Genomic DNA, 57,671 nt, shown 5'->3' on the forward strand with positions numbered 1-57,671 from the left:
CGTTGTTCTTCTTTTGTGGTTGCTTCTACCCCACCAATGATATCAATTGCAGAAGGGGTAATATTGGCCGCATCAAGACGTGCTTTAAATTCCTCACCGGTAAAACCGGCATTAATGTAACGCCACAATTTTTCGGTGTGAATTTCTAGACCTTGATAACCTGTTTCCTTCGCCAAACGAATATCAGACAGAATATTACTATGAAGCGAACACATTCCATGAAGAGCAAAACGCATTTTAAATCCTTATCGACATTAAATGCCGTGCATTGACGTTCCTAAGTGCTACGTAGATAACACCTTCCCAAATGAGAAAAATAAATTAAGCAGCGGTTCTATATTCAAGTAACTTTTATTTTGGACTAGCTAAAAAGTCACTTGGGTATCGGTAACCAAGTTATTTTAAATAACTTGGTTACTCGTACTAACTATAAATGTCTCAAGAGATTTTATTTCACTTCTTGACACATTAAACTGACTGCCAGTGTTTGTGCCAGATACAGAGAACTACTGAGGGATCGGAAACCCATAATTTCGCCTTCCTGTACTTCAAAGCACACTTCCATTTTACTGCCTTGGGATGTCATCTGATTATCCGTAATCGCAACAATCGGCACCCCCTTTTCAAACGCAGTATCAATCAAGCTACTGGTTTCAGGCGCATAAGGGCTGAAAGTAACAGTAATCAATACGTCCTTGTCATTCATTCGACGCGTCATCGGTGCCAGCATGCCACCGTGATCATCCAACAATACAACGTTATTGTCTGATTTCATCAGTGCATACCAGAGATAAAATGCTACCGGATAGGCTCGACGCATGCCCTGAATGTAAATTGTCTCGGCCCCATCAAGCAAGCTCACTGCTCTTTCAAGCTTTTGCGGTGAAACAGACATTTGAAGCTGTTCCATCGCTTCAATATTGGCTTGTCCAAAGTCTTGGAAGATCGCCATCGGAGAGTCTTGGCTCACTTCTTCAGTTGCACGTGCTTTTTTGACTCGTTCGATATAATCCCGAGGGCGATTCAAATACTGGTCACGGAACAACGCCTGCATTGAGCTAAACCCAGAGTAGCCCATTGCATTTGAAAACCGACTCAGTGTAGATAAAGGAACATTGGCCTGTTCTGCTATGGTTGCCATTGTTTCGACCGCTACCAGCATTGGCTGGGCCATCACAAAATCAGCAACCTGCTGTAGTCGCCCACTTAGGCTATCGTATCGCTTAACAATAAGCTCACGCAGCGTATCTAAGTCAGCTGGTACTTGTTCTTCAACATCCATAATTGGCCGCTCCCCGCTCGAAAGCAATACTACAAAATAAGAATACCTCAAGCGCCAAGCACTTGAGGCTATAGTTTATGATAATAATTCAAAGTTGCGAATAGCTTCTTCCTTCACAAAAGGCATTGCTTTTTGCATGAAGTAGATACGATCAAATTTTTGTGGCTCTGCATTCATAAAATCACGAAGGTTATGACCCAACGCTTGACGCAAGCAGGTGCCGATGTTGAACTTAGACACACGTGAACGCTTCAGCACTTCCATATCTTCGTCACGGATACCACTGGTACCATGTATTACCAACGGAATATCTACCATATTCGCAATACGATCTAAACGACCAAAATCAATCGTACATGTCGGCTCGGTCAATCTGTGTACGTTTCCCACCGAAATCGCGACACAATCAGCACCACTTTCTGTTGCAAAACGCGCGGCATCTTCCGGCTCGGTGTAGACCGATTTGATATGGTCACGGCCTTCATCATAAGGTACTGAGCCAATTTCGCCTTCAACCGATGCCCCCAGCGCATGGGCAACATCGGCCACAGCACGGGTACGAGCGATATTTTCATCAAGCGATAACTGAGATCCATCGAACATCACTGAGCTGAATCCTGCCTTCAAGGCACGGTAAACAACCTCTTCGTCATAGGTATGATCGAGATGCAAACAAACCGATACAGAGCTATTGTGCGCCAGTGGCAATAACATCGCGGCGGCTGTCTCTACCCCATAGAAGTCGACCACATCTTTATTACAGGCCAGGATCACCGGCTTGTTAACCGTTTCTGCCGCTTCGACTACAGCACGGGCGTCTTCATAGCCGAACACGTTAAAGCAAGGGACCGCGTAGTCTGATGCTGCTGCCTGAGGCAATAGGTCTTTCAAATTGACGAGCATATCGCCCCCTCCTTATTTGAACTTGGCGATCATATCCTTGATGCCAGGGATCGTTTCGACTTGGTACTCATGGTGCGGATCAAAGTGCTGGATCAGCGACTTTTCTGTTTTACCGACGATAATGGTGAAGTAGTACATTTCGTATCCCGGTGCCGCAACGCTTGGGTGGTAACCTTTATCGATAGCAATCACAGAGCCGGTACGCACGTGGTAAACCGGGCCAAAGTCGTCCTCATGCTCATACAAGAACTGGGCACCGAAGCCAAAATCTGGGTTGAAGCGGAACTGGTAGACTTCTTCATATAATGTTTCTTTACTGCCATCAGGCTTAACACGGTCTTCATCATGTTTGTGAGGAGGGAAACCCGACCAGCCTCCTGCACCGACAGTAAATAATTCACTAACAAGAAGGCGGCCACGGTTATCTGAATTAGACTGACCCAATACGTGTTTGATCTTGCGGTGAGTTTTAGTGTCATCGGAACCGTACTGGACAATATCGACATTCTCTTCACGCACACAGAAAGGTTCTAGTGACTGTTCAAACTTACCACCAGCAATCATCACGTCAGCCGTATCGCTGACACAGTCAATGGTTGCCCTGTAACCCAGCGGGACATAGACCGCTTCTGGGTTGCCATCCCACACTGATTTACGCTTACCGATGTTGTCGTAAACGTCGGTTTTTTCACCGTTGGTCACGGTAATTGAACAGGTGCCGCCAGCAAGGACAATGACAGATTCATAGCCTTCAACGATATGCTGGTGCTGCTCACCTTGCGACAGGCGAACCTGATTAAAATAACACAACGGTGTGACGTCATCGTTTACATCAACGATTGGCTGGTTCTTATTATCAAATGGTGGGATATGCTTGCCCATAGTACTTTCTCCTCACTGCCTGTTTTATCAACTGTCACTTTCGAGCGCAGTGTTTTATCTGTCTAAATTGTCGTAATAAAAAAGCCGGACCTCGATGGTTTGTACCCTTTCTAGACGTATCCAGTTTAAATACTGGCCCGGCGGACCTAATTGCCTTTAATCACTTCGTCCGGAGGTGACTATTAAAGGCTTTTTTCTCTGGTCTCAATAAAATCAAATAATTGTTCTTTGGTTGGCATTGCTTCAGTACAGCTATTGCCACTGACATTAATCGCCGCTGCTGCTGTGCCATGCTTGACGCCGTCTTCTAACTCGCCACCATTGGCCAGTGTCCAAATAAGGCCACCAGCAAATGAATCGCCAGAGCCGAATGGCTTCTGCACATCGACACGGAAGATCCCCTGTTGGAATTTATGACCATCGCGGCAATACACTTTCGATCCGAACTCACCGGCTTTAACCACCACCACCTGGGTGTTTGAACGGAGGAAGCGATCTGCGGTTGCATCGTCGTCGGTATTACCCGGTGCCAACACGGTTTCCATCATGTCGAACTCTTCGCGGTTACCGATCACGATATCCGACAGCCCTGCTGCAATACCGTAGTAAATAGAGGCATCGACATCGGTACGCCATGAATAGGGGCGGTAATCAACATCCAGTACGACGAGCGTGTTGCTGCGGCGTGCATGCTCCATTGCGATAAGCGTTGCTTCACGGCTCGGGCTTTCTGAAAGCGCCGTACCGGTTACTACCAACACCTTGGCATTGGCAATATACTCTGGGTCGACTTGCTCTGGCTTGATGGTCAAATCAGAGGCGTTGTTGCGGTAGATCAGTACCGTACAATCGCTTGGTTTCATCTCGGTAAATGCCACTGAGGTGCGTGATCCCGAGCTATCTGTCATCATGCCGTCTAGGTTGATCCCCTGACCTGACATGTATTGCTTAACGTAGCCACCGAATGCATCATCTGCGACACAACCAATAAACCCGACGTTGCCGCCTAGCTTACTGATAGCGACTGCAATATTCGCTGCCGAGCCACCGACGAACTTATTAAAACCTGAAATATCAGCCATATCTGTGTTTGATTCACGGGCGTAAAGATCGACGCCCGCACGTCCCAACACGATGGCATCCAGCTTACGATCTTGCTGAAGTGCAATCTTTGTCATCGTCATTCCTACTACTTGTATTCAACCCATGCGGCGTTTTGGTCTGCTGACTCAACGCATTTTTCACACAGGCGTACACCTTCGATACCGGCATCAATTCCTGGGAACCAAATACCCGCTAGTGCCTCTTGGTCATCACGGTCAGCCGCATCAAACGCCAATGCGAAGCGGTGGTAAAGGTTTGCCCAAGATTCAAAGTAGCCTTCTGCATGACCACCGCCAACACGGTTTGATGCCACACCCGGCGCATCTTGGTGTAAATAGCCCATGCCGCGCTCTAGTACGCGAGCTGGCTCACCCTGTACTTCGAAACGAAGCTGGTTTGGTTGCTCATCCCACCATTCGATAGACGCTTTTGAGCCGACGATACGGATCTTCTGCTGGTGCATAGAGCCTGCGTTCACCGCTGATGCCCAAAGGGTACCAACAGCACCGCCTTTAAATTCCATCATTACGTGGGCATTATCTTCTAGCGGCGTGCGCGACTTAATGAAGCTCTGGCGCATACAAGATAGACGGTCAACTTCAAGACCAGTCATCACTTCGCACAGGTAGAATGCGTGAGTGCCGATATCACCCAGCACATACGTTGGGCCAGAAACCTCAGGGCTTACACGCCACTTCAGACCAGGATCGTTCAGTTCGTACTCTTCGTTGTGGAAGCCGTGGGCAAACTGCATGTTGATTACGCGGATGTCACCTAGGTCGCCACGCTGAACCATTTCACGCGCCTGCTGAACCATTGGGAAACCGCTATAGCCATACATCACGCCAATAACACGGTTGTTTGTCGTCGCAATGGCTTTGAGCTCTTCGGCTTCTTCCGTGGTGAAAGTAATTGGCTTTTCGCATACCACGTGCAGATTAGCTTCCAGCGCTGCCTTACAGATTTCGTAGTGGGTCGAGTTAGGTGTGGCGATAGACACAGCTTGGATACCATCTTCACGCTGTGCTTCTTGCTCGAACATCTCTTTGTAATTGGCGTAGCAACGGTCGCCTTCAAGGCCAAGGTTGTTACCGAAGTCACGGCAGCGCTCAGGATCAAGATCAAAAGCACCGGCTACCAACTTGAACAATCCATCACGCTGCGCTGCGTTACGGTGCGAGTAACCAATCTGGCTCCCACGGCCGCCGCCTACCATTGCCCAACGGATAGGTTGATCAAAATGACGTTCTTCATTAAACATGGCTTCACTCCTTGTCAGGTATCCCCACTACTTTTTGAGAGAGACCCGCGTTTCAGATATTGGAAATAGTATGTTCTTGTTTACTGAGTTCTTGTTTACAAAGTTTTTATTCTCAGAGGCTCTCAGCGATAAGAGCCTCTTGGTTAATAAATTCTCATTCGAGAGTGACTCGGTTTGTCACCTAGACCTTAAACACCGCGTCTTTGAGTTGCTCGCCCTTCCTCCCAGTCAGCGACTTTCTTCGCCGTCTCTTCGTTACGGGTCACTTCAGGCAGACCGACTTCCCACCAGCAGTCACACTTAGACCATGCCGCAGGAGAGACCGGGTCGATATCAACCACAATCACATAAGTACGGTCGGCTTCTTTGGCGCGGGCAAAGGCAGCATCGAACTCGTCGACAGAAGTGAGTTTTTCAGAAATCGCACCTTGTGCTTCGGCATGCTTGGCAAAGTCAACGCGGGCCAACTCGCCATCTGGACGGCGGCAATCTTCAAGCAGGTTGTTGAACGACTCGTTACCAGTGTTGTTCTGTAGTTTGTTGATCACCGCGAAGCCGCCGTTGTCACACACCACCACAATCATCTTGTGACCCGTCAGTACCGATGAGTAAATGTCTGAGTTCTGGATCAGGTATGAACCGTCACCCACCAGCACGACAACATCGTTGTCTGGATTGGCAATTTTTGCCCCCCAGCCTCCAGCAATTTCATAGCCCATGCACGAGTAGCCGAAATCGATATCGAACTTACCAATTTGGTAGTTCTGCCAGTTCATGGACAGCTCAGCCGGCAGACCACCCGCTGCTGTTAGTACGGTATCGCCTTTCTCCATCGACGTGTTCAGTTTGCCGATCACTTCCGCGTAAGATGACATGCCCGGTAGCAGATCACCTTCTTGTGGGTGGGTGCGGCGATGTACCAGCGCTTTCCACTCATCGGCTTCTGTTTTGGCTTTTACCGACCACTCATCACCCGAGCGCCAGTCACCAAGCAATGTCGATAGCTTCGTCATCGAGCTTTTCGCATCACCCAGTACTGGGTATGACATGTGCTTGATGGCATCGAACTTCGCCACGTTGATGCTGACCAGCTTCATTTCTGGGTTCTTAAATACTGTCCAAGAGCCAGTAGTAAAATCTTGTAGGCGGGTACCGATAGCCAGTACTACGTCAGCTTCATTGGCCATATGGTTAGCAGAGTCTGAACCGGTGACACCGATTGGGCCTGCGTTCAATGGGTTGTCTTGCAACATAGTGGCACGGCCAGCAATGGTCTCGACCACTGGGATATTGTGCTTGTCCGCGAAGTCTGCCAGCTCGTCAGTCGCTAGCGAGTAGTGAACACCACCACCTGAAATGATCAGTGGTTTCTTCGCTTGCATTAGGATTTCTTTCGCTTCTTCCAGAACGATCATTTCTGGCTCTGGACGACGAATACGGTGTGTTTTTTCAGCAAAAAAGACTTCAGGGAAGTCGTAAGCAACGCCTTGGATATCTTGCGGCAAACCGAGGAATACCGGACCACATGTTGCTGGATCCAGCATGGTATCGAGTGCTTGCGGCAATGTGTGCATCAGCTGAGATGGTGATAGCACGCGATCCCAGTAACGCGTTAGCGGCTTGAATGCATCATTGGATGTGACAGACGGATCTTCGAAGTTCTCCGGCTGCTGCAAAACAGGGTCTGGCAGGCGGCTAACATAGGCATCACCGGCAATAAGTAGCAGAGGCAGACGGTTGGTGTGCGCGATACCGGCAGCAGTCACCATATTGGTTGCGCCAGGGCCAATAGAGCTGGTTGCAATACCGATACGGCGACGCTGATTAGCCTTGGCGTAAGCAATCGCCGCTGTTGCCATCGACTGTTCGTTCTGACCACGCCAAGTAGGAATTTTGTCTTCAATATTCTTTAGCTGCTGACCGAAACACGTCACATTACCGTGACCGAAAATCGCAAAGGCGGCACCAAAAAGCTGTTCTTTTTTTCCATTAATCTCAATCATTTGTGCTGCAAGGTACTTGGCAAGTGCTTCAGCAACGGTCAGGCGTACAGTATTCATTGTCTTCCTCGTTTTTCGATATTCGAAAAATGTCTTCCTTTATTCACTGCAAATCTTGTTCATCGTTCTTACTGTGTGATTTGCGGTGAGATGTTAAGGGGGCCTAGCCTGCCCCCTTACCCTTTTGCCTAAACTTACAGGCCGTACTTGTTCGCGTAGGCGGTGATGTTCTCAAACGCTGTTTTGGCGAATGTCAGTGGATGGGCTTTTGCAGGATCCTGCTCAGCTTCAACCAATAGCCAGCCTTTGTAGTCACGCTCTTTCAGTGCAGCGAATACATCGTCATAATCAACGTCACCAGTACCAGGGACAGTAAATACACCATCAAGAACGGCATTAAGGAATGATTTGTCTGCATCACGAGCGGCATTCATGACTTCTAGGCGAAGATCTTTAAAGTGCATGTGACCGATACGGTGCCCCCAGCGCTTGATCATCGTGACAGGGTTACCGCCGCCGTATGTAATGTGACCGGTATCCAGCGTTAGGTGTACTGCATCGCCAGTTAGCTCCATCATTAGGTTGATGTCGTCTTCAGTTTCACAGATGGTGCCCACATGGTGGTGGAAAGACAACTTGATGTCGTGCTCGTTGAGTAGGTACTCAGAAACAGTTGTTAGCTTCTCGCAGTAGGTTTTCCACTCATCCATCGTCAAGATGACGCGCTGAGACAGAGGCGTATTGATGTCGCCGTGAACCGTATTGCTCACTTCACCAAACACCATCGCTTTACAGCCAGCCGCTTTCAGCAGCTTGATGTGATCCTGCATAGCCGCAATTTCTTCTTCAGCAGTTAGCGTCATCAAGTTACCGCTATACCAGCCAGAAGCGAGAACCAGGCCGTGTTTTTCTAGCAGAGGAATAAGAACTTCTGGCTCACGAGGATATTTCGTACCTAGCTCGGTACCAGTAAAACCCGCTTCTGCCATTTCACTCAAACATGTTTCCAATGGGATTTCGCCGCCAAGTTCTGGCATATCATCGTTGGTCCAGGTCAGTGGGCTGATTCCATATTGAACATTGCTCATGTTTGTACTCCAATTTTATGATTATTTAATTCCGGGTCGGTGACGATTGTGATCAGTCCAGTGGAATATGTTATTTTGGAATTCCTGAACCGTTTTTAAATCTGCACCATTTGCTTCACTGGAATTCACTATAACCGAAAAAATATAAACGAAAAATATTTTTCACACCAAAAAATCGATTCATACTTTTTCGTAAAACATGAAAAAAACCCAGTAATAACGGGGCTTGGCAGAAATTCTTGAGCGGGATCACACTTATTCTATATCAATAAATTCAATAACTTAAAGCAAGCGACGTTAACGGAAAATATTTTTCGCAATTTGACCTAAGTATCATTTTCCGACAAAACACCCTATTGGCTATAGCCGTGAAAAATCGAAGAGCATATGATTTAGCCCGTCACCAAGTGGAAAATTATTATTAAAGCAATAAATCGCTATTACAAATATTGGTGAATGAAAGAATACCGATGCAAATACCCTACAGTAAATAACGCATCGGGAAGCTACCCAACTCAAACTTATTCGATGGCTGAGTTAGAGACGGGGATCTCATAAAGGAGTAGAACATGTCACCCACAATTTCGGCCGAAGTCCGAAAACACAACTTTGCTTATATCATCAGAATTTGTTGTATCGCAGCCCTAGGGGGAATTTTATTAGGTTATGATACCGCGGTTATTTCAGGTGCCATCGGTCCAATCAGGGAGCATTTTGGATTAACCGCGGCACAAACCGGCTGGGCCGTATCAAGTGTCGTTTTAGGTAGTATCCTTGGTGCGGTAAGTGCCGGCTGGTCCGCCCTCAAATATGGCCGTCGCAACACCCTCTTCATTGCAGCTATTCTCTTCATGATTTCTGCCATTGGCTCTGCGCTGGCCTCGACCTTCACGTTCTATGTTCTACTTCGCATCGTTGGTGGTGTGGCAGTTGGTCTGGCCTGTGTCGTCTCACCAATGTACATGTCTGAGGTGGCACCCAAAGATTTCCGTGGCCGTGCCGTCAGTATGTTCCAGCAATCTGCGGTTATAGGCCAAACTGGTGTGTTCTATGTTAACTACCTCATTGCAAAGGGTATGAGTGAAGCTTGGTTGGTTGATATGGGCTGGCGCTGGATGTTGGGATCAGAAGTTATTCCAGCGGCGCTATTTGCCGCTTTACTCTTCCTGATTCCTGAATCACCGCGCTGGTTGGTACTGAAAGGAAAAATCGATCAAGCCAAAGACACCCTATCGCGCATTTCCAACCCACAGCACGCGGATCAGTTGATCAGCGAGATCCAAGCCTCTCTGGTAGATTCAAACTCCCCAGGCAAGAAGCAAGTCAGCCTGCGTTCACCATTGCTATTTGCCATCTTGGTGATCGGTACTTTTGTTGCTGCCGCCCAGCAGCTAACCGGTATCAACGTCATCATGTACTACACCCCGGAGATCTTAAAACCGATTACAGGTAGTACGGAGAACGCCCTTTTCCAGACCACCTTCGTTGGTATTGTCTTTATCCTAGGTAACGCACTGGGTATGTACCTCATCGATAAAGTCGGCCGTTTACCACTGATGAAATACGGAACGTTCGGCTGTGCCGTGGGTATGACAGTTGTCGGCTATGTGCTTTACACCGGCACTGAAGGTTACGCCGCGCTATTCGCACTGTGTCTGTACGTTGTGTCTTACGCGACATCGTGGGGCTGTGCATGCTGGACCATGATTTCTGAAATATTCCCGAACAGCATCCGCTCTCGAGCGATGGCTATCGCAGTTGGTGCGCAGTGGTTCACTGGCTTTATCGTCACCCAGTCGTTCCCGATGCTGAACGAGAATGCCTTCTTGAAGGAGCACTTCAACGGTGCCTTCAGCTTCTGGTTATTCGCGATACTATCAATCATTTGTATGTTTGTGGTCGTCAAATACGTTCCGGAAACCAAAGGCGTCAGCCTTGAGAAAATGGAAGAAGCAATGGCTAAAAAGTTGGGCAAAAAGGTACCGGAAAAAACAACAGAGGCTGCAGCTTAATTTACGTTAATCGATAAACAGCAGGCTTTCTTCTTTCAGAAAGCCTGCTTTTACGTCACATGGGAAAAATGATGCTCGATAAAATGGCTTTCTTTGTTTACGTTATACGAACCGGTTCTATTTCTGCCGCCGCACGTAAATTCAACATTTCAGTTTCTGCGGGTAGCCGCTGGTTGCAAGATCTTGAACAGAGCTTTGGTATTACCCTATGCCGTCGTACTAACCGTTTATTAACCCCCACCCCTGCCGGTCAAAAGCTGGTTGATGAGTTTTCGCCCTTGGTTGATAACGCCGAGCAGCTCTGTCGTAGCCTGCAAGACTTCCAAGAGCAAGACAAAGGCCATATCAATATCGTTTGCACCCCGGTGTATGCCAACAACTTTCTGATGGATAGAATCAGCAGCTACCTCGTATCACACCCAAACGTCACGTTTAACCTCAATGTGACACCATGGGCACTGGATCATGCTGCAGAAGCCGACTTGGTCATCAGCGCCAACGCTTGCTATCAAGGCTATCAAGAAAAAGACCTCCACCTTGTTCGCCGCGAGCTAATGCAGAGCCCTTTTGTTGCTGTCGCCTCTCCTGAATATCTAGAACGAAACCCTGCACCCGAGTTTCCAACCGAATTATCACAACACCAATGTTTATTTGCTACTACCCTGACCGGCAGTAATGATTGGATCTTCGAGCGTAATGGTGAGACACAGATGATAAAAGTACCCAAATCGCTGGAAGTTAACGACAGTGATTTGCTGCTGCAAAGTGCGATTAAAGGGGCTGGCGTTGCCTATTTACCGGCTTTTATCCTTGAGAAACCACTATCGGATGGATTGCTTACCCCAATTCTGGAAGATTACGAAACCAGTATTTGGAGCCTAAACCTGTATTACCACCCACCAACGAAAGCCTCTGCCGTTGCCAGTCACTTCAAGAGTTTTTTATTGGAAAGCGCTTAAACCAAGGCGTATTTCCGAAACAACTGACTCCACGTTGCAAGCGCCTTGATGAGCTCACTGCATTCGATTAATCTATCAATCTAAAGTAATGAGCGTCATGTCGCGCCACCATGGAAAGAGCAGTGTGAAAATTTATCAGATCACAGATACTCACTTGGCTGAAACAGCCGATGAGTCTGATGCCAATCTTGAAAAACTGCTAGATATTGTCAATCAAGATACTGAGGACAATGTCTTACTGCTCACCGGTGATCTGGTCAATGCCGCCGTGCCATCAGCCTACAACCGTATCAAATTGTATCTTGAACGAAGAGAGAATATTTCTCATTGCTATGCACTGGCCGGTAATCATGATGATCGAGAATGCATGAAAGCCTGCTTCAAAAACAGCAAGATTAAGCTGACCCATTCAGCGACTGTGCACAGTATCCCCTTCCATTTTGTTGATACTAGCCATAAGCCTTTGGGAGCATCGCTGGACCTAGGCGCAGGGCGAGTTAGCCACAAAGAGCTTGCTGTTTTGAAAAAAGCCGTCAGAAAATCGCCATCGCTGATTGTCTCCCATCATCCGATCCTTGATGTTAGCGATAAATGGTTCAAAAAAATTGGGATTGAGAATCAAGCTCAGATTGTTCGCTGTTTTAAATCCAAGCGAACCATCATTAGTGGCCATGCCCATCACTATTTTGATATTAAAGCAGGCAATATTCACCAACTTGTCGGCATTTCTTCATCTTATGGCTTTAAACATGAATCAGAAATCCCGCAACGAACCCGCATCGTTGGTATGACAATCTATGATGCTAACTGGTCGAATGGCGATCTTACTGTTAGCCATGTAGATAACTTTTGTCTTCATAACTAGCTTATTCCATTCTATTTAAAACGTTGCGAGAACTCATTTCCCGAAGCCCGAAGCTGATATTCATCCAGTAAGGCTATACTCAAACAGTCTACTGAATAAAAATTGAAAAACAGTAGATGGCGAGGCTACTTAGCGTCTATTGAACCGGGTGCAGGAAGAAGCAAACCATGTCAGTAGAAACAATTCCTGATCTATTCATTTTTGGTTGCATCTTCCTCCTTGGGTGGCTCGCCCATGTCATTAGCTCAAGAGCGCACATTCCACGTGTCACTATCCTACTGTCAATTGGTGTTGTTGCGGGACCGGCTGTTCTTGACTTGGTGCCTCCTTCGTTTACACAACACTTTTCAACAGTCACCCATTTAGCGCTCGCAATGATTGGGTTTCTATTGGGTGAAAGTTTCGCTGGGCGAGACATCATGACCGAAAGACGACAGATCTTTTTCATCTCTTTGGGGGCTTCCCTCATTCCTGCAACTGCCGTCTTTAGCATTGTCTTTCTTGTCACATCCGACCTAACCTTGTCACTCGTTCTCGCCGGTATTGCCACGGCGACGGATCCTGCCGCTACGGTAGATGTTATTAGAGAATTTAATGCACGGGGACCTGTCTCAAGGATCCTAAAAGGCGTCGTAGCCGTTGACGATGCATGGGGAATCATTATATTCAGCCTGCTTTTGGTCGCAGCGACGGCCACCTCTAGCACCAGCACCAATATTACCGATATTCTTCATGGCATCTGGGACGTTTTGGGTGCATTACTGCTCGGGGTGGTCATTGGTCTACCTATGTCAGCGATTATTGGGCGACATAAACCAGGCGAGCCGACAATTATCGAGGCAATGGGCTTTGTTTTTATCTGTGGTGGGAGTGCTCTTTATTTCGATGTATCTTATTTACTGGCCTGCATGATGCTGGGGGCGACCGTGGCGCATAAAGGAAAGCATATTAAGCGCCCATTTCACGACATCGAGACAGCTAGCGATCCTTTTCTAATTATCTTTTTTATTCTCTCAGGCATGAGTCTCGACCTTTCAGCGATAGATGTATTGGGGGCGATAGGCGTATTGTATGTATTAGCCAGATGTATAGGCAAAATACTAGGCGCGCAGGTATTTGCACACTTTGCTCAGTCATCCCCTCAGGTTACAAAATATTTAGGTTGGTGTCTGTTGCCGCAAGCTGGTGTCGCTATTGGTATGGCACTATTGGTTGGTGAAAGGTTACCTGACATCGGCGAGTCTGTTTTAACCATTGCAGTGACAACAACTGTTTTCTTTGAATTACTCGGGCCACTAGTGACACGCTGGAGTCTATATCAAGCAGGTGAAATATCTAAATAACATGGGGTTAAACAGGCCAGATTCTGATCTGGCCTTGCTATTATTTATCACTGAAATGACACATTTGATATCACCGACAGGTGATCTGAAGCATAGATGCCATCTTTGATGACACTACGATATTCAAACGAATTCACCGCTAGTTTGTCATTCACAAAAATATAATCGATATCTTCTGATTTTTCCTTACCATATCCATGGTAGGTAAATACCTGATCTTTGTTGCCATTCACCCCACTAAAAGGCTGTTTGGCGATCTTACGGGCGTCATCATACAAATCAGTCAGTGCTTGATAAGATGCGGTATCACTGCGCTCAAAATTCAGATCGCCCAGAACAATCACGGCATCACCTGCACCGCTGGTGATCTCTTCCGCTTTCTTGCTTAGCAACTTAGCACTCTCTTGACGGGCTGTTTTTCCGATATGGTCAAAGTGGGCATTAAACACAAGTACCCGCTTACCCGTTGCTATCTCTTCCAGCCGAACCCATGTGGTGATGCGGGTTAAATCAGCATCCCAGCCAACACTCGCGACGACTTGTGGTGTCTCTGACAACCAGAACGTACCACCACCGAGTTTTATATACTTATCATTACGATAAAAGATAGGCACCGCTTCGCCCTGGGCATTACCATCGTCGCGGGCCGCACCCACCCAGCTATAACCCGGTAATTGGCGAGCGAGAAACTCAATTTGATCACTAAACGCTTCTTGTAGCCCTGCGATATCATTTTGAGCAACAATGCCCGCCACTATTGCTTTGCGGTTATCCCACGTGTTGTTGCCGTCGTATTCGCTGCCTACAACACTGTCTTTGCTGTTACGGATGTTGAACGTCATCACATCAAAATCTGCCGCGACGGCTGGTAGTCCGAGGGTTAATAGTAATGCCACTGCTATTTTATTCATCATTAATTACTCCATTAATAAGATTGAGACTAGGCAGGAAGGAGCCTCCTCCCTGCTCTAAATGAACGCTCTGGGTTGAGGGCTTGAGCCTTAACGCTTAAGATCCGATATCGTTCCTTTATCTAGATCCAGCTTGAAGTGATAACTAGGTTGACCATTGGCGAACTTGGTCAAGATGCCAAACAAACCGCCAAAGCGTTGCTTGAACACATCACCAAATTGCGTTGAGCCGGCGACGGTTGCAGCCTGTTCCGCCAAGGTATTCGCTAGCAATTCATACTGTGGCATCCGGTTACGATCGATGTCTTTGAACGCCAACTCATCGGCATTTCTCAAACGGTAGAAATCAACGGCAAGGTCAAATCCATTCCACTGAGAGAAATCGTCTAATGTTAAATTGTTTTGTGCGGCAAGTTGTTTCGCGCTGGCTTCTGCTTGTTGCCATGCTTTGGCAAAAGCTGGATCCTTAATGGTTGACGGCTCAAAAGCAACAGGTGTTTCTTGGCATATTTCAACAGCCTGAAGGCCTTCCGTCAGCGTGGTGACTTGCTGTTGGGTCAGCGGGCTATCCAATTGACTCAGAGTCAACATCTGACGGCCATCGAGTGCAAAAACCATTTGTTTCAAGTCACAAGGCCACTCTTCTGGCAGGAAGCGCATCCGGGTTAGCTCAGTGATATGCCAGTTGGTGAACTCGTAATAATCCTTCGAGGTTAATACATCCTTATTCCAAATCTCCTCATTACCTTTCGCTTTAAGGTGCTTCCATTCCTCTTCGTAATGCTCAAACAATTCATCGAAGCGTGGCACCTTATCCAAAATCACCGTTTCGACTTCCACTTGGCTTTCGGGGCTAAAGGTCAACAATTTATAAGCAGGCACATAGGCGGCCATTGATGGTGCCTGAATGTTGAACAGGAACGAACCATCACCATAGTGCTTAACACCGGTATCATTGAAATGCATATGACCACCAACATGCAGTCTTATCCCGGTTTTAGCTAACGCCTCACTCACATCTTGTTTCGGTGAACGCGCTAGCTGGAAGTTGCCCGGACCAAAAATATCTTCAATGGTTTCTGCGGCGCCGTTATAAAACTCCGTCATCGGAAAGTGACTAAAAGCCACCAGCGTTTTGCCTTCAGCATTCGCCCTATCAACCACGGTTTTCATCCACTCAATGACATGCTGCTTATGAGTGAGCATTTTGTTATAACCTGCATTTCCCGAACCCGCGAAATTAGAGGCAAGTTCAGGTTGCTGAGTATCAGCATCTGCGCCAGGGATATAGACGTTGGCATCTATCGCGAGTAGCCACAACCCTTCTACCGGCTCAACTAAATAACTGGTATCAGGCACCATAAAACATGCCGAGTAATTAGGCTGTTTGTATTGCCCACCCGTTCCTTGATGACAAATTTCATACTGACGCTGACCATATTTAGATTGGGCAAGCGCTGTATCAAAGGCATAATTGGCCTGCGAATACGACGAATACGGCGTCTCCCAATACAGGTTGGACGGCTGCGGGAAGAAACCAAAATCACCCAACTCTGCCATCAAGCCTTCATAGCCCAACTCACGGATTTCCTCGGTACAGATCGTTGGAAGTTCATGACCTGCATTAATTACCGCTGTTTCGCTATCATAGCCAACGCACTCATTGGCACCCTTACTGAAGATCCGCTGGGTTTTGCCATCTTTACCTAAGAAGTCCCCTTCACCACTTGGCCGGTCGAAAGGGCGAACAGGATCATGGTTGCCGGGAGCGGCAAAAAATTCGAGATCATATGTGTCAGCGTAATAATCCAGAATCGTTTTTAGCCCACGAATATGAACCGGCTGACCATCATCACTGAAATCTCCCGGTAGCGCGATATACTTTACTCCCCGCTTCACAGCATCATCTAAGGCAGCCAATAAAGCGAAGTAGTTTTCATTAAACAGTCGCGTGGAAGTGAGCTGCGCATGCATACTACGGATTGTGGCTTGCTGACCACTGTGGCTATTTTTCAGACCATCGAAACTACCATCGGTAAAGTCACCATATACATCATGAAAATGAATATCGGGCATAAAGGCGACTTGCACTTCCTCTGCGGCAAAGGCTGTGCCCATGCTCATAGATAATAAGAGCGCAACACTGCTTTTTCTGAACCTTTTCATCAAGGTATCTCCGTGAATGTAATATTATTGGGCTCGAGTGATTTTGAATTTTGGTTTTGATTCTTCTTGTTTTTTAGGAAGCTCTTCACCTTTGAAGACTAATAAAGATCCAACGGCGATGATTCCTGAGCCAACGGCTATCGCTACGACATACACCAGCCAGTTTTCAACGGCCAGCCAACCATAAAAACCTGAAATGGGTGCGCGGTTTACCGCCCCTAAACCCACCGCCATCGCTGCGCCGACAGCCGAACCGATAACGTTAACAATGATGATCTTGGGGTTCGCCAAGGCAAATGGGATCGCGCCTTCAGAAACACCAATCAGCCCCATTAAGGTCGATGCCTTACCTGCATCTTGTAAGGAGTGAGGAAAACGCTGTTTCCAAATGAGGGTTGCGACACCAATACCAATCGGTGGAATAATGATGGCGACTTGCGCGGCGGTATTAGGGTCATAGATACCAGAAGCTAGCATCGCCATGGCCGTTGTCACGGCTGCTTTGTTAATTGGACCACCGAGGTCAAAGCCAACCATGCCACCGACTACCGCTGCCAAGACAATTTTATTGCCATCAGACATACTCAATAGCCAGCTTTCCAAGCCACGGTTCATTGCTGCCAGTGGATCTCCGATGATGTACATCATGACTAAACAAGCTAATAAAGTACCACCCACTGGAATAATGAAAATGGGGCCTGCCGAAGCGACAGATTTAGGCAGTTTTACTTTAGTGACCAGCAATTTGACGATATAACCTGCAATAAAGCCTGCAGCTAGGGCGCCAAGGAAACCGGTGCCCATTTCCTTTGCCAATAAGCCGGCGACCATACCAGGCGCTATACCCGGTTTATCTGCTATCGAGAAAGCAATATAACCGGCAACAACGGGAAGCATCAGGCTCAGTGCCAAGCCACCAAAACCATCAAATGCATGAAACAAGCGAACAATGGCATTTGCGGCTTCGGCATGACTGCCATCCCAAATATTATCGATGCCATAAAAAGAGGCACCGATACGCGCTATCCCCATGATCACTGCCCCAGCAATGATCAATGGCAACATGTAGGAAACCCCAGTCATAATGGCTGTTTTTATTTCAGTTCCTACCGACTTTTCCTTTTTATTCATTGAAAATTTAGCCATTATTTATTTCCTCACATAATGCTTCAAACACTGCATTTCCATGTTTAATGGGATCAGCAACAGCACACTCTAAAACGGGTAAAGTAGTGAATCTTTCCTTTTTTGTAATGGCGACTTCAGCTGCAATAATACAACCATCAGCACGCGCTATATCTTCAGCGGTAATTTCATTTTCAATACCTAAACTACCCTGCGTTTCAACTTTTATCTCATGTCCTAATTCTTTGCCAACCATAGCTAGTGACTCTGCCGCCATATAGGTATGTGCCACGCCAGTTGGGCAAGCTGCTACACAAACAAAATACATAATTAACCTCTTTAATTTTCACCTGGATTAAATAGAAAAAGCACAGCAAAGACATGAAGTCTTCCTGTGCTTTTATTCGCTTTATTTCTTGTTTTTTATCTAAAAGTTGTAGGTTGATTGTCTGATTAGAAGCGATTTGATATGGCAAGTAGATAGTTGAGGCACTCAGCTGAGTTTCCAAAGCATATGCAGCTGACGGATCACCCATACTACGCTGACAAGACAGCATCTGCGCAATTGACGAGTTATCACAACCACGCGATAAGGCATCAAAATCAACAACTTGAATACCAACGCGAGATTGGTGTTCAGCGATAGCAAGCAACTCACGAACAGGCTGTTTACCTGCTTTACGGAATGATAGTTGTTTAGTCACACTATCCCACACCCCGCACCACTGTTTAGCCAACGTATCGAGTTCATCAGTTTGATCATATTCAGTATGATTCAACTTTTCGATTTCTGGTGTTAAAGCAAGGCTAATATTTTCAAGCATAGCAAGCATAGAAAAGAAACAATCTTTTCCTTTCACTGACGCTATACAAAAAAACAACACCACACGAAACATTGATATCACCTAAACAAATGTAAAGTTAACAAATAAATCCTAACAGTAATGTTATTATTCAGTCTAAGACAATGATCACATTACAAGGAGTACGTATAAATAAACTTAAGTTATATACAAAACATATTAATCACATGATTGAATTATCATCCCACGTTTAATTCACACTAAATTAAATCTTATAAAATGGCCGTTCTTTCATCCGCTTTTGATTTCAATTTAAGAAGTAAAACAATACTAGAAAGAACCAGTGTAATACCATTGCCAAGCATAAGCGGAAGATCATGTGATAGCAGCCCGTAAATAAGCCAACACAAAATTCCAAACACGAACAAAACATACATGGTTAATGATATACCCTCTGTATCTTTCGTCTTGATGGTATGCAGCACCTGAGGGAGAAAGGACAGGGTTGTACACGCTGCAGCGACGCTACCCAACATGGTTGGGTGTTCAATCATCACAGGCAAACCGATAGCCAAAATTGTCATCACGACTAATACATTCAACGATATTACTTTCATCTTTTTCTAATCCAATTGTGATTCAATCGAATCACTTGTTCCTATAACTTATGCCACTTGCTCGTACAGTACGCCTTTTAGAAGGGATACCGTATTTACTGCCGTATTTTGAGTCATTGCCAATCGAACATCTTCTCGCTCTGCATGATCTAACCCAGTTTCACTCTGCATTAGTGCTTCTCGAAAGTCGCGATGCATCAGCTTTCGGGCCAGCTTAGAGAAAATACTCATGTGAGTGCCTTCTTTGTCATGACTAGAGATGGTTAACATGATCACCGTCGAAACTGTCTCACCGTCGGCTTCATTCCAGACAATAGGCTTAGCGAGGTGCGCAATTGAGATGCTGTTATGGCTCACCGCGTCTGATTTACAGTGCGGAACAGCCACACCGAAACCCAAAGAGGTTGCAAAAATTGCTTCTCTTTCCCAGATTGCCTGCTCAACTGAGCCAGCACTATCAGTTCTACCCTGCACTTCTAAATTATCCGTTAGCTGCTTAATCACACCGGCTTTATCAAGCGCATCGCACTCAATGACCAGTTGCTCATCTAAAATTTCAGGGGAAATCTGCTGCTGCCAAAACTGATCAATTTGTGCTTTGACTTGTTCGACGGTCGCGAGAGCACATACCTTTTCAAGCAGACCCCGACATGAAGCAAATTCAAGCGCCGCCAAGTCGGCACGGCGTTGAACAATGTTCGGTGAAGACAAGCTAATTTCGTCAAATCCCATTGCCAACAGTAACGGTAATGCTCTTCTATCACTTGCCATTTCGCCGCAAATCCCCAGCTCAACACCTGATTTCTTCGCCACTTTCGCGATATCGTGAAGGAAGGCAATAAAGCCAGGATGGAGGCTGTCATATAGCGCTGAGACTTTCCGGTTACCGCGATCACAAGCCATGAAATATTGGGTAAGGTCATTACTTCCCACTGAGATGAAATCAATCATATCGGCAACTTTTTCGATCATATAACGAGCAGAGGGGACTTCGACCATGATCCCTAACCGCCATTGTCCGGTTGAAACACCTTCAGCATGAAGCTGATCTTCACATTGCTTACACAACTGATTAATCCATTGCACCTCTTCTACACAAGCAATCATAGGGATCATAATATTGACCACACCATGGCAAGATGCCCTTAGCAAAGCACGGATCTGACTCTCAACCATCGACTGATATTGTGGATACATCCGCACCGCTCGATAGCCAAGAAATGGGTTCTCTTCTTCAGGCAGTTCCAAGTACGGTAAGGGTTTATCACCACCGATATCAAGGGTTCGGATAATCACAGTTTTGCCTGCCGCTGCATCGATCACTTCGCGGTATACCTCATACTGCTCATCTTCACTTGGCGCTTTTTCTTGATCCATAAAGAGCATTTCAGTACGGAACAGTCCGATCCCTTCAGCCCCGCGATCAAATGCGCTACCTGCTTCGAGACCAACTGCGATATTGGCGTACAAGGCCAAGGGATGACCATCTCTACTTTGCCCTTTACTCGTCACAAAAGGGGTTAACAGTGCGTCTTTCGCAACCTGCTTACGCTGTTCTAACCGATAGAACTGCGTAACCTTGTCATTAGGATCGCGGATCAAACAGCCATAGCGCGCATCGAGTATCAGAATATTTGCGTTGTGGGAAAAAGCTTCTGCCCCCTCAACGGCGGTAAGCACCGGAATACCAAATGAACGAGCCAAAATAACGGTGTGGGATGTCTGCCCTGCTTCAGCGAGTACTAGCCCTTTTAGCCAGTGCTTATCCAGCGCCAAGAATTCGCTCGGTGTTAGGTTGTCAGCGATCAAGATACTGTCTTCAGATAAAGTCACAGGCTGCTGTAATGCCTTTCCAACTACCAAACTTGCCAACCTTGTACACAAGTCATCAATATCGAGGGCACGCTCACGCATATAGTTACTTTGGCTCTTAAGCATCGGGGCTTTCAGCTCATCAGATGCCTGCGCGATGGCAAGAATAGGGGTTGCCTGCTGGCTATATTTGGCCAGTGTTTCGCTAAATAAGCTATCCCCTGCCATTTGTGAGTGAGCTTTAAGAATCGTCAACTCTTCATGGCTATCAGTTGCTTCAGCCTGGGATACCGCCTCTTCAAGTTGCTGGCAAAGTATAAACAATGCTTTGGTCAAGACAGCACCTGTACTGCCAGTGCATGCAAATTCAGCATTCTCTGCAACTTGATGTAAGTCCACCTGACTACAAGCCACAGGTCGTCCCTTACCAATACCAGTAGACACGACAGTGCCACGCACATGCGTTGGTTCTGCTTTGATCAGCGAAACCGGTAATGGCTGATTTACATCAACAGCAACGCTCTCTAACGGCCCATCACAATGAGCAAAATCGTTATCAATGAATAATTTCAGCGCGTCACACGCCGCCTGTTCATCTTCACCGTCAAAAATAAACTGGCACTCATCCCCCAATACAGCATCTGCACCCACCAGTGACAGCACACTTTTGGCGTCTGCTTTTGTCCCTTTGCTTTTATTCAATAAGGTGATCTGGCAACCGAAAGGTTTAGCTCGGTTCTCTATTTCTGCCGCTGGTCTGGCATGGATGCCATTTTCCAGTGGGTTGGTAAATTCAAATGATTTAGTCATGATTGCCCCTTCGGGATTATCCGATATTTGCTATTCGATCTTTTTTATTCGATACAATTTTTGGGTGTAGAAGACCACTCACCCGAGCTTTGCGACTTGGGTGAGAGGTAAACTGATTATGTGGATTATTTCCTCAAGCGCAGGCCAAGCATCCCATGTGCCGGAACAACAGACTCTGCGGTTATGTCACCGACAATGCGCTCCATGCCATCAACTTGCTGAACTTTCCAGCCGGCTGGGAGTTCACCGAGAGCCACGGCTTCCGTGCCTACATTCATTAACCTGACAATCACACTTTGAGTGTCGTCTTCACAGATCTTGACTGCGCTTACTGTGACTGATGGTTGATTCAGAGCTAATAAACTGTACGCTTCTGGAGCCGTGAACATTGGCGGCGCAATCATAAACCGCTGCACTACACCGTTATGCAGAGTTAATGGTTTGCTCAACCACTCCTTGACGCGTTGACATAACCCAGCGTCGTAGGCACTACCACTGAATGGATAAAGCGCCAAGCGGAACGACAGTGATTGTTGAAGCTGGGAATCTGGACTTGCGTCCGGCAGCCCAGATAAGCGTCCAGGGCGGTATTTCAGATCCGGTTTACCAACAAAACCCATGGCTCGGAACAAGGTAATGGCAATCGAGTCATCGTATTGTTGATATTCACGAATACCATCCGTCATCACAGCGAGCCCGCCCTGTAAAGTTTCGCCCGCGACAACACTCTGCATCGGGTAAATAGGCATCGGGCAAGAGGTCCATTGCTGTTGTTGCCACAGCGACAACGCTGACTCGTCATTACCTCGCTGAATTAGCCCGATGGGTTGATCCGCAATACTTTGGGCACGAGCAAAATCACCATTCACATGTAGCTGAAGCCTGTGATCGTTAACGTGGTTATCAATTTCAATCGCAATATCGAGTTGCTCACTGCCCTTCGCCAGCCCCAACACAACATCTAAGCTTTGTTTTACTGAACAACGCTGCTCAGCGCGCTCGGATAAATCCGCTGGTAACGTCGCGTGGTAAGTGATGCGAACTTCAGATCTCAGTGGTCCATGGCAAACTCTGATGTTCTCAGCTTCGGTGTTAAAACCAACGTGATAGTCGGCATGTGGCTCAGAAAAATCATAATTATCCCCATCATCACCACCATCTACCAAGGTTAAGAGATCATGCCAATACTGGCCGCTAACCAAGCAGCTTAGGCTTACAGTGCCATGCATATCGACACTGACTGACAAAGCGTCGTTGGCAATAGTGACCGACTCTTCTTTCTCGGCTTGAGATTCTGCTTCCGCCTTTTCAGGACCCGCTTCCTCTGCGTCAGCTAAGCGCTCGATTTTTAGGTTACGGTAGCCACAAGCAGGTAAGCCTTCTAGAGAGACTAAGACGGTATGGCGGTACCAAGATCGGAAACGCTCATCACCAAGGGTGGTTGGATCTTGAACAATGGCATTGATATCCACCAACTCACAATCGATAGACTGCGTTGCTACCCTTTGCTCACCGTCGTAAACAGTAAACTGGCGTGTCGGCAATACCAGTTCCAGCTCAAGTTGAACATTACGACTATAAGGCAGTGGGTTGAAAACCAATACATACTCACCGTCTTTGCCTTTGGTTGACGAATCAGCCAATTGCTTGAGTGTGATTTCCTTCAGTCGTTCAGCGTTTTCACGGACAGCCTGAATACGGGCCTTCACCTGACTATTCACCGAGTCAGTATTGCACCCCCCGATTGAGTCATGAGCATGGCTCTGCATTAACTGTTTCCAGTTTTTCTCCATCAAACCATACGGGTACTTCAGGCCAAACTGATTAGCGACCGTCAACAACGGCTCAAGCTGATTGATCAGCAGGTTTTCTACATCACTATTTAGCTTTTTAATATCGTAGCGGGTGGAATAAATGCCTCGGTGAATACGGCTGTATTTGCCATACAACATTTCACTTTCAATCACAGGTAACGTCCCCGTTGCCGTGCTGGCAAAATAGTCCTCAAAACTGCACAGTTGGTATTGATAAGGGCGTGTTTCATTCGCCTGATTAATCGCCTCTACCGTTTCTGTTTGCCACGGCTTCTGATCGTGCCCACCCATAAACAAGAAATTCTCGCGCTCCCCAGGCCAGAAACGCTCAGTCATTTTCTGGTCAATACCGTCGAGGTGCGTATCCATGGCTTTCATGCCTTGGAAAGCGCTATAACCAAACTCCAGTACAGCCGTGGTCACGTTACTTCCATCCGGTGCACGCCAAACAAACTCGGTATTCGCGCAAATCCCTTCCCAAATCCCGCGCCAGAACACACACTTGTCGATGTTGAAATGCTGTAGGAGCTGAGGTAGCTGCTCGCTTTGCCCAAATGAATCAGGTACATAACCCACCTTCATTACCCCGCCAAATCGCTCTGCATCACGGCAGCCCCATAACAAATTTCTAATTTGTGACTCACCATGAACAACGCATTGATCTGTCTGGGTGTACCAAGGGCCGACCAACAACTTACCCGACTCAACCAGTGCTTTGACCCTATCCGTATCTTCAGGCACAACACTCAAGTAATCTTCGAGCATCACCGACTGACCATCGAGCACAAAACAAGGTAACCCGTCATCATTCTCTAGTTGTTCTAACATTTGCTGCATCGTAAACACCAGCAGCACTTGAGATTCCTCCGTACTGAAATACCATTCACGATCCCAGTGAGTATGAGGAACTATGTATGCTTTCTTATTCGTTGACATCACAATGACCTCAAGCTGATTTTGCTGTCTGCGGTTGAACTTCAGCTGCTGCTGATTGCTTATTGAATTGTCGCTTCATCAATAGCGTGGTCGAGACCGCCACAAAGGCGACACCAGTCGCGATAGAAATGAGGTATAAGAAGAAGTTGGACGACAGAATAAGAGCAAGAATACCTGCAGCTGGCGCCTGAACAATCGAATCAAACATGATCACCATCGATGCGGAAATCGCACTGCCGATAGTATTAATAATGATCAAAGCAGGATTGGCTAAGATAAATGGTATGGCTCCCTCACTGATACCAACACAGGACATCATCAGGGCAGCACGGCCATTCTCTTGTAACTCTTTGCTGTAATACTGCTTAGCAATAATCGTGGATAAACCAATACCAAACGGTGCTATCATGATGGCGATATGTGACGCTGTCACTGGCTCAAAGATACCTTGGGCAAACAAGCCTAGGCTGACGGTAATTGCCGCTTTGTTAATTGGTCCTCCCAAATCAAACCCGACCATGGCACCTAACACGGCAGCCATCAGTACTTTATTACCACCGGACATACCTACCAACCAGTTTTCCAAACCGGTATTAAGGGCGATAAGCGGATAGCCAACAATATATTTCATCACAAAGAGGACGATAGCAGTACCAATCAACGGAATGATGACCATAGGTAACAGACTGCGGAACTCTTTTGGCAGTTTGATATTCGCCAGCATCCAGCGAACCAAGTAACCCACCATCAAACCGCCGAGCAATGCCCCTAAGAAGCCCATTTGCATGTCACGCGCCAGCATACCAGCAATTAAACCCGGAGCTATAGCTGGTTTTCCGGCTAAACCAAAACCAACAAAAGCGGCAATAACAGGGAATAACAATGTCAGACCATATAAACCAAATGTTTTCAAATCATTAATTAACTGTGCAGCTAAAGAGTTGCTTTCATTTAAATCAACACCGGTTATAGTTTCAAATAAAGAGCCGAAAGCCAGCATCATACCACCAGCCACAATAACTGGTATCATATATGACACGCCGGTCATTAGTGCTTCACGTAATTTATCTAGCTCTGTTTTTTCTTTTTTAAGTAGTAGGGCCATGGTAATTATCCTTAATTATTATTGATTAAATGCATCATGGTTTCATACACAGCATCAGGCCGTTTAATAGGGTCAGCAACCGCACATTCCAAAATAGTCAGTGGCTCAAACCTATCCATACCTTCCACAGCAACTTCTGCGGCAATGATCGCGCCGTTAGCACGTGCGATATCATCCACGGTGATCTCATTATCTATACCTGTACTGCCTTGGGTTTCTACTTTCACTTCCCAACCACGCTCTTTCCCCAGCACTTCAAGCGCTTCTGCTGCCATATAGGTGTGGGCAATTCCAGTTGGGCACGCTGCTACACAAACGATATACATATTGACCTCGCTAAAAACTTGATAAGCTTCTGTTGTTAAAAACAAAAAAAGCAGCAATCATCTTCCGATGATTGCTGCTCAATTGATGGATGCTAACGTTAGACACGTTACTTTTGCTAGCATTTTCACGACCAAGTGATGCAGATCCATGTGTATTAGACATCGCTGCATTCGCAGGTGCATAGCGATAGAAACACACCAAAGAACTGGCCGAAACTTGCTTAGCAAAATATAGGTATGTTAGTGACAGTAAAGAAAACAAGGTGCGAACCTGTGCCGCACAACATTGGTGATTACGCTTCCAACGAGCGTAAGAAACATCGCACCAATACCTAACTTGCTTACCAAGCATGTCACCAACACGAATATAAAGCTGGTTATAATCCGACGCTATCTCATCCAGTTCCTTGTCAGAGCTGGAGACAAGACTTTCGCTGGCATTGATACAGACACACGAATAAATAGCATTAGCCAGAATGCGTAAGACACCCTGGATAAATACTAATAACGTGGCTGAATCAAATTTCATCGAAGTATCCCCTGTAAAGATACGCAAATCTTATACAGTAAAACTAAATTAAGATGTGATGTGATTCACAATTGAATATAAACTAATATTTCATATTGTCATTAATGACGCCCCTCACAATTATCAATAAATAAAGAGGCATCATTCATTATTTATAAAATGATTGAATCCATGAATTTATTACCTTGTCTCTATTCACCGATTGGTTGACCCACAACTAAATACCTCATAAAAAAAGCCGCAATATATTAACTATGCGGCTTTTTATTTTAAACAGGCGACTACACACTACAAAACATCAATGACCAACTTCATCCCTGATACAAACAGGAACAGATAACATAACCGGTATACCACATCCTGGCTGACCCGATGGAGTAGCCACACCCCCATATAAACCCCAACAGGGGCTAGAGGCATGAGAACTAACGCCGTCATCAAATTGGTGGTATCAAACTCACCAAGCAAGCTGTAGGGAATAAGCTTAGCTAAATTAATAATGGCAAATAGCACAGCCATGGTAGCAATTAGAGTGACTTTCTCCAGCCTCAGAGGCAGCAAGTAAATACTGGCTGGCCCACCGCCGGCATGAATTGCGGTACTGGAAAAACCACCTAAACTACTCCACCACCATGCACTGGCTTTACCGGGCTTTTTATCTTGCTGGCCACCGCCCAACACATATTGCACGCAAAACAGTAGCGACAATACACCTATCAACAATTTGAGTCCGGCCTCAGGGGTAATGCTGAGGAATAACCCAGCCAGCAATACCCCTAGTAAGGAACCCGGCAGCATTTGGCGCAAAATCGAATAGTCAGCACTGCGGTAGTGTTGCTTAACCGCAAACGCATCCATGACACACAGGATAGGAAGCAAGATTGCAGCGGCTTGTGTTGGCGAAACCACTAGGGCCATTAGAGGCACTGCAATGATCCCAAGCGCCCCGCCCAAACCGCCTTTACCTATCCCATAAATTAATACAGCAGGTACGGCAGTAATATAAAACCAAGGATCGGTAACAATCATCTCAGCCCTTACATACAGTGCTCAGCCAGATAACCTCGGCTCTTTGCCATGTCCATTTTCACATGATCAAGTTGAGACACCGCACGTTCTTGTTCAACAACAATCCAGCCTTGGTAATCAATATCTTGCAAAACCTGGAAGATTTTTGAGAAATTGATACTACCCTCGCCCAAAGGACGTGTGAGCCCCTGACTGAACGCATTCGCCATTCCACAGCGACTACGCATCGCATTATGTAACTGCTGCCCATCAACATCCTTAAAGTGCAGGTGCTCTAGCCGATTTGCATAACGACGAATAAAGTCTTCCGGCTTCATCCCATCAATAAACAAATGGCCAATATCAAGACACAAGCCAAGACGATCGGCCGGAATAGTATTCATAACCATCGCAATCTCATCGGGAAAAGCAACAAAACCACCGGAACTTGGGTGCAATAATGTCCTAACGCCTTTATCAGCGGCAATTTCCGCCACCGCTGAAATAGTCGCAATCATCGCCTGCAGCTGCTCTTTATTGAGCCTTGGTGCAATCACACCATGACCAACATAGGAATCTCTGGCAGCATTGGCTCGATCCATAATGATCAGTTTGTCGACACCAATTGCAACGAGCAAATCAACAACACGATGAGCATTATCGAGGATCTCTTCTTTTGACTCTGGACAACTAAAGTCGCCATGTAAATTCCCTGCGCACACTTTCATCCCCCTAATCCGCAGCGAACTGGCAAGAATAGAAGGATCTTCAGGGAAATACCCGACGGGCCCGAGTTCAATCCCTTCATACCCAGCTTCTCGAGCTTCAACAAGCACTTTACCCCAACTTGGATTATCGCCTTGTAAAGAGTTCTCCACTCCCCAACAGCAAGGCGCACACGCTATTTTCATTGTCATAATTACATCCTCTACATGACAAACTTCTTGAAATTATTCTTCGGCAGACTGTCTGCGTGGTTATTTGAACCCTGATTAAATGAGTCCTTTTTCAACCAAAAACTGACGGCTCTTTTTAATATCGGGTAATGTGGTGTCGGAATGGCGCGGATCGCGTTCTTGTTCAATCGTGATCCAACCGTGATAACCAATAGACTCAAGCGCTTGGGCTACTTCGTCATAGTCCACCGCCCCTTCTCCTAACGGGCACATCACACCATCCGCGCAAGCTTGCCAAAAGCCTACTTGCTCCTTAATAGCCTGCTGTAAACGATGCTGATTCACATCTTTGAAATGAACATACTCCAGCCTGTCAGCGTATTGCACCAGGCTCTTTGCTGGATCCATGGTGGCGTAGTACAGGTGTCCGGTATCAAGACAAAGCCCGACTTCCTCTGCCGGTATATCGGCTAGCATAAGATCGATTTCATCTTGGTATTCGATATAACCACCAGCATGAGGATGAACAACCGCCCTAATTTCATGACGCTTAGCAACCTCGGCAATATCGCGGATAGTGCTCATCATCTGGGCCCAACGCTTTGAGTCCAATCTTGGGGCCTGTTCAGGCATACCAGCATAGCGGCTTCTGATGTCATTGACGCAATCGATGACCACCAACTTTTCGCAACCAATTTTCTGCAGTAAGCCGCACAACCGCTTAGTTTTCTTAATAATGTCTTCATAACTGCTGGCTTCAGACAACGGTTCGAAGATGGTACCGGCACAAATTTCCAGCTCTTTGATATACAACGCCGTGTTTACCGTATCCGCATCGAGCGGCAAAAAACCGTATGGCCCCAGTTCTGTACCGGTAAATCCTGCTAGCCTAACTTCCGACAACACCGCCATCCAATTTGGATTATGTGGATTATCGGAAGATTCAACACCCCAACAACAAGGTGCGCATGCAATTGAATAACTCATAGTTCCACCCTCAAGTGATCCATTAACTGAACAAAGCAAATTACAGCCAGACTAATCACTCTCGAGCAAAAATGGCGTGACCGAGCACGCATCTTATTTTTGCATTTTCGCAAATCAGATTTGAATCTATGCCTATAACACCCGAACGCCTCTCCCCCATAGACTGTTATTAACAAATCAAACTGAAACAGGAAGTTGTATGGAACCCGTTTACATTGTTGCCGCAAAACGTACCCCTATTGGTAGTTTCAACGGCGCACTTGCCCCCGTGTCTGCACCTCAACTAGGAGCGGCCGCCATTAAAGGTGCTCTCGAGCAATGTCACCTTGATCCAAGCCTGATTGATGAAGTGATTGCTGGAAATGTATTAAGTGCCGGTATTGGTATGGGCCCTGGTCGACAAGCGGCTATTCTCGCAGGCATCCCTGAGACTGTCCCAGCCTACACGCTGAACATGATCTGCGGTTCTGGCATGAAAACCGTGATGGATGGCGTGAGTCATATTCGTGCAGGTGAAGCCGAGATTGTTGTTGCTTGCGGTATGGAGAGCATGTCTCAGGCCCCTTTTATTTCTGCAAACCCATTACGTGATGGCGTTAAGATGGGTCAACTGACTCTCGACGACTCCATTATCAAAGATGGCCTGACTGATGTTTTCAATCAATACCATATGGGGCTCACCGCAGAAAATATCGCAGAGCTGCATCAACTGAGCCGCGAAGAGCAGGACCAATTCGCGCTTTCCAGCCAACAGAAAGCCACTTCAGCACTTAAAGAGCATGGCTTTAGTGATGAAATCGAACCGGTCAATGTTTCCCATCGCCGCAAGCAATATACCGTTAGCCTTGATGAATACCCGAAAGCTGACGCCAGCTTTGAGAAACTGCAATCGCTTCGCCCTGCTTTCAAAAAAGAAGGGACAGTCACCGCTGGTAACGCATCGGGTCTGAATGACGGTGGTTCGGCTATCATTCTTGCTTCGAAAGCGGCGGTTCAACGCTATGACCTGACACCACTTGCTGAAATAGTCGCTTGTGGACAAGCAGGGTTGTCTCCAAAAGTGATGGGACTTGGCCCTGTCCCCGCAATCACCAATGCCCTTGATAAAGCCAAACTGACGTTGGCTGATATCGAATGCTTCGAGCTCAACGAGGCATTTGCCGCACAAGCTCTCGGCGTAATGAAAGAGCTATGTGAAAAGCATAGCGTCGACAAATCTTGGCTCGAATCACGCACTAATCTCAATGGTGGTGCCATCGCCCTCGGTCACCCACTCGGCGCATCCGGTAACCGAATATTGACCTCGTTGATTTACCAACTAGAACGTTCACAGCAGACCTATGGCTTGGCCTCCCTTTGCATCGGTGGCGGTATGGGAACAGCTGTAATCATCCGTCGATGCCAGGTAAATAAATAGGAGCATATTATGAAAAAATCTATCTCAGCAAACGAGATCGCCACTCTTCTTCGCGATGATATGACCATCATGATAGGCGGGTTTATGGCTAACGGTGCACCGGAAGGACTGATTGATATCATCCTAGCGTCTGACATCAAGAACATCACCCTGATCACCACCGATACCGGCACACCAGAATCAGGATCTGGACGCCTGATCAAAGCCAAACGTATCAGTAAACTCTATGCCTCGCACATCGGTACCAATCCTGAAACGGGCGCACAAATGAATAGCGGCGAATTGGATGTAGAATTGGTCCCACAAGGCACACTCGCTGAACGGATCCGCGCAGCAGGCGCAGGCTTAGGTGGCGTATTGACCCCTACCGGACTTGGCACTTTAGTCGCCGAGTCCAAGCAAGTTATCAAAGTGGATGGCAAAGACTTCCTGCTGGAAAAACCATTACGCGCAGATCTTGCCTTGATCCGTGGCTCTGTTGTCGATACCAAAGGCAATACTGTTTACAAAGGGACGACGCAGAACTTCAACCCATTAATGGCGACGGCTGCTGACACTGTAATCATCGAAGCTGAAAACTTGGTCAACATCGGCGAAATTGCTCCCGAAGCGGTACACACACCGAGTTTGTTTATTGACCACATTTACCAAGGAGCTTAATCATGGCCATTCAACGAGAAAAACATCAGATTCGCCGTATGATTGCTTGGCGTGTTGCTCAAGAGCTTCACGATGGTGATGTAGTCAACCTTGGCATTGGGCTGCCAAGCCTTGTGGCTAATGAGACCTCTTCAGATATCGAAATCCTACTTCAAGCTGAAAATGGCCTAATTGGTATTGGGGAAATGCCAGATAAAGCCAATATTGACCCTGACTTGGTCAATGCAGGAGGACAACCCATAACAGCAACAGCAGGTGCCTGTACTTTCCATAGCGCAGACTCTTTCACGATTATCCGTGGTGGGCATGTTGATGCGACTGTACTGGGCGCATTGCAGGTCGACCAATTTGGTAACCTTGCAAACTGGATCATCCCAGGAAAAATGGTACCGGGTATGGGCGGTGCTATGGATCTGGTCGTCGGCGCGAAAAAAGTAATTGTCGCCATGGAGCATACCGTCAAAGGCAAACCAAAACTGCTTAAACACTGCTCGCTTCCGCTTACTGCCGCTAATCAAGTTGATTTGATTGTGACAGAGCTGGGCGTTATCAAAATCACAGAGCAAGGAATGATGCTAACAGAGCTTGCTCCTGGCACAACGATTGATGACATTCAGGCCGCAACAGAGGCAGAGCTAATCATTTCCCCTGACTTGAAGGCCATGCCGATTCCAAGCGATTTATAATCGCAAACAGACACTGTTACGTTAACGAAAATAGCACCGAGCCTTTGCTCGGTGTTTTATTTCGAGTAAAAAAAACCAACGCTTAATAAGCGTTGGCTTCACTCAGATAATAAATACTGAATTAAACTTCTTCTGGTTGCCCTTGCAACACGTTAGATACTTCAATTGGCAACTTCTGCATCACGTAGTTACCCGGTGCAGGACCCTTAGCTGGGTATGTATTACTACCCGCACTACGAGCTTCAACAACGTCAGCCTCTTCGAAGTCTCCCATCCACGCGTTCCAATGGGTCCACCAGGAGCCATCTTGGCGTTTAGCCCCTTCTAGCCAAGCCTCAGGATCAGCTGAGGATTTAGCATTCGTCCAGAAGCCATACTTGTTCTTTGTCGGGTGGTTAACGATACCGGCAATATGGCCAGACTCACCCAGTACAAATGTAGACTTTCCACCTAGCTTGCGAGCACCACGATAAGTGCCCTGCCAAAGCGCAATGTGATCTTCTTGAGTTGAGATAAAGTAAGTTGGGATCTTGATCTTAGCCAGATCAATATACACACCACCCACCTTGAACCCTTTAGGATCGATTAGACGGTTTTCAAGATAGAACTGACGCAACAATGTACTGTGGCAGGCTACTGCAACATTGGTACTATCGCCATTCCAGTACAGCAAATCGAAATCAATTGGGCTGTTACCTTTCAGGTAATTGTTGATGTAGTAGTTCCAGTACAAGCTGTTTTCACGCAGTAGGCTAAATGTCACACTTAACGAACGACCATCCATGTAGCCTTTCGCTTCATTCTGCGCTTCAATGGCGGAGATAATCGGGTCGTTAACGTACGCCCCAATCTCCCCTGGCTGCGAGAAATCTAGCAACGTCGTGAAGAATGTGGCTGACTTAATCCGATTACGCATACGTTTGGCAGAATAATACGCCAATGTTGTTGCTAGCAGTGTTCCACCAATACAGTAACCAGCGGCATTAATTTGTTTTTCACCCGTGATATCTTCAACAACATCAACGGCTTTAACAACACCATCAACCACGTAGTCGTCAAAATCAACATCAAACATACTGGCATCAGGATTACGCCAAGACATCATGAATACGGTATGTCCCTGCTCAACCAACCAACGCACCATTGAATTCTTCTCACGAAGATCCAAAATATAGTACTTATTGATAAATGGCGGTACGATCAGTAACGGAGTTGCATTCACTTTCTCAGTCAGTGGCTTATATTGAATAAGCTCAAACAGGTGGTTCTTGTAAACAACATCACCCGCTGTATTCGCTACATTTTCACCCAGTTGGAAAGCCGCATCATTAGTCATGCGGATCTTGAGCACATCGGCACTCGACTGCATATCTTGCTGAAGCAGCTCCATTCCCTTCACTAGATTTTCACCATTAGTCTCAACGGTCAGCTTAGCTAATTCGGGGTTTGTCGTCACAAAGTTCGTTGGAGACATCGCATTGATGGCTTGACGAGAAAAAAAACTCAAGCGCTCTTTCGCTTTATCGTCTAGCCCGTCCATCGAATCGATGGTTTCTTTCATCGTATTACTAAACAATAAATACGACTGCTTGATATAATTGTAAAACGTTTCATTCTCCCATGCAGGATCAGTAAAACGTTTATCATCTTTTTCAGGCTTAATAAGATCTTCTTCGTCACCTGTTTTCATCGTGACGTTTTGCCAGATCTTCATCTGGCTCTCCCACCATTCCATTTGCACTTTGGCGATAACGGCTGGCTGCGCTGAGGCTTGTTCGATCAACTTAGTCGTATCTTCTAAGCTAATTTCATTAAGCGCTTTATTTAAGGGAGTATTCATGGCTGCTTTGCCGGATTCCAGCTCCTTCCACCACATCTGGTTCATATCTTGGAGCTTAGCAAAGTAGTCCGTAAAGAAGTTATGGTTCATTGCAATGACCTCTATATTAGGACTAAAAATGCCGCCCTCGAATGGGGCGGCAGAATTGGTCATGCAACTTAAGCAGGTGTTGCTTGCTTTACATTTTCAGCAACTAGCTCTTCAACTTCCGTTTTGAAGTTTTGAGCTACAGCGTTGAATTTGTTGCTGTCATCAATTAGCTGCTGAGAAAGCTTAGTTAGTGTTTCTAGCTGCTGGCTGTTGAACTCAGCGAATGACTGAACATCTTTAACTTCGCTTACTGCTTTTAGCTGATTAAGGCCTAGGTCACTGTATGCGCGAACAGCAGCTAGTTGAAGTTCAGTAAGCTCTTCAACGTTCTTAGTGAACATTTTGTTGAATTTAACGTATGGTGCTAGTGATTTTTCAGTCTGCTCAGAGAAAGACTTAAACATTTCCGTATACATAGTGATTTCCTTCATTTAAAGATTGATTAAGTACCTGTGCCATGATGAATACAGGTACTGGTTAGCTTTACAATTGAATTAGACGCTCTTCAGTACAATTGCTGTACCCATACCACCACCAACACACAAAGTAGCTAGGCCATGCTCAGTACCGCGACGACGCATTTCGTGAAGAAGGCTGACAATAATACGATTACCTGAAGCACCTAGTGGGTGACCCAGTGCAATCGCACCACCATTTACATTGGAACGCTCGGCCAGATCTTCTACCTGAGACCCTAGTTCATCGGCCAATTCGTGAAGTACACCTAAAGCTTGACCCGCAAATGCTTCATTGAATTCAAACAGACCAACGTCACCGATTGTCAGTTGTGCTTTATCAAGTGCTTTTACCACTGCAGGAACAGGACCTAGCCCCATAATTTCCGGAGCGATACCGGCTTGAGCATAGCTTTCAATTTCAGCAAGCGGCGTTAGGCCGTATTTTTCAACAGCAGCTTCTGAAGCAACAATAATGGCACTTGCACCGTCATTGATACCTGATGCGTTACCTGCCGTTACTGAACCGCCTTCTTTCTTGAATGCAGTACGTAGTTTTGCAAGGCCTTCAATGCTCGCATCAGCTTTCGGGTATTCGTCAGTATCTACAATGCTCGTTTTCCGGCGAACAGTGACTTCGACAGGGGCTATTTCATCGGCGAACTTACCCTGCTCAATAGCAGCAACCGCTTTTTGCTGGCTCGCTAGCGCGAAGTTATCTTGCTGCTCGCGAGTTAACCCCACTTTGGCGACAACGTTTTCAGCTGTAACGCCCATGTGATACTGATTAAACACATCGGTCAAACCGTCAGAGATAAGCAAGTCATCCAAACTTAGCGACCCCATTTTCTGACCGTCACGAATCGTCGCTGGGGCACAGAATGGAATCTGAGACATGTTTTCTGCACCTGCAGCAACAACCAACTCAGCATCACCAGCTTTGATGTGGGCTGCGGCATCCATTACCGCTTTCATTCCAGAACCACAGACCATATTTAAACTATAAGCGGGTACTTCTTGAGGCACACCAGCATAGATGGCAGCCTGTCGGCCTGGCCCCATACCCTGTCCAGCACCAACAACGTTACCTAGAATGACTTCATCAAGATTTGCAGGGTCAACGCTTGCTTCTTCCAATGCAGCTTTAATGGCTACAGCAGCAAGTTGAGAAGCAGGAACTGATTTCAGCGCACCGCTGAAACTACCGATAGGCGTACGTTTAGCCGCAACGATATATACTTTTGACATGATTTTTTGCGTCCTTTCAAACTTCAGAAATTAACCCATTAGTGCATGTACAAACCGCCATTCACAGACAGCGTTTCGCCTGTGATATACGCAGCAGCATCACTCGCCAAGAAAGTTACCGCTGCCGCTACTTCAGCGGGTGCAGCAAGGCGCTTCATTGGGATTTCAGCTTTAATGCTATCTAGCACTTCTGGTTTAATTGCTTCTACCATTGGCGTACCGGTATAGCCTGGGGCAATTGCATTGACGGTAACACCAGAACGCGCACCTTCAGCAGCCAATGCCTTGGTAAATCCGATCATCCCAGCTTTTGCAGCTGAGTAGTTAGCCTGTCCAAACTGACCTTTAAGGCCGTTCACTGAAGAGATATTGATAACTCGGGAATTACCGTGCTCACACATTGAAGCGAAGAGTGGCTGGGTCACATTAAACAAACTGTTCAGGTTTGTCGTAATAACATCGCCCCACTGCTCTTTGGACATACGCTTAAACGTCGTATCACGTGTAATACCAGCATTATTGACCAGAACATCAATGTTACCTTCTTCTTGCAATAATGTTGCAAGCGCCTCTGTGCAATAATCAGCATCCGTAACATCTAGCGGGAACAATCTAACCTGCTCCTCTGAATAATTATTCTCTTTAAACCATTCTTTAGCTTTGGCTTCACCGCTTGGGTAATATGTGGCAATCACACGAAAACCCGCATCAACTAATCCTTTAGTGATCGCTGAACCAATACCACCTTTTGCACCAGTTACTAATGCTTTTTTAGTCATTACAGAAGACTCCATTCCATCTTTATGATGTTTACCACCCTTTATTTCAGATACTTACAGCATCAATTCAATAAGGGCCACTAACCAACGCAGACTGTTTATCAGTCTTATTTTTTATCTTGTTGCATCCTAGCGAGTAAAAAAGACACTTAGGTGACTTTTACATTGCACAAACATTATAAAAACACATGCACATGACAATATCAACACGGAGCATCAATGGTCATACCAATATTCCCGCATAGAATCACATTAAATAATAAAACCAAGGTCAACCTTTAAATGTGTCAATAACGTTAACTTTTGTGAGTATGGGTAAGTGACATGTTTTATATGCTGAAAAACAATGGTATAGACTGAGTCAATGGCCAAATCTTACTTGTTGCCTATGCAAGCTTGCACTGGGAAAGTGCATCATTAATCAACAACAACAGGACATCTGACCTGTTGAGTTAGCTAATTTAAAGGTGAGAAAATAATCAACTGCATCTTGCGGATGAACTTACCCTGCTAAATCGAGTCTTAATTTTCATATTTAACTGTTTCATTTAAGGAAAATACCCCCATGTTGACAACGACTTTCCAACGCCTTCAATCGCACCTGAATACCCAGGTCATAGGTCAACCGAATCTTGTTAAACAGTTAATGATCGCACTCCTTGCCGATGGCCATATATTGGTAGAAGGCCCTCCAGGGTTGGCAAAAACACGCGCTGTAAAAGTGCTGTCTGATAGCATCGAGGGAAACTTCCACCGCATTCAATTTACCCCTGATCTATTACCTGCTGACTTGACGGGGACTGACATTTTTCGCCCTGAAACCGGCGACTTCACCTTTCAGCCGGGTCCCATCTTCAATGCCTTGTTGCTGGCCGATGAAATCAACCGCGCACCGGCCAAAGTACAAGCCGCAATGCTCGAAGCCATGGCAGAAAAGCAAATCACTGCAGGACGTAAAACCTATCACCTCCCTGAGCTCTTTCTGGTCATGGCGACTCAGAACCCTATTGAACAAGAAGGAACCTACCCCCTACCGGAGGCGCAGCTTGACCGTTTCTTACTGCAGCTTAATGTTGATTACCCTGACGAAAACAGCGAGTTGGAAATCCTCAGGCTTAACAGAGGTGAAGCCTTGGGCATTACCGCCGAAGAAACGGTACAAGTTACCCAGGCAGAAATTTTTGCGGCGCGTAAAGAAGTGCTCAATATCCATATGGCTGAAGAAGTCGAGCAGTACATCATTCGCTTGATTATGGCCACACGCCATCCCCACCGTTATAGTGAACAACTCGCCAATTGGCTGCAAATGGGTGTCAGCCCACGTGCTACCCTTGCACTTGACCGTTGTGCCCGCTCACATGCTTGGCTAAATGGCCGGGACTTTGTCACGCCTGAAGATGTACAACTGATGGCGTACCCTGTACTCCGTCACCGCTTGCTACTTAGTTATGAAGCACAAGCCGAAGCCATATCACCCGATACCATCGTTGAGCAGTTAATTTCACAGGTTGCCTGCGCATGAGTTCACAGGAATTGACTCCAACACTACCTGCCCATAGTGATGGCGTTAACCTTTGTTTGGCTGAGCTTCTGCAATACAAGAATCAGTCAGTACGATGGTTACCGCCCGCACAAAGTGTTTGGTCACAACTTAATGGCCAGCATCAGAGCCGTCAAAAAGGCCGCGGCATGAACTTTGCCGAAGTTCGTCCCTATCAGGCAGGTGATGATATACGCGCTATTGACTGGCGCGTAACGGCACGTACCGGTAAAACCCACACCAAACTGTTTACCGAAGAACGCGAGCAACCCGTTATGCTGCTGATTGATGTCAGCCCCAGTATGAAATTTGGTACGCAGTTATTGTTGAAATCGGTGCAAGCGGCCCATTTTTCGAGTTTACTGAGCTGGCTGGCAGTGAGTGCACAAGACAGGATCGGCGCTATCGTATTCAACGGAAACCGCTTGTTCGAGTGTAAGCCAACAGCGCGCCAGCAAGGACCTCTGACGGTTATCAATGCTATGATTGATGCCCATCAAGTTGATGGCGATAAAGACTTTAATGAAAATCGCCTGAGCTTTTCTGATGCACTCAAACATCTCCATCACCTTTGCCCGAAAGGGAGTGAAATAGTCGTTCTGAGTGATTTCTATCAGCTGCAATCAAAAGACAAACGACGATTAAGCCAACTCAGGCAGCATAACCGGTTACAATTCGTTCAGCTCTTTGATCCACTTGAATTTGGCCATACCGCATTCAATGGCACCGAATTCGTTACCGATGATCAACGGGCAACGTGGCTTGACTTTTCAGCCAAGAAGACCCGCGATAGCCTGAGTCAGCAGTATCAAGAACACCAACACTTCATACAAGATATGTGTAAAAGCTTAGCCATTCCGTTGCATCACCTCTCTGCAGCCCAAACCCTGATGGATCAACTCGGTCATTCCGGATTTAAAGGAAACAAAGGAGGGACACATGGCTGACACAACTATGCCTGCGTTGCCGCTTGCAGATATCCACCTACCAGAAACACCGGGGATATGGCCCCTTGCTTGGGGATGGTGGGTCGCTTTTTTGCTGACAGCCATCACTTTAACCTACCTGACATTGTTTATTCTCAGGCGTCGTCGTCAAAACTTAGCCAGACGAGAAGCATTAAACCGATTGGCAATATTGAAATCCCCCGCCGATTTCAATCAGCTAAACCTGCTATTGCGCCAGGTCGCAATGTCGTACCACTCCCGGACAGAGGTCGCGGGCTTAACCGGACAATCATGGCTTTCTTTTCTTGATCTCCACCTAGAGGAAAAGGACCGTGGCTTCACCCGTTTGTCTGAGGTTTGGCAGCAAGGACTGTTTTCCCCTATCCCACTTGAAAAAGAACAGTTTTCTATGTGTTATCAACAAGCCAAAAAATGGATACGTAAAGCTAACTTCAACAGTATGCCAGACGTATCCAAGGAGTCTGGTAATGTTTGAATTGACATGGCTTTGGGCTTTTATACTGCTCCCACTGCCTATTGCCGTTTATTTTTTGAGCAAGCCTAATGCTCAACCTTCAGCGATTAGACTGCCCAAGCTACCTACTGGGCTTGGAAAGAAAGCAACAGTAAGCCGTTGGTTAGTGGTATTAATAGCCATAGCCTGGATTAGCTTGATCACCGCACTCTCGCGACCCGCTTGGTACGGAGATCCGGTTGAGATCAACCCAGATCACCGTGATATGATGCTGGCTGTCGACTTGTCCGGATCCATGTCGATCAAAGATATGATCACTGACAATGGTGAAGCCATTGACCGGTTAACCGCTGTCAAAGATGTACTTCACCATTTCATTGGTAAACGCAGTGGGGATCGCCTTGGATTAGTTTTATTTGCCAACCATGCCTACTTGCAGACACCACTTACCTTTGATCGTGACACAGTCCAGCAGCAGCTTGACCGAACCGTATTAGGGCTCATTGGTCAAAGCACCGCAATTGGTGAAGGGTTAGGAATCGCAACTAAAACCTTTATTGACAGCGAGGCACCTCAGCGGGTCATTGTTTTACTCAGCGATGGTGCCAATACCGCTGGTGTGATTGAACCTTTGGAAGCAGCGGAGCTTGCGGCAAGAAGTGACGTCACTATTTATACCGTTGGCGTGGGTGCAGAAGAGATGGAGCAGCGTACCTTCTTTTCAACCCGTACCGTTAACCCCTCCCAGGATCTCGACGAAAGGATGCTAACCCGAATTGCGGAAATGACCGGAGGGCAATACTTCCGAGCTCGAAACCCGCAGGAGTTAGAGCAAATTTACCAAATGATTGATCAACTGGAGCCCATCAATACGGCCCAACAAACATGGCGACCACGTGAGGAATTATTCCGTTTTCCTTTGGCTCTTTCGCTACTACTTTCAGTCATCATCGTTGTTATGAGAAAGCGTAATGGTTAGTTTTACTTTCCTATATCCCTATTGGTTGATCGCCCTGATCCCACTGGGGCTAATACTGCCTTGGTTAGCCAAGAAGAATCGTAAGCAAGGGCTTATCGCCCCCCATTTGGCTGAAAAGCTCGGTTTATCGAACAAAACGCAAACCCGAATAGCCTTACCGGCTATTGGTATATTGTGGACTCTCGCTGTTCTGGCTCTTGCAGGGCCAAGCTGGCAAAAGTCTCCACTTCCTGCGTTTAGCTTATCCGGCGCACGCGTCTTAGTCATGGATATGTCACGCTCGATGTATGCCGACGACATCGTACCCAATCGTCTTAACCAAGCTCGGTTTAAAGCCCTTGATCTGTTACCAGGCTGGAAAGAAGGCAGCACAGGTTTGGTTACGTATGCCGCTGATGGCTACATCGTCAGTCCACTGACCAAAGACAGTTCGACCCTTGCAAGTCTGATCCCCCACTTATCGCCTGACATTATGCCTATTCAAGGCAGTAATGCGGCAACAGGTATTCAAGAGGCAATTAACTTGTTAAAGCAGGCGGGTCATCAGCAAGGTGATATTATTTTAATCACCGACGGCCTAAGCAATACAGAAAGTAGCGATAGCAGGAAGCTTCTCGATGATAACCAGTATCGACTTTCAATCTTAGCCGTGGGAACGACCCAAGGTGCTCCTATCCGGCTACCTGATGGCACACTACTGACTAACGCCAACGGTAAAACCGTGATAGATAAACTGGAAGTCGCCCCATTACGTGAGTTGGCTCTTCGGACTGGTGGCCTATTTCAGATCTCTCAGCCAACAGACCGTGATATCGACAGCCTTATCAAAGCGACTGAAAAACCGATCAGTAATAACAATACAGATGCGAGTAAAGAGTTAGAAGAGCGAATAAACGGTGGCTTTTGGTTATTAATACCCATTGTGCTTCTGGCACTACTCGGTTTTCGTCGAGGTGTTATCCTTACTACGGTATTCATTCTTACCCCTGTTGATCATGCCTTTGCGGAAAGTTGGTCTACCCCCTTCACCAACAGCGACAATTTAGGGTATGAGTTGTTCGAGAAAGGGAGCTATGCGGAAGCCGCTGAACAATTTTCTTCGCCAGCGTGGAAAGGTGCAGCTCAATATCGTGCAGGTGACTATGAGAATGCCATAGATACTCTTTCACCTCTTTCGGATCAGCAGTCGCAATACAACCTTGCCAATGCTTATGCACAGTCTGGTCAGTTTGATAAGGCTGAAGCCTTGTATCAATCAATATTGGAACAGAGTCCAGATCATCAGGATGCCCAAAAGAACTTATCATTGGTCAACGCATTGAAGCAGCAGCAAGAAAACCAGCAACAGGATAGTAATTCGCAACAAGATAGCCAACAATCTCAGTCTGATCAAAGCCAGTCTCAGCAACAACAAAACCAACAGGGAACGTCATCAAGCAACCAACAAGATATGCAGGAAGGAAATCAGAACTCTGAACCACAGGATCAGCAACAGAATCAGGAAAATCGAGATTCTGAGCCCGAGCAAGGGCAAGATCCAAACCAGTCCAATAGTTCCCAGCAGGATAGTCAGCAACAGCAAGGTGCACAAGAGCAGACTCAGGAACAAAAACAATCGCAACAAGATCAAAGGCAATCACGACAGAGCCAAGAAAATGAGCTCAACCAGCAACAGGCGCAACCCTCAAGTTCTCAGGATCAGTCCGAAGAACAGCCAGTACAAGCTGAACGCAATGCCGAAGGTGATCAAGAAGAGAGTGATGACAATCCTAGCTCAATGTCAGCTTTGGCATCTGATGAGGAAGCACCAGAGAGTGTCACCGCCAGCGATCCCGTATTGAAAAAATTAGAACAAGTGCCCAACGATACCAGCGCACTGATTCGTGCCCAGCTCATCTTGCAAGCTAGAGAAAAACAAGTACCTGACGCAACAGAAAACTCATGGTAAATATATGATCATTAATAGTATGTTTAACAATTATCAATATTCATCCCTTTGCCAACATTGGCTTAAAGGGCTGTTTCTTAGCTGGCTTTTTGCCTTTTCAACGCCTTCTTTCGCAGCTCAAGCTGTTGCAACGGTTTCCAAGAATATTGTCGGCGTTAACGAAGTGTTTCAGCTCACGATTAATGTCGATGATAACGTCAATACCAACGCACTCGACCTCAGCAATCTTGATGTCCATTTCAATTACGGCACACCGTCAGTGAGCAGCGGTACTAGCTTTGTTAATGGTGTCGTAACGCGACAGACCGAATGGAAAATAGCCGTTGCAGCCAAGGAAGTTGGTGAGTTTACGATCCCCAGCTTTCGTCTTGGTGCCAGCCAGACTGATCCAATTAAGATGACGGTGCTGAAGTCTGCAAACAAATCTGCTTCCTCCCCCTCGAAGCCCGAAATAAAAATTGATGCTGAAAGTAACAAAGATCAACTGTATGTCGGTGAAAGTTTTCGCTATACGGTAAGAATTCGCATTGGTGAACAAATGAGCCAAGCGGCACTGCAAGCACCTTCCGGTGACGGCCTCAACGTTAGACAGATCGGGGAAGATAGACAGGTCGAAACGGTACTTAATGGCCGACGCTATCTAATCATTACTCGTGATTATCAAATTACCGCCAACAATGCGGGTGACATCCTGCTACGTGGTGCAAAATTTACCGGCAACCTTATTAAGGGGAACCGCGGGTTTGGCTCCACTCTTCAAATTCCATTTGAACAACAAGCCGATGACTTGAGTTTATCGGTTTTAGCGAAGCCCGCTGACTACAAAGGACTATGGTTACCAACTGAAGCTCTTGAACTGGAGCAGCAATGGCAGCCTGATGTCCAAGAAATGGAAGTCGGCGAGCCAATCAGCCGAACCATTACCTTAAGAATCAAAAATGCTGAGCAAAGCAGCTTACCCAATCTCAACTTGCAATACCCAAACTCCGTCCGTGTTTATAATGAGAACCCGGTATACGGCAGTGACAATGAATTCACCTCGATGACCATCAAACAGGTGATCATTCCCCGTCAAGCCGGTGAGATCAGCCTGCCTGCATTATCTATTAACTGGTGGAATACCGCGACGTCAAAACAAGAAACGAGTAACATCGATGGCTTAACATTAAGCGTTCTGCCAGGAGATCCAAACTCCCAAGCATTCTTACCACCGCAAGTTCTACAGCCAGAGAATGCCGTGCCTACGGACAACAACGTTCAAACAGAGATCATTCGAGACAGTGGTTGGTGGCCATGGCTGAGTTTGTGTCTTGCCATACTGTGGCTTACTACGCTTATCTTGTTGTTTATTGAAAAATACAAACGCAAACAACAGCCTCGCAACCTAATCTCTGCTCAGGTTAAACAGCCACTTTCACCGGTGGAAGGCATGATTCAAGCGTTAGATCAAGATCAGCCGATTCAATTGCAAAGCTACTTCCAACAATGGTTAAAGCACTCCCCTAACCACCCGCAACATGACGAGCTACATAAGGCGATACAAAATGTCATGCAATGTGCTTACAGCAAAGATAAAAGCCAGAAAAAAGAGACAATCAAGAGAGATGCGCTATTAATTATGCAGGAACTGAATAAAACAACCATTAGGGATGTAAATGCTAAGTCAAGTGCTCTTGAGCCAATAACCCCACAATAACAGCACTTTACCGCCCACAAAGCCCACCTTTCGGTGGGTTTTTTAACATCCAGCCTATCCTTGCATTTTCCGTTCTTAACAACCCGCCACTTCGGTCCCAATAGAATTAAAGACTTCACACGAAGCAGAAATAAGTTGTTAAATTCAGGTGAATCAAAAGTTTCTTTAATAGGTGGTGGAAATATGCAAGAATTCCTGTTACAAAATGTATCGCTAGCAAGATTTAATGCTTAGCGTCAAAACTATAAATATGCAGGATGTATTATGAACCAAACACAACCCTTTCTAGCCCGAGTTGCAAATGGAAGCCTGGTCGTACAAATACTCGTTGGTATTGTCGCCGGTGTTCTTCTTGCACTACTCGCCCCCGATTCAGCCGTTAAAGTCGGTTTACTCGGCGGTTTATTCGTCAGCGCACTAAAAGCCGTTGCTCCAATCTTGGTCTTCATTTTGGTTGCCTCTTCAATTGCCAACCAGAAGAAAGGCGCACATACCAACATGAAGCCGATCATTGTGCTGTATCTATTCGGTACTTTAATGGCCTCATTGACTGCCGTAACCATGAGTTTCCTTTTCCCTACCACTTTAACTCTGGTAACGGGTGCAACGGGTGCAACGCCACCTGAAGGTATCGCCGAAGTATTGAATACACTACTGTTCAAGATCGTTGATAACCCAGTTAACGCCCTGATGTCTGGCAACTTTATTGGTATCTTGGCGTGGGCTATTGCCCTTGGCTTTGCCCTTCACCAAGCCAGTGATGCAACCAAACAGGTTTTCCACGACGTGTCTAACGGCATTACACTTATCGTTCGTTTTGTGATCCGTCTGGCACCTATCGGTATTTTTGGTCTAGTCGCCAACACCTTCGCTGAAACAGGATTCGACGCGCTGTTCGGCTACGGACACCTTCTTGCGGTGCTTTTGGGCTCGATGGCAGTGATTGCCTTTGTTGTTAACCCAATCATTGTTTTCGTCAAAACGAAACAAAACCCTTACCCGCTAGTTCTTCGCTGTATCCGCGAAAGTGGTATTACCGCCTTCTTCACCCGTAGTTCAGCCGCAAACATTCCAGTGAACATGCAGCTCTGTAAAGATCTCGATTTGCATGAAGATACTTACTCAGTTTCTATCCCTCTGGGTGCGACTATTAACATGGCAGGTGCAGCAATCACGATTACCGTACTGACGCTAGCCGCTGTACATACTATGGGTATCGAAGTCGATGTTGCGACAGCCGTTCTATTGAGCGTTGTTGCGGCAGTATCAGCGTGTGGTGCATCAGGTGTCGCTGGGGGTTCACTGCTTCTGATCCCATTGGCATGTAGCTTATTCGGAATTCCGAACGATGTTGCGATGCAGGTTGTAGCTGTTGGCTTTATTATCGGTGTTATCCAGGACTCTGCGGAAACAGCCCTTAATAGCTCCACTGACGTTATCTTTACGGCAGCGGCCTGTAAGGCAGCTGAAGCTAAAGTAGAAGCTGCTGATATTAAGGCGGTATAAGCCGACCTTCCTAAGTACCCATAGTTAAAAAAAATCCAGCATCGAAAGATGCTGGATTTTTTATTGAAACCTTACTTGAGGTTATTGGTTTATTTCGAATCCAGGAACAAACACTTCAACACGACGGTTTTGTGCACGTCCCTCTTCATTGTCATTGGTTGCTACTGGCTCTAACTCACCACGTCCCTGGGCTACAATTCGGCTTTCATCGATACCGAAATGATCGCCAACATAACCCGCAACAACTGCCGCACGCTCTTCTGACAGTTTCTGATTATACTCCAATGCGCCTCGGCTATCGGTATGACCGACGACATACAGCTGGGTATCAGGGTATGCGACTAACTGCTTGGCGACAGGTTGAAGCAACTCGATATCTCTTTGAGTCAACTTGTTACTGTCAAAAGCGAATGGCAGAACTGCCCCTACCGGTTCAATTTTCACGACTTCTGGAACCGGCTCAGGCATTGGCTCTGGCTCAGGTTCGATGACAGGAACGGGTGCTGGCGCTCCCCAATGGTAAACCAAGCTCAAACCATAAAAATGCACATCACTTTCACCAGGGGATTCCGTTTTACCGACCTGGTTATAGTACTGGTATTCTGCACGAGCCGATAAGTCATTATTGAAGAAATACTCGACACCAACACCTGCCGTCCCTGCCAAGTTGTTATTGTCGTCATTGACATTGTCATTATCGACAAATGCGACAAACCCACCCAATTTACCGTATAAATCAAACGAGTCAGTCATCTCGTAGGTAAACTTACCTACCAAGTCTATACCTTGAACTTCAAATCCATCACTGTCATAGTCAGCTTGGCCTAAGTAGGTATAACCACCTTCTAACCCAAACCAAGAGTTGACGTTGTAACCAACAAATACACCACCGCCCCAATCATCTTTATCGGCATTTTGGCCTTTAATTACGCCATCTAGATTGTCGTACGTTGTACCACCGACCCGAGCGCCCACATACCATGGATTGTCTGTGGCAGCGTGAACAGCGCCGGATATCAATAGTGCAAGCGGGAGTACCTTGAAGACTTTATTCATAACTAACTGTCCTTATTTTATTATTTACCACTACCAAATAAGGTTTAGAACAAAGAACAGCTTTTGTACAAATATAGATAACAAAATTCTTCAATAAAAAGAGCAAATAACGTGATTTTTTTGTGTTGGAACGTCACCTCTCCGCACATTAAGTTGTCAATCGTGGCGTGCATTTAAACATCTGTTTAAAAATCGTGCCCAAAGACAGGCTAAGCCTAAAAAAAACACCACAAAAATTCACCGATCCTAATAGCCTTACTCTTTTTCGGTTTTCAATGTGATCTATGCACAGTAAAATCGAGTAAACTAGAGACTAAAATTTAACGACGCGCATTCATATGAAAGAACAAGTTAACCCGCATGATCATCGCCCCGCTTTTTCAGTAGGTATTATTGGCGGTGGCATAGCAGGCTCAACCATTGCGATGCGTTTGGCTGAGTTGGGTATTCACGTCGAGATTTTTGAAGAAGGTGCAAGCCTTGTCAACGGTCCCCCTATCTGCCACCTTCATGCAGGAGGTAATCTCTATCGTGAAATTCCAGATGAACAATGCATTACTCTACTACGGCAATCTATTGACTCACTTAAAGTGTTTCCCCACACAGTGAATGTCCGTCCTACCGTTATCGCCGTGCCTAAGCATGACACCGGCAACCCAAATGCTTTATTACCTCGCTTGGAAAAATTGCAGCAAATATATACTCAACTAGTCGCATTGGATCCCGCTAACCGAGTTATCGGTGATCCTGAACATTATTTCAAACTCTATGACAAAAAAGATTTACAGGCTTTGTCATCACAAGACATTCCCGAGCAACCGACTCACTTTGACGACTGGATGATCCCTGTCGCTAAAAATCTAGAACTCGACAAGTTCAAGTTTCCATTGGTGTTGGTACAAGAATACGGCTGGAGTGTTTTCCGCCTCGCAGCTACAGCCAATCTCGCACTGGAAACATTAGACACTTGCCAGATCAACACCCAAAGCAAAGTGACTCACGTGGCGCAGCAAACCGATCAACGCTGGGAAATTGAATACCAGCAATACGATAGCTCCCACCATGATCACATTACTCGCCGAATCCAAGTCGACTACCTGATTAATGCGTGTGGCTTCCAAACCGGTGAAATTGACGATATGGCGGAACAAAAGCGACATCGCTTAGTGGAGTTTAAGGCCGCCTACGTAACTCAATGGCCTGACAGCCAAGGCTATTGGCCTGAGGTTATCTTCCATGGTGAGCGTGGTACCCCAGACGGCATGGCACAACTCACACCATACCCTGGCGGATACTTTCAGCTCCACGGCATGACTGAAGAAATCACTCTCTTCAAACAAGGGCTAGCCAAAAGTACATCCAATAGTGCCCAGCCAAGGCTAGATCATGGCTTTATTAAAAAAATAAAGTCTGGTTGGGACAAAAAAGAAATCGAAATACGCTCAAACCGCGCGATTAAGCATATGTCTCGTTTTGTCCCTAACTACAAAACAGCCAATGTTGGTGGGAAACCGCTTTTTGGTGCTCAACAAATTCCTGGAGATGATATTACCCTGCGTGCCGCTGATGTTTCCTTCGCGGGCAAGCGTTATGCCCGTACCGAGATCGTCAAAGCATCTTCTGCCCTTTCAGCGGCGAACAGTATTGTTGAGCAGCTACAATCTGCAGGCTTATATCACGCGCAGGTTAACAATGTGGCAGTGGAACAATCCTTTCCTGTGACACGGTCACTTTCTGCAGAAGAAATCGAGCAGTACGCTGTAAAACTCGCCCATGAGCGTGGCTACCCAGAAGCATTAGCAAGAACATTATCAATTGAATTGGACGATTAAACGCGTGCCTGCTGATAATATGCTGGGGCATTTCGGTGCCCCACGATGCGCTTGTACCACTGCAACCTTGTACTATCTCCGTTAGCTAATTAACATAAATAAAGATCAGTAAGATATTTCCAGTCCGTGGTATTAATTGCCGGAATAAAACACTGCTAGCCAAATCGTATCCTGATCCGGATCGGTCCATGACACACGGTGACGTTGGTGGGCAGGGATATTAAGATGATCGCCCGCCTCCATATAGACCTCACGCCTCCCCTCTTCAAACATGAGGGTAGCACGCCCCTTCATCACCATAACCCACTCGCTTTCATCTTGATCGTACCAATCCCCTTCAGGAGTCACATGGCCACGAGAGACTATACGCTCAACCCTCACCGCATCTGTGTTCAGAATATCTTGAAACAGTTCATCAGGTAACGACGACGGAATCGCACTAAACAGATTGTCCATATACACTCCAAAAAAAGAGGCGAGCCTTAAGCCCGCCTCTTTTCACTATCTTAATTCGGTCTTGGGATTTCGATTTCAATGCGTTGATTCAGTAAATCCAACTCATGCTCAAGTGCGGCAAGCTGAGCCTGCTCTCCTTCAACAACTTTTAACCGAGTATCGTACTTATCACAATCAGCTTGTGATACCCAATTCCAACTGGTTCCAGATTTAAACTCATCACAAGCTTGCTTGAACTCAGCGGCTATCTGCTGTGCTTTCTTGACATCGGTCTTCGCAGACATGATTTGCTTCTGCAGTAATAACTGCTGCTGATAAAGAGCTTTGGAATTATCCAATACTGCTTTTTGCTGCTCAGCGGTACTGGTGAGTTTGACAACCTGTGTGTCGAGTTTCTTCTTCTTCACCACCAGCGTTTTCTGCTCAGTCGTCAACGCTGCGATTTGCTGCTTGAATTGCGCTTTCTGATCGTCAATCACTTGCTGAGATGCTATCAACTCGGTACGAACCTGCTCAATCTCAAGAGCACTTTGTGTTTGAAATTGCTCGAACTTCAATTCAAGGGCTGTTTTATCAGCGGCCAATTGCTGGTTTATTAATTGAAGTTCTGCGAACTCTTCTGGGCTCGGGCTAGGTGAACGATGCCAAACAGCGGTTGTTAGTAAACCTCCAACCACCAAACCTGCGACTAATGATAATTTCCAAGATCCCATATCACAATATCCATAAAGTTCGGTAAATAGTCCCTTTACTGAAGAGCAATACAGCCTTGTACGCCATCAACCTATCTATAAGCAAGGGAAAGAAACAACCCTTAGTACTGATAGATAAGCTACCAGTATAGAGAAAACTAATGTCAGACTTAAATCAAATTTTCACAAATTCATATATATATCCAAGCAACTGAGGAAGCTATATATGGCCTGACGAACATGACTACTGCAAATTCAACGTCAAATCACCCGGTTTGATCCAACCCGCTTTCCTGAACAACTCAGAAAATGCAAGGGTTAGCATCGCCGGCAATACAAGATGCATCAATAAGATCACGCTGTACATTGTCATGCTGTCCCAGCCTGCGCCTTCAAGGGCTATAAAGCTCTGTATTTGGCCAACAAAGCCTGATGTTCCCATTCCGGCACCTAGAGGGGTATTTTCTAACTTAAAGATAGTCGTTGCAATTGGCCCAAGAATGGCGGAGGCCAAGATCGTCGGGATCCAGATTCTATAATTCTTAATAATGTTCGGCATTTGCAGCATAGATGTTCCTAACCCCTGCGCCATCACTCCCGCCCAGCGGTTCTCTCGAAAGCTCATGACCGCAAAACCAACCATTTGAACACAACACCCTACCGTCGCAGCACCAGCGGCAAGACCGTTAAGGCTTAGCATAATGGCGATAGCAGCACTGCTGATAGGAAGAGTTAACGCCATCCCCATCAATACCGCAACCACAGCTCCCATCAAAAGTGGCTGTAATAGCGTTGCTGACATGATGAGGTCACCAAGCGATGTCATGAACTGTCCGATATAGGGGCCTATCAACGTCCCTACCAAGACACCACTGACCATAGTGATGGCTGGCGTGACCAGTATATCGACCTTAGTTTCATTGGCGACCAGCTTACCAAGCTCCGTGGCAATCAACGCCGAGACAAATGCCCCTACAGGACCACCGAGCATCGCGCCTGCCGCTCCAACCGTTGTTACTGAAAACATCACCAATGGTGGTGCTTTTAGGGCATAGGCCACTGCAACAGCAATGGCGGGGCCTGTCATTTGCTTCGCCAATGGCCAAAGGGTGTCGGTAAACAACGGGATTGAGAGTTTGATCCCGACGGTATTCAATATCGAGCCAATGAGAAGTGAGGAAAATAAACCCAGCGCCATAAAGCTCATCGCATGGATGAAATAGGTTCGCGGTGAAAGTGTCACCCCTTTTCGTTGAAAAAAAGCATGGCACTGAGAATAGAAAGTCGCAGGCTGGATATTTGACATGGTTACATCATAATTTGGTTTCAAAAAGCACAAGCGTGCAATTCTATCCCTACCTAGCAAGGATGCAACAAAATCTGACAATAACGCCGAATCGTGTTCACCTTGCTCAGCCGGGTGTACTTCACAAAAAAACTGGCCTCGCTCATTTACATCTGCAAGTAAGTGCTTCGCCCGTCGTATATCAAAGCGCCTGCCAACAATGATATTTGGGTCAGTGTCGAACCTGCCCTATGGTTTCGATTATTGTTGTGCACTTTTTGAGGCTTAATTACGATGAACCCCCTTCTTTTACCGCCATGCATACAGCTGAGTTCTTTGTCATCATTAATCTTATTTGCAATCAGCCCCTTTAATCCTGCGTTTGCATCAAGCGCCATACACCAAGATCTTATGCACGCAAGGAGCATTGACATACAAACCTTAGCACTTAATGATGCGTTCCAAGATCAGCTACATCACTATTTTGCCAGTGAAAAACTGGATGGGATCAGAGCCATTTGGACCGGAACATCGCTGGTCACCCGTCAAGGTAATCCAATCATTGCCCCACCTTGGTTTGTTGATGTCTTACCCAATAACACCTGGTTAGAAGGGGAGCTCTGGGTTGGCCGTCAGCAATTTCAGCTGGTCAGCAGTATTGTTCGCGACCAGAAGCCCAACGAGAAAGAGTGGCAGAAAGTAAAGTTTATGGTATTTGACTCTCCTTCCATGGACACACCATTTGAAGCAAGGCTGAACGCCCTTGAAATGCACATTCAATCCATAAACCAGCCACACATACAATTACTCCCACAATATGAAATCACCAATGCATCTGAGTTAGAGCATCTTCAAGAGACGATTGAAGACCAAAAGGGCGAAGGGATTATGCTGCACCGTAAAGACAACCTGTACCAACCGGGACGTAATCACCAACTCATAAAGATAAAAACCTACCAAGATAGTGAAGCTGTCGTTGTGGGGTATGAACCAGGGAAAGGTAAATATCACGGGCTGATGGGAGCCGTTTGGGTTATGACACCGGAAAATAAGAAATTTAAGATTGGCACAGGCTTTAGTGATCTCGACAGACAATCGCCACCGGCTCTGGGTTCAATCATTCATTACCGGTTTAATGGTTATACTGACAGTGGAATACCTCGTTTTGCGCGTTATCTGCGCGTACGTCGTAGTCCTGACTCATAAAAACCCATAAAGCACAAAAAAGTACTACTCCCCCGCTACTGAGAGTAGTACGTGAAAATGTGTACCACCTGCTACAAGCTTCTTCCTTATAATATTGTCAGATTGCCTTTTTGACACAGCACAATCCTTGCCAATTTTTAGCTATCTAACAATCAATAGCTTATATCTAAAAGTAAACATACATTGCCTCAGCGCAGTGAACACTTGCACCAAACTAAAACATTGCTTAAGCCACCAGATGAAAACAAAACGACCTCAACAATAAAAAAATTATTATTTAATCATCAAAAAATGCAATGAAGAGCCCCACATCCAATTAGTTCGCACTCTAACGATTTAACAGGCCATTACAACCGATTAAACTTAGTAATCTAAACATAAAGTTCGATTATATTCAGTGCCTTAAAAACAAAAAACCTCATAAAAAGCCGCTCACTTAACATTATCAATCAAAGTATTAAATACACCACATTAGTTACATGAATCTGAGTGCCTTTTCACATTAGAATTAGTCATTTTACTCATTGGCATTTTCTCGCCATATTCCCGATCAGCGACAATTCTTGCGGCTTTCTCTGCTGCCAACATTGCCCGAACAACTATATACCCAAGCGTTCCCAAACGACTCACAGCGGCTTGGGTACTTCATCATTCTACTGTTTATCATTTTTTAAACGGTAACTATTAACTTTGCTTTTGGAGATCACTGTAGTGATTGAGCACGCTACAACGCCTGTAAAGAGCCCAGTATGGGTTCCAATATTAGGTCTGACTATTTTTGCCGTTGCCTCAGGGTATTTCATGAGTGTGCTGCCTCTGACGTTGGCCAGCCACCAGATACCCAATGTCGCAGCCGGTTGGCTAGCAAGCATATACTATTTCGGTTTGCTTGCTGGTGCCATGCTCATTGAACCTGTAATTAAAAAAGTAGGTCACCGAATTGCATTTATGGGGTTCGTTGGAATCCTTGCTTCTTCAGTCGCTTTCATGGGCCTGACTTCAACACTCGGCCTTTGGATGGCAAGCCGGTTCGTCGCAGGTTTTGCGGTTGCCGGGATCTTTGTTGTGATTGAATCATGGCTACTGATTGGCGATAGCAAAGAAGAGCGAGCAAAAAACCTCGGCCTTTATATGACGTCATTGTATGGTGGCACAACAGTCGGTCAGTTTGGTATAGGGCTTATTGGTGCCAGTGGTGCATTGCCATTTATTGCTACGGTCACTTTGCTGATCGTCGCTATGATTCCGGCAATGACCGCCAAACAGGCAAATCCTGCTCAAGAAGAGCATGTAAGCCTGAGCTTTCAGCAAATCATGGCTCTGAGCAAACCAGCATTAATTGGCTGTCTGGTATCAGGTATTGTAATGGGCTCTATCTATGGCTTATTACCGCTTGCACTAAAAGCAGCAACCAACAATCTTGAACAAGTAGGTAGCTTAATGGCGGCAACGGTACTAGGAGGTATGAGTATTCAACCTGTACTTAGTAAACTGTCCTATCGTATGCCTAAAACACTGCTATTGGCATTGATGAGCCTATTGGGTGTATTTGCCATGGGCTTGGTTCACCTCGATAACAGCTTCGGGGTTCAAATTGTGGCTTTGGCTTTGCTGGGTATGTCAGCGTTTGCGCTCTACCCAATTGCTATTACACTCGCTTGTGATGGATTGGAGTCGGCTTCGATCGTGTCTGCTACGCAGATTATGCTGTTTAGTTACAGTGTAGGGTCGGCTTTTGGTCCTGTTGTCGCGAATTACTTGATGCATACTGAAACAGGACTGACAGGCTTTTTCTTTGCGGTGCTACTTGCAACAGCCATGTACATGTTAATGGTGAGTTTGCGAACCAAGCCAACAGCATTGGCTCAATAGCATTTTAAGAGAAGATAGAAAAAGAGCGGGCGCGACTTTCGTCGCGCCCTTTGGTCTTACATGCAGCAATCCGGCTACTATGGTGCTCCCTGCATCATTCCTTGATAAAGCTGTATCCTTCAGCGCTTCCCTTGTATATCCGTCCTGGATATGTCCTTTTGGTCTCGCCTTGACCCGTCGATTCTTCCTGTCTCGACTCTCTTCTCCATCCTGGAGGTGTCCCTAACTTCATCCTGAAGTGGTCCATTTAGGTCGTCCTGACTAGTAAGTATCCTACTTACTGTATCGCTTCCGTTCGATGTTCCCTTCACAGTCCTTGTCCGATAAATCATCCTGATCCACCGCCCTCATCCTGAGGTTGCCAACATCCTTGGCCGCTTTCCTGTTCCGTTCCGTCAGTTCCTTCCGACGCAATAAGATTACGTGAACTGAAATTCTAAGCAACCGTTATAGATCACACTTCTCATATCCGCTTTAGCACCACACAACAAAAAAAACATAAGTAATTGATTTAAAATCATTAAATAATATAAAAAGAAAACATCTGACACGCATAAATATATAAATCCCACCAGCTTGTAAGAGATCTCTTACAAGCCGGCGGGGTAATTGTGCCTTTCTGAGCTATACCGCTTGATGCTCAACCCCTCCAGACTGCTTAAAACTAGCCAATTTTTCTAACAACGTGTCTTTTTTAAATGGCTTGGCAACATAATCATTCATACCAACTTCATAACACTTCGAAATATCGTCATCAAGAACACTGGCGGTAAGAGCAATGATATGCAGACCTGGCTGCCCTGTATTTTTCTCCAGCTCGCGAATAGCTTGTGTCGCGGTAAAGCCGTCCATTACAGGCATCATACAATCCATCAAAATGGCATAGTAATTATTGCCTTCTTTCACCTTATCCACGGCTTCTTGTCCGTTGTTGGCAATATCAAATTGATAACCCGCTTTTTTCAAAAATAAGCTCGCAACTTTTTGGTTAACAGCATTATCCTCAACGATGAGAACCAATGGCTTATCGAGGTCTGGTGTCTTGACTTGAGGAGTCTGAACAGATTTGGCAACGCGACGAGATGGAATGTTGCTTGCTTCCTTGCTGTTTATCGTTGTTTTCTCGGTAAGTACGTCTACATCTTCGGGCGAAGACGCAACTTTTTTCGTCTCTAGCGCTTTGTTGAGCGTCTTAACTAAACGCTTACCAAAGAAAGGCAAGGTCACAATGCCTGAGATCAGGTGTCCGAAATCATGCTGCTCATCACGGTGGTCGATACACAATATAATGTTCAAATTTGGCATCAATGAGTTAATCAAGCCAAGATCATACGTGGTTTGCTTTACACCCAGCTGACAATAAAAAATGACATCAAAATCATTTTCCTGCATGGTTGATAACTCGGCTACGTCTGCTGACTGCGCTTGCATCCCCAGCACTTTGCACTCACTATCGACTCGGTATCTCGCAACCTGATTGGCCCCAAGTACCAACGCCCTGCGTGCTTTCAAAACATTCAATAAACTATCTTGTGCTTTACATATTTCCACATCCAGACTGAAGTAGAAACGACTGCCAGCCCCTTTTTCGGACTCAAGGGCTAGTTCTCCCCCCATTAATTCAACTAACTGGCGGCAAATAGCCAAACCCAGCCCTGTACCACCAAACTGACGGGTAATGGAGCTGTCTTCCTGAATAAAGGGGGCAAACACCTGAGCTTGTTTGTCTTTTTCAATACCAATACCTGTATCTATCATAGAGAAGCAAAGCTCGGCACGATCATCTTGATGCTGAACGCAATCTATCTCAAGGGTCACCCCACCTTCTTGAGTAAATTTCACAGCATTGGACGCTAAGTTCATCAGCACCTGTCGTAAACGGTGTTCATCCAAAATAACCATCGCCGGCAAATTTGGGGAAATCTTCACGTCGAGATGAAGCTTGCTGGCTGCTGCTTTAGCAAGTACGACTGTCATAGTATCGTATGCCACCTCTGCAACCCGACTTTCGCTTGCAGCCAATACCAAGTTACCCGATTCTATTTTCGATAAATCCAAAATGTCATTGATAAGCAGCAGCAAGGTCTGAGAAGACGTTTCAATAGTCTGAACATACTCCGATTGGGATGGCGACAAGTCGGTATCGGCTAAAATGCCGGACATACCAATAATGCCATTAAGCGGTGTACGAATTTCATGAGACATATTCGCCAAGAAAGAACTCTTGGCCAAGTTGGCTTTTTCAGCCTCATCTTTGGCGACAATCAGCTTGTTGTGATTTTCAATTCGCTCTTCAATCATCCCGTTTAGCTGGTGACTAAAGACAGTAAACTCATCCTTGCCATCAACCTTAACTTTGGCGGCGGAATGATCATTCGTGCTGTTTTCCAATAATGACATTGCTTTGAGAACCCGGTGTAAATACGAGCCTATACGCCGAATTAAGTTTATCCCAAGCCAAATAATCATTATGATCGAAAGCGATATCACACAGGCATACACCCAAATCAAGTTCTTAGATTGACTTATGCTGCTCTGTATATCTAGGGCTAATTCCCGACTAATATCAGTAACCAAAAACTGAATCAATGTATAGCGTTCATCCAATGCCGAAAACGAGTCGCCTTGGGTAAATCCAGAAAATGAATTTGAAAAGATACTTGCACGCAATTGGTAGCTTGTAGCAAAAACAGGGTTCGCAAACGTTTTTCTTAGTAGTTCAATCTGTGATGGCGTTGCATTAACAGATAAATACCTTTCGATGATCAGTTGCTGCCTTTCGATTATCGTATCAAGTTGCTCCTTGTATTCTTCCGCTTGTTCTGGTTGGTTAGCAATGATACGGATATACCAATTTTCCTGCTGAGCCCAAAGCTGTAACCATTGAAGTTGATACAAAACAGTCAGCTTTTGCTCAATATTGGTATCAGCCACATTCAGCGGAGTTCTTTCTAACGACACTAAATTCTGTATGAGGAGATCAAATCCCCAATCAGACCAATCATTGATATCTATCGATTCGACAAATTCATACTCGGCGATCAAATCTTTCATTTCAACACTGGAAGATATTTGTTCGGTGGAATCAATATTAGGAAATGCTATTGGAATTAAAGCTGAATACTGTGATATCCGTTCAATAGAGCCTGCAACTATTTCATTACTTTCAGTGCCGGACAGCTTATTAATTTTTAATTCATGGACTGCATTTGAAAACTGTGAATTAACTTTCAACAATTCCATTCGGGCAGTTAATATACTTAATGAAGAGACCTTGTCGAATAAGCTTGAAATCTCTATCACTGCAAACACACCAGAAAATGTAAGTGGCAGAACAACAAGAGAAATCAGTCTAAATTTTATCGAAAACCGATTAAGCAGCCCCATAACCTCACCTTGATCAAAAAATCCAAATTTGTATATTTGTACTAACGTCAATGTCTACTAACATTTATAGCAGGA

General features: G+C 46.0%; 48 protein-coding genes (1 of these 48 running past the window's edge). 17 read left to right on the forward strand and 31 right to left on the reverse strand.

Annotated elements, in window-relative coordinates:
* The 8 genes from C9I99_RS05005 to iolE form a co-directional block, all read right to left on the reverse strand.
* Nucleotides 1–236: the 5' end (the start) of a sugar phosphate isomerase/epimerase family protein gene (locus tag C9I99_RS05005; RefSeq protein ID WP_107347707.1), read on the reverse strand. Its footprint begins 592 nt before the window's first position; the window shows 236 of its 828 coding nt (coding positions 1–236); the start codon lies at nt 234–236; its stop codon lies beyond the left edge, outside the window.
* Between the two features lie 212 nt (nt 237–448).
* Complete coding sequence (locus tag C9I99_RS05010) at nt 449–1,282, reverse strand: MurR/RpiR family transcriptional regulator (RefSeq protein ID WP_107347708.1); 834 nt, start codon at nt 1,280–1,282, stop codon at nt 449–451.
* 75 nt (nt 1,283–1,357) lie between these two features.
* A complete protein-coding gene (locus tag C9I99_RS05015; RefSeq protein WP_107347709.1) occupies nt 1,358–2,185 on the reverse strand; it encodes a class II fructose-bisphosphate aldolase in 828 nt (275 codons plus the stop codon).
* Nucleotides 2,186–2,197: 12 nt separating this feature from the next.
* On the reverse strand, nt 2,198–3,067 hold the full coding sequence (locus C9I99_RS05020) for a 5-deoxy-glucuronate isomerase (RefSeq protein WP_107347710.1): 870 nt from the start codon (nt 3,065–3,067) through the stop codon (nt 2,198–2,200).
* 182 nt (nt 3,068–3,249) lie between these two features.
* Entirely contained in the window at nt 3,250–4,245 is a 996-nt protein-coding gene (gene iolC, locus C9I99_RS05025) for a 5-dehydro-2-deoxygluconokinase (RefSeq protein WP_107347711.1), read from the reverse strand.
* An 11-nt stretch (nt 4,246–4,256) separates the two neighbouring features.
* Complete coding sequence (locus tag C9I99_RS05030) at nt 4,257–5,432, reverse strand: Gfo/Idh/MocA family protein (RefSeq protein ID WP_107347712.1); 1,176 nt, start codon at nt 5,430–5,432, stop codon at nt 4,257–4,259.
* A gap of 188 nt (nt 5,433–5,620) precedes the next feature.
* Nucleotides 5,621–7,492 carry a 3D-(3,5/4)-trihydroxycyclohexane-1,2-dione acylhydrolase (decyclizing) gene (gene iolD / locus C9I99_RS05035; protein ID WP_107347713.1) on the reverse strand — a complete coding sequence of 624 codons (1,872 nt, stop codon included), beginning with the start codon at nt 7,490–7,492 and terminating at the stop codon, nt 5,621–5,623.
* A 134-nt stretch (nt 7,493–7,626) separates the two neighbouring features.
* A complete protein-coding gene (gene iolE / locus C9I99_RS05040; RefSeq protein ID WP_107347714.1) occupies nt 7,627–8,520 on the reverse strand; it encodes a myo-inosose-2 dehydratase in 894 nt (297 codons plus the stop codon).
* Between the two features lie 569 nt (nt 8,521–9,089).
* Here iolE and C9I99_RS05045 point away from each other — a divergent pair.
* The 4 genes from C9I99_RS05045 (at nt 9,090) to C9I99_RS05060 (ending at nt 13,699) form a co-directional block, all read left to right on the forward strand.
* Nucleotides 9,090–10,532, forward strand: a complete 1,443-nt coding sequence (locus tag C9I99_RS05045; RefSeq protein ID WP_107347715.1) for a sugar porter family MFS transporter — start codon at nt 9,090–9,092, stop codon at nt 10,530–10,532.
* Between the two features lie 71 nt (nt 10,533–10,603).
* Nucleotides 10,604–11,491: a LysR family transcriptional regulator gene (locus tag C9I99_RS05050; RefSeq protein WP_107347716.1), complete on the forward strand. Its 888-nt coding sequence runs from the start codon at nt 10,604–10,606 to the stop codon at nt 11,489–11,491.
* A gap of 124 nt (nt 11,492–11,615) precedes the next feature.
* On the forward strand, nt 11,616–12,356 hold the full coding sequence (locus C9I99_RS05055) for a metallophosphoesterase family protein (protein ID WP_166645445.1): 741 nt from the start codon (nt 11,616–11,618) through the stop codon (nt 12,354–12,356).
* 167 nt (nt 12,357–12,523) lie between these two features.
* Entirely contained in the window at nt 12,524–13,699 is a 1,176-nt protein-coding gene (locus C9I99_RS05060; protein WP_107347718.1) for a cation:proton antiporter, read from the forward strand.
* A gap of 47 nt (nt 13,700–13,746) precedes the next feature.
* Here C9I99_RS05060 and C9I99_RS05065 read toward each other — a convergent pair whose 3' ends face one another.
* From C9I99_RS05065 to C9I99_RS05125, 14 genes are all read right to left on the reverse strand, one after another.
* Nucleotides 13,747–14,613, reverse strand: coding sequence for an endonuclease/exonuclease/phosphatase family protein (locus C9I99_RS05065; RefSeq protein ID WP_243734588.1), 867 nt, complete (start codon nt 14,611–14,613; stop codon nt 13,747–13,749).
* 87 nt (nt 14,614–14,700) lie between these two features.
* The gene (locus C9I99_RS05070; RefSeq protein WP_107347719.1) at nt 14,701–16,776 is read right to left on the reverse strand and encodes a metallophosphoesterase family protein; all 2,076 of its coding nucleotides are present in this window, start codon (nt 16,774–16,776) and stop codon (nt 14,701–14,703) included.
* Between the two features lie 24 nt (nt 16,777–16,800).
* Nucleotides 16,801–17,922, reverse strand: coding sequence for a PTS fructose transporter subunit IIC (locus C9I99_RS05075; RefSeq protein ID WP_107347720.1), 1,122 nt, complete (start codon nt 17,920–17,922; stop codon nt 16,801–16,803).
* The gene (locus tag C9I99_RS05080) at nt 17,915–18,229 is read right to left on the reverse strand and encodes a PTS fructose transporter subunit IIB (protein ID WP_107347721.1); all 315 of its coding nucleotides are present in this window, start codon (nt 18,227–18,229) and stop codon (nt 17,915–17,917) included. The genes C9I99_RS05075 and C9I99_RS05080 overlap by 8 nt, the downstream gene beginning before the upstream one ends.
* Nucleotides 18,132–18,797 (reverse strand): hypothetical protein, encoded by a 666-nt coding sequence (locus C9I99_RS27000; protein ID WP_133638238.1) that lies wholly within the window; start codon nt 18,795–18,797, stop codon nt 18,132–18,134. Before C9I99_RS27000 ends, C9I99_RS05080 begins: the two co-directional genes overlap by 98 nt.
* A gap of 179 nt (nt 18,798–18,976) precedes the next feature.
* A complete protein-coding gene (locus C9I99_RS05085) occupies nt 18,977–19,321 on the reverse strand; it encodes a SemiSWEET transporter (protein WP_243734585.1) in 345 nt (114 codons plus the stop codon).
* 48 nt (nt 19,322–19,369) lie between these two features.
* On the reverse strand, nt 19,370–21,943 hold the full coding sequence (ptsP, locus tag C9I99_RS05090) for a phosphoenolpyruvate--protein phosphotransferase (protein WP_107347722.1): 2,574 nt from the start codon (nt 21,941–21,943) through the stop codon (nt 19,370–19,372).
* 125 nt (nt 21,944–22,068) lie between these two features.
* On the reverse strand, nt 22,069–24,693 hold the full coding sequence (locus C9I99_RS05095) for a glycoside hydrolase family 38 N-terminal domain-containing protein (RefSeq protein WP_107347723.1): 2,625 nt from the start codon (nt 24,691–24,693) through the stop codon (nt 22,069–22,071).
* 10 nt (nt 24,694–24,703) lie between these two features.
* A complete protein-coding gene (locus C9I99_RS05100; RefSeq protein ID WP_107347724.1) occupies nt 24,704–25,798 on the reverse strand; it encodes a PTS fructose transporter subunit IIC in 1,095 nt (364 codons plus the stop codon).
* A gap of 11 nt (nt 25,799–25,809) precedes the next feature.
* Nucleotides 25,810–26,124, reverse strand: coding sequence for a PTS fructose transporter subunit IIB (locus tag C9I99_RS05105; protein WP_107347725.1), 315 nt, complete (start codon nt 26,122–26,124; stop codon nt 25,810–25,812).
* Between the two features lie 10 nt (nt 26,125–26,134).
* Nucleotides 26,135–26,653 carry a hypothetical protein gene (locus tag C9I99_RS05110; protein WP_107347726.1) on the reverse strand — a complete coding sequence of 173 codons (519 nt, stop codon included), beginning with the start codon at nt 26,651–26,653 and terminating at the stop codon, nt 26,135–26,137.
* A 288-nt stretch (nt 26,654–26,941) separates the two neighbouring features.
* Nucleotides 26,942–27,682, reverse strand: a complete 741-nt coding sequence (locus tag C9I99_RS05115; protein WP_107347727.1) for a sulfite exporter TauE/SafE family protein — start codon at nt 27,680–27,682, stop codon at nt 26,942–26,944.
* 8 nt (nt 27,683–27,690) lie between these two features.
* Nucleotides 27,691–28,578, reverse strand: coding sequence for a sugar phosphate isomerase/epimerase family protein (locus C9I99_RS05120; RefSeq protein ID WP_107347728.1), 888 nt, complete (start codon nt 28,576–28,578; stop codon nt 27,691–27,693).
* A 75-nt stretch (nt 28,579–28,653) separates the two neighbouring features.
* Nucleotides 28,654–29,544: a TIM barrel protein gene (locus C9I99_RS05125; protein WP_107347729.1), complete on the reverse strand. Its 891-nt coding sequence runs from the start codon at nt 29,542–29,544 to the stop codon at nt 28,654–28,656.
* A 199-nt stretch (nt 29,545–29,743) separates the two neighbouring features.
* Between C9I99_RS05125 and C9I99_RS05130 the strand changes: the two genes are divergently transcribed.
* The 3 genes from C9I99_RS05130 to C9I99_RS05140 are packed head-to-tail and all read left to right on the forward strand — an operon-like array spanning nt 29,744 to nt 32,307.
* Nucleotides 29,744–30,961: an acetyl-CoA C-acetyltransferase gene (locus tag C9I99_RS05130; protein WP_107347730.1), complete on the forward strand. Its 1,218-nt coding sequence runs from the start codon at nt 29,744–29,746 to the stop codon at nt 30,959–30,961.
* Between the two features lie 9 nt (nt 30,962–30,970).
* Nucleotides 30,971–31,621, forward strand: coding sequence for a CoA transferase subunit A (locus tag C9I99_RS05135; RefSeq protein ID WP_107347731.1), 651 nt, complete (start codon nt 30,971–30,973; stop codon nt 31,619–31,621).
* 2 nt (nt 31,622–31,623) lie between these two features.
* Nucleotides 31,624–32,307 (forward strand): 3-oxoacid CoA-transferase subunit B, encoded by a 684-nt coding sequence (locus C9I99_RS05140; protein WP_107347732.1) that lies wholly within the window; start codon nt 31,624–31,626, stop codon nt 32,305–32,307.
* A gap of 121 nt (nt 32,308–32,428) precedes the next feature.
* Here C9I99_RS05140 and phaC read toward each other — a convergent pair whose 3' ends face one another.
* The 4 genes from phaC to C9I99_RS05160 form a co-directional block, all read right to left on the reverse strand.
* Nucleotides 32,429–34,237: a class I poly(R)-hydroxyalkanoic acid synthase gene (gene phaC, locus C9I99_RS05145; protein WP_107347733.1), complete on the reverse strand. Its 1,809-nt coding sequence runs from the start codon at nt 34,235–34,237 to the stop codon at nt 32,429–32,431.
* A 68-nt stretch (nt 34,238–34,305) separates the two neighbouring features.
* Complete coding sequence (locus C9I99_RS05150; RefSeq protein WP_107347734.1) at nt 34,306–34,653, reverse strand: phasin family protein; 348 nt, start codon at nt 34,651–34,653, stop codon at nt 34,306–34,308.
* Between the two features lie 78 nt (nt 34,654–34,731).
* On the reverse strand, nt 34,732–35,940 hold the full coding sequence (locus C9I99_RS05155) for an acetyl-CoA C-acetyltransferase (protein ID WP_107347735.1): 1,209 nt from the start codon (nt 35,938–35,940) through the stop codon (nt 34,732–34,734).
* A 38-nt stretch (nt 35,941–35,978) separates the two neighbouring features.
* Nucleotides 35,979–36,719, reverse strand: a complete 741-nt coding sequence (locus C9I99_RS05160; RefSeq protein WP_107347736.1) for an SDR family oxidoreductase — start codon at nt 36,717–36,719, stop codon at nt 35,979–35,981.
* 565 nt (nt 36,720–37,284) lie between these two features.
* Here C9I99_RS05160 and C9I99_RS05165 point away from each other — a divergent pair.
* The 7 genes from C9I99_RS05165 to sstT all read left to right on the forward strand — a co-directional run bounded on the left by C9I99_RS05165 (nt 37,285) and on the right by sstT (nt 45,810).
* Nucleotides 37,285–38,241 carry an AAA family ATPase gene (locus C9I99_RS05165; protein ID WP_107347737.1) on the forward strand — a complete coding sequence of 319 codons (957 nt, stop codon included), beginning with the start codon at nt 37,285–37,287 and terminating at the stop codon, nt 38,239–38,241.
* Nucleotides 38,238–39,206, forward strand: coding sequence for a DUF58 domain-containing protein (locus tag C9I99_RS05170; RefSeq protein WP_107347738.1), 969 nt, complete (start codon nt 38,238–38,240; stop codon nt 39,204–39,206). Before C9I99_RS05165 ends, C9I99_RS05170 begins: the two co-directional genes overlap by 4 nt.
* Nucleotides 39,199–39,702 carry a DUF4381 domain-containing protein gene (locus C9I99_RS05175; RefSeq protein WP_107347739.1) on the forward strand — a complete coding sequence of 168 codons (504 nt, stop codon included), beginning with the start codon at nt 39,199–39,201 and terminating at the stop codon, nt 39,700–39,702. The genes C9I99_RS05170 and C9I99_RS05175 overlap by 8 nt, the downstream gene beginning before the upstream one ends.
* Nucleotides 39,695–40,660: a vWA domain-containing protein gene (locus C9I99_RS05180; RefSeq protein WP_107347740.1), complete on the forward strand. Its 966-nt coding sequence runs from the start codon at nt 39,695–39,697 to the stop codon at nt 40,658–40,660. Before C9I99_RS05175 ends, C9I99_RS05180 begins: the two co-directional genes overlap by 8 nt.
* Entirely contained in the window at nt 40,653–42,608 is a 1,956-nt protein-coding gene (locus C9I99_RS05185; protein ID WP_107347741.1) for a vWA domain-containing protein, read from the forward strand. Before C9I99_RS05180 ends, C9I99_RS05185 begins: the two co-directional genes overlap by 8 nt.
* A 4-nt stretch (nt 42,609–42,612) precedes the next feature.
* Nucleotides 42,613–44,304 (forward strand): BatD family protein, encoded by a 1,692-nt coding sequence (locus tag C9I99_RS05190; protein WP_107347742.1) that lies wholly within the window; start codon nt 42,613–42,615, stop codon nt 44,302–44,304.
* 264 nt (nt 44,305–44,568) lie between these two features.
* Nucleotides 44,569–45,810: a serine/threonine transporter SstT gene (gene sstT / locus C9I99_RS05195; protein ID WP_107347743.1), complete on the forward strand. Its 1,242-nt coding sequence runs from the start codon at nt 44,569–44,571 to the stop codon at nt 45,808–45,810.
* A gap of 81 nt (nt 45,811–45,891) precedes the next feature.
* Here the strand turns inward: sstT and C9I99_RS05200 are convergent, their stop codons facing one another.
* Nucleotides 45,892–46,866, reverse strand: a complete 975-nt coding sequence (locus C9I99_RS05200) for an OmpA family protein (RefSeq protein ID WP_107347744.1) — start codon at nt 46,864–46,866, stop codon at nt 45,892–45,894.
* 338 nt (nt 46,867–47,204) lie between these two features.
* Here C9I99_RS05200 and C9I99_RS05205 point away from each other — a divergent pair, with 338 nt between their 5' ends.
* Nucleotides 47,205–48,698: an NAD(P)-binding protein gene (locus C9I99_RS05205; protein WP_107347745.1), complete on the forward strand. Its 1,494-nt coding sequence runs from the start codon at nt 47,205–47,207 to the stop codon at nt 48,696–48,698.
* 132 nt (nt 48,699–48,830) lie between these two features.
* On the opposite strand, the gene C9I99_RS05210 is transcribed toward C9I99_RS05205, so the two are convergent.
* The 3 genes from C9I99_RS05210 to C9I99_RS05220 all read right to left on the reverse strand — a co-directional run bounded on the left by C9I99_RS05210 (nt 48,831) and on the right by C9I99_RS05220 (nt 51,152).
* Entirely contained in the window at nt 48,831–49,154 is a 324-nt protein-coding gene (locus C9I99_RS05210) for a cupin domain-containing protein (protein WP_107347746.1), read from the reverse strand.
* A 50-nt stretch (nt 49,155–49,204) separates the two neighbouring features.
* Nucleotides 49,205–49,867 (reverse strand): chromosome segregation ATPase, encoded by a 663-nt coding sequence (locus tag C9I99_RS05215; protein ID WP_107347747.1) that lies wholly within the window; start codon nt 49,865–49,867, stop codon nt 49,205–49,207.
* Nucleotides 49,868–50,090: 223 nt separating this feature from the next.
* Entirely contained in the window at nt 50,091–51,152 is a 1,062-nt protein-coding gene (locus tag C9I99_RS05220) for a PTS sugar transporter subunit IIC (RefSeq protein WP_107347748.1), read from the reverse strand.
* A 273-nt stretch (nt 51,153–51,425) separates the two neighbouring features.
* Here C9I99_RS05220 and C9I99_RS05225 point away from each other — a divergent pair, with 273 nt between their 5' ends.
* Together C9I99_RS05225 and C9I99_RS05230 are read left to right on the forward strand one after the other, a co-directional pair.
* Complete coding sequence (locus C9I99_RS05225; RefSeq protein WP_107347749.1) at nt 51,426–52,337, forward strand: DNA ligase; 912 nt, start codon at nt 51,426–51,428, stop codon at nt 52,335–52,337.
* Between the two features lie 711 nt (nt 52,338–53,048).
* Complete coding sequence (locus C9I99_RS05230) at nt 53,049–54,209, forward strand: MFS transporter (protein ID WP_243734579.1); 1,161 nt, start codon at nt 53,049–53,051, stop codon at nt 54,207–54,209.
* Nucleotides 54,210–54,833: 624 nt separating this feature from the next.
* On the opposite strand, the gene C9I99_RS05240 is transcribed toward C9I99_RS05230, so the two are convergent.
* A complete protein-coding gene (locus C9I99_RS05240) occupies nt 54,834–57,596 on the reverse strand; it encodes a hybrid sensor histidine kinase/response regulator (RefSeq protein WP_107347750.1) in 2,763 nt (920 codons plus the stop codon).
* Nucleotides 57,597–57,671: the final 75 nt, after the last annotated feature.

Source organism: Photobacterium lutimaris, from assembly GCF_003025555.1.
In the GTDB taxonomy this organism is placed as follows: Bacteria; Pseudomonadota; Gammaproteobacteria; order Enterobacterales; family Vibrionaceae; genus Photobacterium; species Photobacterium lutimaris.

Coding starts and splice junctions, on each gene's coding strand:
- C9I99_RS05010 (WP_107347708.1), bottom strand. CDS start 1,282: ATGGATGTTGAAGAACAAGTACCAGCTGACTTAGATACGCTGCGTGAG.
- C9I99_RS05015 (WP_107347709.1), bottom strand. CDS start 2,185: ATGCTCGTCAATTTGAAAGACCTATTGCCTCAGGCAGCAGCATCAGAC.
- C9I99_RS05020 (WP_107347710.1), bottom strand. CDS start 3,067: ATGGGCAAGCATATCCCACCATTTGATAATAAGAACCAGCCAATCGTT.
- iolC (WP_107347711.1), bottom strand. CDS start 4,245: ATGACAAAGATTGCACTTCAGCAAGATCGTAAGCTGGATGCCATCGTG.
- C9I99_RS05030 (WP_107347712.1), bottom strand. CDS start 5,432: ATGTTTAATGAAGAACGTCATTTTGATCAACCTATCCGTTGGGCAATG.
- iolD (WP_107347713.1), bottom strand. CDS start 7,492: ATGAATACTGTACGCCTGACCGTTGCTGAAGCACTTGCCAAGTACCTT.
- iolE (WP_107347714.1), bottom strand. CDS start 8,520: ATGAGCAATGTTCAATATGGAATCAGCCCACTGACCTGGACCAACGAT.
- C9I99_RS05045 (WP_107347715.1), top strand. CDS start 9,090: ATGTCACCCACAATTTCGGCCGAAGTCCGAAAACACAACTTTGCTTAT.
- C9I99_RS05050 (WP_107347716.1), top strand. CDS start 10,604: ATGCTCGATAAAATGGCTTTCTTTGTTTACGTTATACGAACCGGTTCT.
- C9I99_RS05060 (WP_107347718.1), top strand. CDS start 12,524: ATGTCAGTAGAAACAATTCCTGATCTATTCATTTTTGGTTGCATCTTC.
- C9I99_RS05065 (WP_243734588.1), bottom strand. CDS start 14,613: ATGATGAATAAAATAGCAGTGGCATTACTATTAACCCTCGGACTACCA.
- C9I99_RS05070 (WP_107347719.1), bottom strand. CDS start 16,776: ATGAAAAGGTTCAGAAAAAGCAGTGTTGCGCTCTTATTATCTATGAGC.
- C9I99_RS05075 (WP_107347720.1), bottom strand. CDS start 17,922: ATGGCTAAATTTTCAATGAATAAAAAGGAAAAGTCGGTAGGAACTGAA.
- C9I99_RS05080 (WP_107347721.1), bottom strand. CDS start 18,229: ATGTATTTTGTTTGTGTAGCAGCTTGCCCAACTGGCGTGGCACATACC.
- C9I99_RS27000 (WP_133638238.1), bottom strand. CDS start 18,797: ATGTTTCGTGTGGTGTTGTTTTTTTGTATAGCGTCAGTGAAAGGAAAA.
- C9I99_RS05085 (WP_243734585.1), bottom strand. CDS start 19,321: ATGAAAGTAATATCGTTGAATGTATTAGTCGTGATGACAATTTTGGCT.
- ptsP (WP_107347722.1), bottom strand. CDS start 21,943: ATGACTAAATCATTTGAATTTACCAACCCACTGGAAAATGGCATCCAT.
- C9I99_RS05095 (WP_107347723.1), bottom strand. CDS start 24,693: ATGTCAACGAATAAGAAAGCATACATAGTTCCTCATACTCACTGGGAT.
- C9I99_RS05100 (WP_107347724.1), bottom strand. CDS start 25,798: ATGGCCCTACTACTTAAAAAAGAAAAAACAGAGCTAGATAAATTACGT.
- C9I99_RS05105 (WP_107347725.1), bottom strand. CDS start 26,124: ATGTATATCGTTTGTGTAGCAGCGTGCCCAACTGGAATTGCCCACACC.
- C9I99_RS05110 (WP_107347726.1), bottom strand. CDS start 26,653: ATGAAATTTGATTCAGCCACGTTATTAGTATTTATCCAGGGTGTCTTA.
- C9I99_RS05115 (WP_107347727.1), bottom strand. CDS start 27,682: ATGATTGTTACCGATCCTTGGTTTTATATTACTGCCGTACCTGCTGTA.
- C9I99_RS05120 (WP_107347728.1), bottom strand. CDS start 28,578: ATGACAATGAAAATAGCGTGTGCGCCTTGCTGTTGGGGAGTGGAGAAC.
- C9I99_RS05125 (WP_107347729.1), bottom strand. CDS start 29,544: ATGAGTTATTCAATTGCATGCGCACCTTGTTGTTGGGGTGTTGAATCT.
- C9I99_RS05130 (WP_107347730.1), top strand. CDS start 29,744: ATGGAACCCGTTTACATTGTTGCCGCAAAACGTACCCCTATTGGTAGT.
- C9I99_RS05135 (WP_107347731.1), top strand. CDS start 30,971: ATGAAAAAATCTATCTCAGCAAACGAGATCGCCACTCTTCTTCGCGAT.
- C9I99_RS05140 (WP_107347732.1), top strand. CDS start 31,624: ATGGCCATTCAACGAGAAAAACATCAGATTCGCCGTATGATTGCTTGG.
- phaC (WP_107347733.1), bottom strand. CDS start 34,237: ATGAACCATAACTTCTTTACGGACTACTTTGCTAAGCTCCAAGATATG.
- C9I99_RS05150 (WP_107347734.1), bottom strand. CDS start 34,653: ATGTATACGGAAATGTTTAAGTCTTTCTCTGAGCAGACTGAAAAATCA.
- C9I99_RS05155 (WP_107347735.1), bottom strand. CDS start 35,940: ATGTCAAAAGTATATATCGTTGCGGCTAAACGTACGCCTATCGGTAGT.
- C9I99_RS05160 (WP_107347736.1), bottom strand. CDS start 36,719: ATGACTAAAAAAGCATTAGTAACTGGTGCAAAAGGTGGTATTGGTTCA.
- C9I99_RS05165 (WP_107347737.1), top strand. CDS start 37,285: ATGTTGACAACGACTTTCCAACGCCTTCAATCGCACCTGAATACCCAG.
- C9I99_RS05170 (WP_107347738.1), top strand. CDS start 38,238: ATGAGTTCACAGGAATTGACTCCAACACTACCTGCCCATAGTGATGGC.
- C9I99_RS05175 (WP_107347739.1), top strand. CDS start 39,199: ATGGCTGACACAACTATGCCTGCGTTGCCGCTTGCAGATATCCACCTA.
- C9I99_RS05180 (WP_107347740.1), top strand. CDS start 39,695: ATGTTTGAATTGACATGGCTTTGGGCTTTTATACTGCTCCCACTGCCT.
- C9I99_RS05185 (WP_107347741.1), top strand. CDS start 40,653: ATGGTTAGTTTTACTTTCCTATATCCCTATTGGTTGATCGCCCTGATC.
- C9I99_RS05190 (WP_107347742.1), top strand. CDS start 42,613: ATGATCATTAATAGTATGTTTAACAATTATCAATATTCATCCCTTTGC.
- sstT (WP_107347743.1), top strand. CDS start 44,569: ATGAACCAAACACAACCCTTTCTAGCCCGAGTTGCAAATGGAAGCCTG.
- C9I99_RS05200 (WP_107347744.1), bottom strand. CDS start 46,866: ATGAATAAAGTCTTCAAGGTACTCCCGCTTGCACTATTGATATCCGGC.
- C9I99_RS05205 (WP_107347745.1), top strand. CDS start 47,205: ATGAAAGAACAAGTTAACCCGCATGATCATCGCCCCGCTTTTTCAGTA.
- C9I99_RS05210 (WP_107347746.1), bottom strand. CDS start 49,154: ATGGACAATCTGTTTAGTGCGATTCCGTCGTCGTTACCTGATGAACTG.
- C9I99_RS05215 (WP_107347747.1), bottom strand. CDS start 49,867: ATGGGATCTTGGAAATTATCATTAGTCGCAGGTTTGGTGGTTGGAGGT.
- C9I99_RS05220 (WP_107347748.1), bottom strand. CDS start 51,152: ATGTCAAATATCCAGCCTGCGACTTTCTATTCTCAGTGCCATGCTTTT.
- C9I99_RS05225 (WP_107347749.1), top strand. CDS start 51,426: ATGAACCCCCTTCTTTTACCGCCATGCATACAGCTGAGTTCTTTGTCA.
- C9I99_RS05240 (WP_107347750.1), bottom strand. CDS start 57,596: ATGGGGCTGCTTAATCGGTTTTCGATAAAATTTAGACTGATTTCTCTT.